Below are 56,460 nucleotides of genomic sequence, written 5' to 3' on the forward strand. Positions count from 1 at the left end.
TTTCGTAGCCGATCCAGATCATCAGGACGATTTCAAGGAACGCTGCGATAAACGCCGTGGCCCCGACCTTGAACAACTTGCGCAGACTGAATTCCAGCCCGAGGCAGAACATCAGGAAGATCACCCCCAGCTCGGCGAGGGTCTTGATGGTTTCTTCGTCGTGGATCAGGCCGAACGGCGGTGTGTGCGGGCCGATGATGAAACCGGCGACGATGTAACCGAGCACCACCGGCTGCTTGAAGCGGTGAAACAGCACGGTGACCACACCTGCGACCAACATGATCACTGCCAGGTCCTGAATAAAGCTGATGGCATGCATGGTGTGGGCTCCTTGTATGACGTGACCCGCCGTCAGACTTCAGAAAGGTCTGAGCGAGCTGGGTAAAAATCCGCTTTTCGTGTAGGAATTGCCCTTGGGCAGGGCCTTTTGCAGGTTAACACCGCGACTTCCGGCTGGAAGGCGGTGCAATATAAGGAAACAGATCGGTCGCGGCGTGACGGCAGCCAGTCGTCTGGCGTCCCGATAACGGTGCTTTTGAAAAAACCACCAGGCACCCGCAGAGGTGCGTCCAGCCATCCAGCCTTGATCCGTGAGAACGTTATGGAACCCGGAAACGCCCAACTGTCGATGACGGTATTGATGACCCCCGACATGGCCAACTTCTCTGGCAATGTCCACGGCGGTACCCTGCTCAAATACCTCGACGAAGTGGCCTACGCCTGTGCGAGCCGCTATGCCGGCCGCTACGTGGTAACGCTGTCAGTGGATCAGGTGATTTTCCGCGAGCCGATCCATGTCGGCGAACTGGTGACCTTCCTCGCGTCGGTCAACTACACCGGCAACACCTCGATGGAAGTCGGCATCAAAGTGGTGACCGAAAACATCCGCGAGCGCTCGGTGCGCCACACCAACAGCTGCTTCTTCACCATGGTTGCGGTGGATGACCAGCGCAAACCGGCCCCCGTGCCGCCGCTGCAACCGCAAAACAGCGAAGACAAGCGCCGCTACATGCAGGCGCAGCAGCGTCGGCAAATTCGCCAGGAGCTGGAAAAGCGTTATCAGGAGATCAAGGGCGACGCCTGATCAGCCCTTTGGAATGATGTCGCTTTACAGATCGCCTTCGCGAGCAAGCCCGCTCCCACATTGAATCGCAGTCCTCCCATGGGAATGCAGTCGAACGTGGGAGCGGGCTTGCTCGCGAATGGACGTAATGCGGTCTTACAGGCTGATCGCCGTCGCCTCGAACTTCACCCGCGGATGCGCGATCCGGTCCTGCGCCCGCACCAGTTGCAGCTCGTAACTGGCACACGCCTGGGTTTCCAGCAGCACCTCATGCACCGCCGCTGCGGTGAACTCAAACGCCGCCACCAGACTGTCGCCGAGCAGTACCCGCGCGAGGAACAGCCCAGACGTCAGATCGCCGACACCCACTGGCTGACGCGGAAACGCCAGCAGCGGACGGCGCAGGTGCCAGCTTTCGTCTGCGGTCACCAACAACATCTCGAAACCATCCGCCGGCTTGCCCGGATAGTCCAGATGCTTGACCAGCACCGCTGTCGGCCCACGCGCCAGCAGCGCCCGAGCCATCGCCAGGCAGTCGAACAGCGACTGCGGCTTGCGCCCGGAGAAGCTGTCCAGCTCCAGTTGGTTCGGGCACATGATGTCCGCCACGGCTGCTGCTTCTTCCAGCAGGAAATCGCTGACTTCGGCCGGCACACTGCAGCCCTTCTCCGGATGGCCCATCACCGGGTCGCACAGGTACAACGCCTTCGGATTGACCGACTTGATGCGCTCGACGCCACTGAGAATCGCCCGGCCCTGCGCCGCGCTGCCCAGATAACCGGAAAGCACGGCGTCGCAGTTGCCCAGCTCGCCAATGGCGGCAATGCCTTCGACCAGTTCGGGGATCTGGTGCGGCGCCAGCACTTCACCGGCCCACTGCCCGTACTGGGTGTGATTGGAAAACTGCACGGTGTTGAGCGGCCAGACATTCACCCCGACCCGCTGCATCGGAAACACGGCGGCGCTGTTGCCGGCGTGGCCGAAGACCACATGGGACTGAATGGCGAGCAGATGAGGCGTACGTTTCATTCGGGTTATTCCGTAAAACGATTGAAATTCAAGCCGCGCAGTATGCGACGAAACACAGCCTGTACGACAGACCGGCGACGCAGTTAAGCTGAGCTTATCTTTTGGAGTTTCCTGTTGATGCTGACCCTCGAAAACATCTTCGTGCTGATGCTGTTCGCCGCTGCCGGCGCATGGTTATGGCACAACCACGGCTTGCGCGAGCGGGCGCTGGAGCGGGTCAAGCAGCATTGCATCAACGTCGGCGTCGAACTGCTGGACGGTAACGTCGCGTTGAAAAAAATCGGTTTGATCAAGGATGCCAGCGGGCGGCGGCGCCTGGCCCGGGTCTATAACTTCGAGTTCACCGTGACCGGCGAAACCCGGCACAACGGCACCATTACCCAGTTTGGCGCGCACAGCGCACAGATCGAACTGGCGCCCTACCCGGCGCCGTTCGACGATACGCCGCCGGTGGTCGAAGTTACCCGCCCACGGGCCGAAGTGATCGAACTGAGCCAGTGGCGGCAGGAACACAACAAGTGGAAGCCTTGAGCTAACCCGCCTGCACCCGGCATTGCGTCAGGCCTGACTGCAAAGCATCGATACGTTGTGCATCGGCAAAGATCAGCTCTATACGTGAATCCCGTCGCCACTCACTCGGTTGCCAATCCAGTTCGGCGTTATCCACCGCATTGGCCGACACCCAGCCCTCGGCGCTGTGGATAACCAGTTTGGCCCGCCGCCAGTCCAGGCTCTGCAGCCATTGGCTCAGACGTTGCGTATCGAACGTCTGTCCAGGGTGCCAACGCCAGCCGATGCTCCAACCGCCCTCCTGTGCCTGACTCAGGCAGATCGGCACGGCCGGATCGCTCCAGAGCGCCGGAATCGGTCCCGCTCCCTGCGGCACGACGAGGTTATCCGCACCTGCCATTGCTTGCGCCGTGACACCCGGCAACTCGCGTAAAGGCAGTTGCGCCTGCTGCGTCCAGATCATTTTGACTGCCGGCAAACGCTCGACGATGGTCTGCCGTGCAGCCTCATCCAGACTTTCTGCCTTGTTCAGCAACAGCAGGCCGGCGCTGGCCAAAGCCTCCTGCTGAGCGGTCGGCAAGGCTTTCCCGGCGGCCAGCGCCTGGGCATCCAGCACTAACACGCAGGGCTGCAGCGCCAGCACACCCAACCACGGCGCCTCGCCTAACTGCTTGAGCAATTGCGCCGGATGGCCCAGTCCGGACGGCTCGATGAGCAGCCGATCCGGCCTGGCCTTGCGCAGCAAACGGCCGAGGCCGATCTGAAACGGCGCACCATTCACGCAACACAGACACCCTCCGGCGACCTCGCCCAGTGCGATACCATCGGCGTCGCGGGTCAGTAACGCAGCATCGAGGCCGATCTGACCGAACTCGTTGATCAGCACCGCCCATCGCTCGCCGTCCGGCCGTTGGGCCATGAGCTGGCGAATCAGGCTGGTCTTGCCAGCGCCCAAAGGGCCGGCGATGACATGGGTAGGAATGTTCTGCAACATGACTGGGCGTTTTCTGAGGGGATTGGGCATGCGTTGGATGGGATGGTCGTTGCTGTTGATGCTGCTGTCGAGCGAAGCATGGGCCCAGGCTTGCGTGGTGCACAGCCAGGGCGAGCGACTCGACGTCAAAGTCTGCCAGCAGAACAGCAATATTCCCGAGAAGCTGTTCAGCGACGGCTTCTGCCAACCGACCCTGGCCGGGCAGAAAGTCGAGGTGCAGTACGTCGATCAATGCCCGAGCGGCGCGTTCGGCGTGTGCAACAACGCGCAAGTCGCCAATATGCCCTATCGCCAGGATATCCACTATTACGGCGTCGCCTCCGACGCGGCGTATTTGCAGCCGTACTGCGAAGGCCAGAGCCAAGGCAAGTGGCTCAAACCTTGAGCCGTCAGCCGAGCCAGTCGAGGGTCAGCAGCAGACGTCGCTCACCCGGCGCCGGTTGCGGGGAGCGATGAATCAGGCCGAAGCCTTCGTTGCCGTGCCACTTCTCACCTTTCAATAACGCCACGTCACCGTTCTGCAGTTGCTGGATGTTCGCGATGTCCCGTGGTTCGGCGTTTGCCTGGCCCAATTGCTCGCGATCCATCACGCCTTCCTTGAGCCACTGACTGCCGATCCCGCCGTAGGTTGTAATCAAGCGCACCGGCACATGATCGACATGGAAGCGTGGGCACATGGCTTTGTCCAACACCCGCAGGCGCAAACCGATGCGGCGAGCGCCCAGCAGACAGGCGAAGGCACTCACCAGCCATTGCAGGTCCGCGATGAAGCCCTCGTAGCCTTGCAGATCACGGAACCCGGCGGCCAGTCCTTGCAGATCAGGGTCGGCGTCTTCATTCGGCAATTCGATGCACAGTGATTCCGCCAAAGGCTCGTTGAGCGACAGCAGCAACTCTGCGAAATCGGCGATGTGCAGCGGCAGTTGGCGCTGCCAGACCGCGAGATTGACGTCGTCTTCGAGGATTCGCGTCAGCGTTTTCGGCGTCACCCCCTGATGCTGATGGCGCGCCCGGTTTTGCTGCAGTTTGAGCGCAAGCATCAGGCGGCCTCTTCGTGCCAAGGGCCGAACGGGTCCGGCAGCCTGCGCCAACCATCTGCGCCAATGGCCATTTCTTCATCAGTCAGCAGGCAGGCGTCGAGCTCCGACTTGAGCTGTACGAAGTCGATGTTCTGGCCGATGAATACCAGCTCCTGACGACAATCTCCAACGCTCGGTGTCCAGTTCTCCATGATCGCTGCGGTACTTTCCTGATCCTGCGGCCATTGGTTTTTCGGCACGAAACGCCACCAGCGACCGGCGAAACCATGGCGCATCAAACCGCCGGCCTGCGACCAACTGCCTGCGTCGGAGGGTTTGCTGGCGAGCCAGAAGAAGCCTTTGGAGCGCAGCAGTTTGCCGTTCGGCCATGGACGATCGATGAAGTCGAAAAAGCGCTGCGGATGGAACGGACGGCGTGCGCGGTAGGCCGTCGAGGCGATACCGTATTCCGTGGTTTCCGGCACGTGCTCACCGCGCAATTCCTGCAACCAGCCTGGGGCCTGAGCGGCTTTCTCGAAATCGAAACGCCCGGTGTTGAGGATTTTCTCCAGCGGCACCTCGCCCATCACCATCGGGATGATCTCCGCTTGGGCGTTGAGACGCTTGAGGATGGCCATCAGCTCTTCGCGCTCCTGGCGGCTGATGAGGTCGATCTTGCTGATCAGCAGTACATCGGCGAACTCGATTTGTTCGATCAGCAGATCGGTGATCGAGCGTTCATCTTCATCGCCCAGGGTCTCGCCTCGGGAAGCCAGACTCTCGGCGGCCTGGTAGTCGAGGAGGAAATTCACGCCGTCGACTACCGTCACCATGGTGTCGAGGCGCGCGACATCGGCGAGGCTCTGGCCCTGCTCGTCACGAAAGGTGAACGTTTCGGCGACCGGCAGCGGTTCGGAAATACCGGTAGATTCGATGAGCAAGTAATCGAATCTTCCTTCGCGGGCGAGTTTGCTGACTTCTTCGAGCAGGTCCTCGCGTAACGTACAGCAGATACAACCGTTGCTCATCTCCACCAGTTTTTCTTCCGCACGGTTAAGGCTGACATCGCGCTGGACTTCGCTGCCATCAATGTTGATCTCGCTCATATCGTTAACGATGACCGCAACGCGCAAACCTTCTCGATTACGTAGTACGTAATTCAAAAGTGTACTTTTTCCGGCGCCGAGAAAGCCCGATAGAACGGTCACGGGAAGTGGAGATGACATTGGATAATCCTCATCAGGTTGTGGCCGATGTGCGTTTTGGCCTGTTTTGGCGTAGCTCACCGCGTACTTGAGCTTCAAAACAGCGCTTTGGCAGAAGCAGACGCTTGCAATCGGCGAGCTCAGGCTCAATTCAAATTTATGTTATAGTATAACAATATAAATAAGCCAGCCCCGCTCTTGCCCAAACCGATAAAGCGCTGGAAGCTGCACGCAAACTGCCCATCGGACACCGAGATGAAAATTGCCCTGAAATGCTCGCTGCTGAGTCTCGTATTGCTGTCGATGGCCAATGCCTGGGGGAAAATTCCCCCGCTCGCCAACTGCACACGCAGCGCCAATCTGCTGGCCTGCATCGATGCGCAGGGCAATACCTACAGCGTAAACACGGTGGGCAGCACGATTTACCTGCGTGGCTTTGAAAAGGACGGCAATCGCTACTGGGCACAGACCAACAGTCGTTTCGGCCAGCTGACGTTCTTCACCGGGCTCGCCTCTGACGGCGAAGCCTGGGTTGGCTACACCCGTCGTGTCGGCTGGACGACGGTCAATCGCTTTTCCAGCTCTGGCGGCAGCAGCGCCAAGTTCACCTGCAGTCGGATCACCGGCTGCTAAACCTGCGCTTCTTGCTGTTCCTGCTGCCAGGCGATGTAGCTATCTACTGGCGGATTCTTCTGGAAGTAACGCTGCAGCCCTTCGAATAAACCATCCGCCACGGCCTGCTGATGTCGAGGCGTGACCAGCCGCTGGCTGTCACGGGCGTTGGAAATGAAGCCGGTTTCCACCAGAATCGACGGCACATCCGGCGACTTCAACACGGCAAATCCTGCCTGTTCCACGCGCTTCTGATGCAGCGTGGTGATGCCCGCCAGACTGCCGAGAACGGTGCTGCCGAGTTGCAGACTGGCGGCGATGGTGGCGTTCATCGACATGTCGAGGATCACGCCGGCGAGCATCGGATCCTTGTCCCTCAGGTTGAGCAGACTGGTCGCACCCAGCAGGTCCGCGCCATTCTCTCGCTGTGCCATGAAGCGTGCAGTTGCTGACGTCGCACCACCTTCAGACAAGCAATATACAGATGCTCCCGACGCGGTAAGACGCGGCGCCGCATCGGCGTGCACCGAAATAAACATGTCGGCCTTGTGCTGACGTGCGATATCCACACGCTTGCGCAGCGGCACGAAGAAGTCGTCATTGCGCACCAGTTTTACGTCGAAGCCTTTCTCCCTTTTCAGGCGTTTGGCGAGCAACTGAGCGATGGCAAGAACCACATCTTTTTCTCGCTCACCCTTGGCGCCAACCGCACCTGGGTCTTTACCGCCGTGCCCGGGATCAACCACAACGATGATGTCGCGCTTGGGGTGAGCCTGATTCGAGGGTGTTTCACGTGGAACCATTGCCGGACTTGATGCCTGTTTGGCGTTTACCAGATCAAGCACCAAGCGGTGCCCTTGGCCATCTTGAGGCGCCAAAAGGAAGCTGCTCAATAGCACCGGATGGTTCAGATCGAGAACGATCCGTGTATCACCCTGACCAAAGCGCCCTGATCGAATCGAATGAATAGCTGTATCGACAAGCGTCAATTGACTGAAATCGCCACTCAAACTCGCCCCGGAAAGGTCGATGATCAAGCGTTCTGGAGCGCTCAGGGAGAAGGTTTTGTAGCGCACCGGACCGCTCAGATCGAACACCAATCTGAGCTTGTCATCCGAACGCCAGAGGCGTGCATTGCGAATTTGTGTAGCCGAAACGGTGAAGGGAAAAGCCAAAGCCGTGCTGGCCACAAGCAGGTTGAGCAGATGACGTCGGTGCATATGAAAGCCTGTTCATGAAAAAGGCATCGTGATTTGAATTGTTATAATGTAACATCTAATTCAATCAACACGATGGTTCCGAACATGAATTCGCTGACACTTCCGGATATTGCGACTCAAGCCGCTCGGCAGGCGTTACCGCTTGATTGGGTGGGAATGTGCGGCATTGCTCTGCCTGTTTTATTGCAAGGCCAACGTCTGAGCGCAAAAGCTGATGCAGGCGTGAGTCTCGATGATGGCGAGGCGCGCGGCATTCACATGTCGCGGCTATACCTCGCACTGGCGGCACTTGAGCGGCAGGACCTCTCACCCTCCTTATTACGGCAGGTTCTCGAAGATTTTCTGGTCAGCCACGATGGTTTATCCAATAACGCCTACCTGAAAATCCACTGCGAAGTGCTGCTGAAAAGGCCTGCGCTAGTCAGCCCTCTAGCGGGTTGGAAGAGCTACCCAGTGAGCATTTCAGCGAGTCTGAAAAACCAAGTGTTCCACGTGGAACTTAAAATCGAGGTGCCCTACTCCTCAACTTGCCCCTGCTCAGCAGCGCTGGCGCGACAGTTGATTCAGCAGCAATTCATCGATGACTTCGCCAACAAGCCACTGCAACATGCCGAAGTTTTGGCTTGGCTAGGATCAAACCAAGGCATTGTCGCCACCCCGCACAGCCAACGCAGCACCGCGCAATTGCATATGCACCTCGACGAGTTCATCGACGAGCTTCCCCTGAGTGTGATCATCAATGACGCCGAAGCGGCGCTCGGCACCGCCGTGCAAACCGCCGTGAAACGCGCCGACGAACAAGCCTTCGCTCTGGCCAATGGACAGAACCTGATGTTCTGCGAAGACGCCGCGCGACGACTCAATCTGGCTCTGCGTCGTTCCCCTGGGGTCAGTGGCTTCCACCTGCGGGTGATCCACGCCGAAAGCCTGCACGCTCACGACGCGGTAGCCGAAAGCCACTGGCATCGAGAACTCCAATGATCCGTTGCCACACCCTGAGTTGGGGCGCATCCGGCCAACCACTGACTTCGCCACTGACCCTATCGCTGGAACACGGCAGCCTCAGCGCCATCATCGGCGCCAACGGCTGCGGTAAAAGCAGCTTGCTGAAAGTCATCGCCGGATTGCAGAAGCCGCTATCGGGAAAAGTCGCACTGGGTGTTCCACGCCAGGGCGGCCTGGCGTTCCTGCCGCAACAGCAACACCTCGACCGGCAGTTCCCCATCAGTCTCGAAGAACTGGTGGCCGCGGGTTTCTGGGGCCGTCGATTGTCGACGCAACTGCGCACGCAACGACTCGGTAACGCACTGGAAAACTGGCACTTGAGTGGATTGGAAAAGCGTCCGCTTATGGCCCTTTCCGGTGGCGAGTTGCAGCGCGCCCTGCTCGCCCGCTTGAGTCTGACCGACGCCCAATTGCTGCTGCTCGACGAACCCCACGCAGCTCTCGATGAACTGGGCCAGCAGTTACTCTGGCAACACATCCACGCCTGGCACTCCGAAGGACGGACACTGCTGATGGTCTGCCATGACCTCGCCGCCGTCCGCCAACACATCCCGCAGACACTGCTGATCAAAAACCGCGAATGCCTGTTCGGGCCCAGTGCCGAACTGATCCAGCAAACACCCGATATGCAGGTGGCCTGATGCTCACCGTCGCCCACCTCTGGCAACCGTTCAGCGAGTTCGTGTTCATGCGCCGAGCGCTGCTCGGCGGACTGGTATTGGCCTGCAGCACAGCGCCACTTGGCGTGTTTCTGATCCTGCGGCGCATGAGCCTGATCGGTGACGCCGTTGCCCACGGCATCCTTCCCGGCGCGGCATTGGGCTTCTGGTTCGCCGGTCTGAGTCTGCCCGCGCTGACCTTCGGTGGTCTGGGCGCCGGCCTGGGCATGGCCGGTCTCGCCGCCTGGATTACCCGTCGCACCGGCCTGCGCGAAGACGCCAGCCTCGCCGCGATCTACCCGATCTCGCTCGCCAGTGGCGTGCTGATTCTTGGCATCGCCGGCAAACGCCTCGACTTGCTGCACCTGTTGTTCGGCTCGGCACTGGCGGTCGACGGCCCTACTCTTCACGGCATGTTATGGGTCTCGGCCTTTAGCCTGATTGCCATGGCACTCATCTACAAACCGCTGCTGCTCGATACCCTCGACCCATTATTCCTGCAAACCGTCAGCCGCCTCGGCCCCCTCGCCCACGGCGTGTTCCTGACATTGGTGGTGCTCAATCTGGTGATCGGTTTCCAGGCCATCGGCGCCTTGATGGTGGTCGGCCTGATGATGCTGCCCGCCGCCGCGTCACGGTTCTGGAGTCGTCGCCTGCCGAGCCTGATTGCCATCTCGGCGCTTATCGGCTGCCTCTCGGTGTGGTGCGGATTGTTGATCTCGTTCTACTACTCGCTGCCCAGCGGTCCGGCGATCGTGCTGGTCGCGGGTATCAGTTATCTGCTGTCCGTGGTATTCGGGCCGGTGCACGGCTTGTTGCGCCGCCCGCCTTTGCTCACATCCCAATGAGGTGTTTCCCGATGCGCGCTCTACTCGTGTTGTTCAGCTTGCTGCTATCGATGTCGTTGTCGGCGGCGGAAAAATTGCCGGTGGTTACCAGCTTCAGCATCCTCGCCGACATGGTTCACCAGGTGGGTGGCGAGCATATCCAGATCACCAACATGGTCGGCCCGGACGCCGACGCACACACCTATGAACCGACGCCTGATGATGCCAAAGCGCTGCTCAAAGCCAAACTGATTATCAAGAACGGATTGGGTTTCGAGCCTTGGCTTGATCGTCTGGTAACCAGCACCGACACCAGAGCCCCCATCATCAGTGCCAGTCATGGCGTGATTCCACGCTCGCTGGAGGAAGACGGCGAGACCATTCCCGACCCGCACGCCTGGCACAACCTGGCCAACACCGAGCTGTACATCGCCAACATCACCAAGGCGCTGATCGCCGCTGATCCGGCGAACATGGCCGACTACCAACGCAACAGCCAGACCTACCTGAAACAGATCTACACCCTGCTCGCTGAAGCCAAGGCCAAGCTCGGCTCGCTGCCACCGGGCAATCGCAAGATCGTCACCAGCCACGATGCCTTCGGTTATCTCGGGCAGGCCTACGGCATCGACTTCATGGCGCCGCAAGGTCTGTCCACCGAGCGTGAACCGTCAGCCGCCGAAGTCGCCGCACTGATTACCCAAATCCGTCAGGCCAAGGTCAAAGCGGTGTTCATGGAAAACATCAAGGACGCGCGCCTGCTCAAGCAGATCGCCGAGGAAAGCGGCGCGCACATCGGCGGCACGTTGTACTCCGATGCCCTCGCCGCTAGCGGCCCGGCCAGCACCTTTACCGGACTGTTCGAATACAACCTCAACACCCTTTACGACGCACTGAGCCAGCCATGATCCGTAAAAATCCTTCCGGCGATCTTCCGCAAATTGCCGAGTCGGCCTACGTCGACAAAACCGCGATCATCTGCGGCAAGGTGGTCATTGGCGAGAACGTCTTCGTCGGCCCCTACGCAGTGATCCGCGCCGATGAAGTAGACGCTTCAGGCGCGATGGAGCCGATCACCATCGGCGCCAATTCGAACATCCAGGACGGCGTGGTGATCCATTCCAAATCCGGCGCTGCCGTGACCATCGGCGAATTCACCTCGATCGCTCACCGCTCGATCGTGCACGGCCCGTGCGTAGTCGGCGACCGGGTGTTCATCGGTTTCAACAGTGTGCTGTTCAACTGCGTGGTCGGTGACGGCTGTGTGGTGCGGCACAACTCGGTGGTCGATGGCCGCGATTTGCCGGATGCGTTCTACGTGCCCTCCACCACCCGCATCGGCCCCAATACCGACCTCTCGCAGTTCCCGCCGGTGAGTGTCAGCGCCTCGGAGTTTTCCGAAGACGTGGCACGCACCAATGTCGATCTGGTACGCGGCTACAAAGCCTTGCAGAACGAGTTCTGAATCATGAGCAGCGTGCTGATTCGCAACGCCAGACTGGTCAATGAAGGACGCGAGTTCGACGGTGATCTGCTGGTCAGCCATGGCCGCATCGTCAAGATCGCGCGCAGCATCGACGGTGAAAATGCCTGTGTGGAAATCGACGCCAATGGCCAATGGCTGTTGCCGGGGATGATTGATGACCAGGTGCATTTTCGCGAACCAGGAGCGCCGGCCAAAGGCTGCATCCACATCGAGTCGCGCGCAGCGGTGGCGGGCGGTATCACCAGCTTCATGGACATGCCCAACACCCGACCGGCCACCCTCACCCTCGAAGCACTGGCGGATAAAAAACGCCGCGCGGCGATCAACTCGGTGGCCAACTATGGCTTCCACTTCGGTGTCAGTCAGGACAACCTCGACACCGTCGCCGCGCTCAATCCTTGCGAAGTGGCCGGGGTCAAAGTGTTCATGGGCGCGTCCACCGGCAACATGTTGGTGGACGATCCGAGGACTCTCGAGCGTTTATTCGCCGAAGTGCCGACAATACTGCTGGCGCATTGCGAACACACGCCGAGCATCGAGGCCAATGCAGCACGTCTGCGCGAACGCCTCGGCGAACACCTGCCAGCGAATATCCATGCACTGATTCGCGATGCCGAGGCTTGCTACCGCTCCTCTTCGCTGGCGGTGGAACTGGCCAGACGTCACGGCACCCGCCTGCACGTTTTGCATCTGACCACCGCTCGCGAACTCGAGTTGTTCGAGGACAAGCCGCTCGCCCAGAAACACATCAGCGCTGAAGTCTGCCTGCATCATCTGCTGTTTGATGACCGCGACTATCCAGCCCTCCGCAACCTGATCAAGTGCAATCCGGCGATCAAGACCCAAACCGACCGTGACGCCTTGCGCGCAGCGTTACTAAGCAATCGACTGGACGTGATCGGCAGCGATCACGCACCGCATACCTGGGCGGAAAAACAGCGCCCGTATACCGAGGCACCGTCCGGTTTACCGTTGGTGCAACACGCCCTGCCGGCACTGCTGGAGCTGGTGGCCGATGGCGTGCTGCCGATCACCACGTTGGTGGCGAAGACCAGCCATCGGGTGGCGGATCTGTTTGCGATTCCGGATCGGGGTTATTTACGCGAGGGGTATTGGGCGGATCTGGTGCTGGTTGAGCCCTTGGCTCTTGAGGTGTCGCGGCAACCGATTCTGTCGCAATGCGGGTGGACGCCGTTTGCTGACAAGACTTTTCGCTATCGGGTGAATACCACGTTGGTGTCGGGGCAGATCGCCTGGCGGGAGCAGCGTATCAACGAAGGATGTCAGGGGCTGGCGCTGCGATTCATGCGGTGACAACCAAGACGCCTTCGCGAGCAAGCCCGCTCCCACAAGGATTGTGCTGTCCCCTGTGGGAGCGGGCTTGCTCGCGAAGCTTTTAAGCTCTTGGCTTCACGGTGCCGCAATCCTGACCCAACCACACCGCGCGGGTTTCCAGGCTGCCCTTCTGGTTGATCCCGATCGCATTGAACGTGCCGTTGGCCACCGTGGTGAACTCACGATCACTGAGGAACGTCGCGACACCCGTGCCTTGCGCTTTAGGGCAGCTGAAGCGGAATTTCCACTGGTTACCGGTGCGTTCGGTGATCTGCTGTTTGCAGCCCGATTGCGGATCGGCCAGCGGAATATCGTTGGTCGCCACTTGCTGCGGCGTCAGGCAGGCACGAATGCCCTTGCCGCCGATGTTGATTCCGTTCTTTTCCAGCGTCGCACGCTGCTGCGGGGTCATCTGGCCTTGCAACTGGCCAAGGATCGATTGCACATCCATGGGCTGGTCATCGACCTTGACGTTGCTTGAGGTCATTTCCCATAGCCCCGGCTGCAGCATTTGCGCCTGCGCAACCACCGGCATTGCCAAACCCAGGCCCAGCGCCAAACCCAGCAGACGAACGTTCATCGAAAAACTCCTGATCAGTAGTGGCCGTTAGACGTCGGCCGATTGCTTCGGTTCATGCACCAATTAAATAGCGACATTCGCCTCGGAACATGGTCTGTTACGCATTGAGTCTTCAGGAGCAAGTCTGCCCCATGGATTATTTTGGACCGCACATTTTCGGTTATCTGATCGCCCTGATACATAGCCTCGGCTTGATCGCCGCGATCCATGCGGTGCTGACCGTACGCACCGCCCAAGGCTCGATCGCCTGGGCATTGTCGCTTATTTTCATTCCCTACCTGACGCTCATCCCTTATCTGGTTTTCGGTCGCAGCACCTTCGACGGCTATATCAAGGCGCGGCGTCAAGCCAACGAACAGATGCGTCAGGCGATCTCCGAGTTGAACTGGCGCCCGTGGGTCGAAGAAGCCCTCACCGCCCGCGCCTCGAAGGCCTACGCCTCGCTGCGCGCCATGCCCAAACTGGGGCGTATGCCGTGCCTGGCGAACAACCAGGTGCAACTGCTGGTGAATGGCCACGCGACCTTCGAGGCGATCTTCCACGCCATCGATCAAGCGCGCGAAGCCGTACTGGTGCAGTTTTTCATCATCCATGACGACCGCCTCGGGCAGCGCCTGCGCGATCTGTTGCTGAAGAAAGCGGCTGAGGGCGTGGCGATTCATCTGCTCTACGACCGGATCGGCAGCCACGCCTTGCCCCACAGTTATGTGCAGGCGTTGCGCGATGGCGGTGTCGAGGTCAAAGCCTTCGCCACACGCAGCGGCTGGCTCAATCGCTTCCAGGTGAATTTCCGCAACCACCGCAAAATCGTCGTGGTCGATGGCGTACTCGGCTTTGTGGGCGGGCACAACGTCGGCGATGAATACATGGGCGAGAAACCGCCCCTGGCGCCGTGGCGCGATACCCATGTTCAGGTGCGCGGGCCGGTGGTGGCCTGCATGCAGGAGTCGTTTGCCGAGGACTGGTTCTGGGCAGCACGGACGTTGCCACCGCTGATCCTGCCGGATGTCTACCCGGAAGATGGCGTGCTCTGCCAATTGCTGGCGAGCGGCCCGGCGGATGCCTACGAAACCTGTTCACTGTTCTTCGTCGAAGCCATCCACGCGGCGACGGAACAAGTGTGGATCACCAGCCCGTATTTCATTCCCGATGAGGCAGTATTCGCCGCGTTGCGCCTGGCGGTGCTGCGCGGCGTCGACGTGCGCCTGCTGCTGCCATCGCGTCCGGATCACCGCATCGTCTACGCTGCTTCCAGTCTCTACGCGTTCGAAGCGGTGCGCGCTGGCGTGCGGGTGTTCCGCTACGAGCCGGGGTTCCTGCATCAGAAAGTGGTGCTGATCGACAGCGAAATCAGCGCCATCGGCAGCGCCAATCTGGACAACCGTTCGTTCCGGCTGAATTTCGAAGTGATGCTGCTGACCGTCGACAGCGAATTCGCCGCCCACGTGGAACGCATGCTCAACGATGATTTCGAGCAGGCTTATGAAGTCGCCAAAGAAGAAAGCCGGGAGATCCACCGCCTGCAACAGCTCGGCATGCGGATCGCCCGGCTTATTTCACCGATTCTTTAACCGGCCGCTCGCTCGAACGAGCGAACGGTCGTCAGGCCTCAGGGGTGATAAATGTCGTCGCGGGTCCAGGGCAGTTCATGGCTGCCATCCGGATGCGCCTTCACCGCAAGAATCTGGTGCAGGTTGATCCAGCCACGCGCGAACGCGTAGGCACATCCAGCCAGATACAGCCGCCAGATACGCAGCGCCTGATCCGGCACCAGTTTCCCGGCCGCTTCGAGGTTGTCCTCAAGACGCTCGCTCCAGTGATCCAGCGTACGCGCGTAATGCAGGCGCAGGCTTTCGACGTCGACAATCTCCAGCCCGGCTTCGCTGATCTCGGCCGAGATCATCGCCAGGTGCGGCAGCTCGCCGTTGGGGAACACGTATTTCTCTATGAAGTCGCCAGCACCGCGTCCCACGGGACGGCCATCGGTGTGTTTGGCGGTGATGCCGTGGTTCATCACCAGACCGCCCTCCTTCACCGCGCCAAACAGGACCTTGCAGTACTCGGCGAGGTTGGCGTGGCCGACGTGTTCGAACATGCCGACGCTGACTACCTTGTCGAAACGCCCGTCCTGCGGCAGATCGCGGTAGTCGAGCAATTGCAGCTCAACCTGATCTTCCAGGCCCTCGGCCTTGACCCGCTCCCGGGCCAGTTCCAGCTGTTCCTTGCTCAAGGTGATGCCGAACACTTTGGCGCCGAATTCACGTGCCGCGTAACGCGCCAAACCACCCCAGCCGCAACCGACATCCAGCAGGTAATCACCGGGCTGCAAACGCAGTTTGCGACACAGATGTCGGAACTTGGCCTGCTGTGCCTGTTCCAGAGTTTCGCTGCCGGTTTCGAAATACGCGCAGGAATACGCCATGTCGCTGTCCAGCCACAGCTGATAGAACGCGTTGGACAGGTCATAGTGATAGGAAATGGCTTTGGCGTCGGTTTCCTTGTCGTGCACCGCACGCACTGGCTGCGCGCTTTCGTCTTCATCGAGCAAGGCGCTGCTCAATTCGTCGCAGACCCGGATGACCTCGCTGATCGAGCCCTCCAGTTCCAGCCTGCCTTCGACAAACGCCGCCCCCAGCGCGTCGAGACTCGGATGGGTGAACTGGGTGACCATCGTCGGGTCCTTGACCACAATGGTGACGCTGGGCGTCGGCCCCAGGTTGAACTCATGGCCATCCCAGAGTCGCAAGCGAAGCGGAAGCTGCAGATTCTGTAAGGCCGGTGGAAGTTGCGCGAGCATGGAAAATCCCCCTTGTTTCAGACGTCAGATCTGAGGGTAGACCATCCTTGAAAAATAGCAGGCTATCGATTTAATTAGCCGAGACTATCGTTCCAGGCGCTCCTACATGCCGTCATGCACCCACTACTGCTTTAGCCCAGGTAACGGCGTGAAGTGTGCGCCCTCTCCATAGATGACTGCCTATTCGGCGCACAGTTCGCTGAAACTCACTTCAGTGATCATCCTTGAGCTTGAGCAATGGCTCCTGAAACCGCAGCAGCCGTCCAGCATTGCCCAACACCAGCAGCGTGCTGAGGTTGTGCAGCAGCGCGGCGATCATCGCTCCGGCCGCGCCGAGCCAGCCGAATGCCGCAAACACCACGATCGCCAGGGTCCAGCCCAGACCGATGATCACGTTGACCTGCAAGGTTCGACGGCACTGACGACTCAGCCGCACACAGGTGCCCAGACGGCGCAGATCGCTGCCGATCAACACGATATCCGCCGAGGCCAGCGCGATGTCGGCACCGCCGGCGCCCATCGCCACACCCACCACCCCGGCCTTGAGCGCCAGCGAATCATTGATGCCGTCACCCACCACCATCGGCCGGAAACCGTTGTCGATTTCCTTGAGCACGCGGTTGAGCTTGTCCTCAGGCAGCGCCTGCGCTTCCACCTCTTGCAGACCGACCTCGCGGGCGAGGGTCTGCGCAACACTCTGACGGTCGCCGGTCAGCAGCAACTGGCGACCCAGACCCAGTTCACGCAATTCATTGAGGGCAAAGCGCGCTTCCGGTTTGACGCTATCGGCCAACAACAACCAGGCAACAAACTCACCATTCAGCGCCAACCCGGCGATCGGCCCATCGTGCTCGGGAACGGTCGTCGTGACGATGCCCAGTTGCGCGAACAGTTCGGGACGTCCCAGCGCCGCCTCGCCTTGCGCGGTCATGGCCACGACCCCGAGGCCCTGACGCTCGTGAATGTCCGTCAGCGGCAGGCTCTGCTCCTGACTCACCAGCCCCGCCAACGCCCGGCTGACAGGATGACTGCTGGCCGCACCGAGACTGGCGGCCAGCGCCATCACCGAGGCCTGATCCAGACGCGGGCTGCTGATCGATTGCAAACGCAAGGTGCCGTAAGTCAGCGTGCCGGTCTTGTCGACCACCAGTGATGTGAGGTCTGCCAACTCCTCAAGGAACGCCGAGCTGCGGATCAGAATACCGTGGCGCGCCGCCACCGCCACTCCGGCAATTGCTGTGGCCGGTGCCGACAGCACCAAAGCGCAAGGACATGCGGCTACCAGCACCGCGAGCATCGCTTGCGCGTCATGGGTGACAAACCAGGTCACCGCCGCCAACAGCAACACCAGCACCATGTAGCTGCCGGCATAACGTTCAAGCAGACGGGTGATCGGCGGCTTCGAACGCTCGGCGTTCTGCATCAGCGCGATGACTTTGCCCAGCGTCGATTGATCACCGGTGCGGGTCACCTCAATGCGCAGCAAGCCATCGAGGTTGATCGCGCCGCCAAACACCGTCATGCCCACTGCCGTTTCCACTGGCACCGACTCGCCGGTAATCGACGCCGTGTCGAGGCTGGCTTGGCCGAACAACACCCGACCATCCGCGGGCACACGATCCCCGGCGCGCACCTCGACCGTGTCACCGGGTTGAAGGGTGCCGTTGTCGACTTCAATGATCGAGCCGTCCGCTTGAATCTTGCGTGCGTGGCTGCGGGTCAATTGGCCGAGGGCGTGAATCGCTTCCTGCGAGCCGATCACGCTGCGCTCTTCCAGCACGTGGCCGAAGATCATGATGATCGGCAGCAACGCGGCGGTCAGCAGATCGCCAGTCGCCCACGCACCGAGCATCGCCAAAGCAATCAGTTGATCGGTGATGCCGTGCAGGCTCGGATAACGCAAGCTGTACCAAGCAGAGCGCATCACCGGCACCGCTACTAATAAGGAGGCGAAACCCAGCAGCAACTGACTGACACCCGTTTGCTCCGGCACCATCCAGCGCCAGATCAAACCGAGGCCGAGCAAGCCCAAGGCGAGCATTGCCAAAGTCAATTGGCGCGCAGCGCGGCGCTGTTCGGCCGAGGACAACAGGCTCGGTGCAGCGGTGGTCGCAGTCATTTACTGGCTCCCTGAATGATCAGGCGGGAATCGTCTTTCGGATCGACCGTGGTCACTGACCCGGCCTGGCCGAGGATCTTCGGCATGCGTTCGCGGTATAGCCGCAGGAGCATCTGCGGGTCGGTGCCCTGTTGTTGCGCCTTGGTCAGGCTCATTACCGTGGCAGTGTCGGCAGAGGCTTTTGCCAGCCGTTCGCCGGCCTGAGCATGGGCCACTTGCAGAGTACGGTCGGCTTGCTCATTCGCGGTCTGGGTGAGTTTTTCCGCCTCGGTGCGTGCATTGGCGACGGCTTTGTCGGCCTGCTGACTGGCGGTCAACACCGCATTAAAGGCACTGACCGCCGGATCCGGCAGACTCGACTGAACGTCGACCCGCGCCACCTCGATGCCGATGCCCTGCCCACTCGCCTTCAGTTCAGCCAGACGCTTGTTGATGCCTTGCACCAGATCACCGCGCAGGCGTTCGCGGCGTTCAGCGGCCTGATTGTCGGCGCCGATCAACTCCGGCCGTGCGACCAGAATCGTATCCAGATCCCGAGCAGCGGTCAGTGCCACCGCGCTGCGGGTGACCAGCCGATCCAGTGCCGGCAGCACATGCTCCCCCTGCAGCACGAAGTCATAGGGATCGCTGACCTTGTAAAACACCCGCACATCCAATTGCACAACGCCGGCGTCGCCGGTCAGCAAATAGCCGGAACCGGCCAGTGCATCGCTCAGTGGCGTGGCGAAGGTTGCTACACGATCAGCCTTGATCGCCTCACTGCTACGCAGCAGGTTTTCCACTCGGCGCTCGATGACCCGATCCGCTGCCGGCAGCAAAACCACCTGCTCGAACGGCTGCGGCCATGCCAGCAACAGCCCGGCATTCTGCACGCGTTGCAGTGCGCCAAAGTGCAAGACCACCGCGCGATTTTGCGGATCAATCTGCCGCACATTGGAAAACGCCCACGCCAACGCAGCCAATACCGTCACCGCATATAAGGCGAAAAACGCCAGGCGTCCGGCCTGAATCCACGGACGGCTCAACGAATGTGTTCCACGTGGAACTTCATCACTCATGGCTGCGATCCGGATTTGTTTTCGACATTCGGCGGGCCGTCTACCAGAACGCGGAATGGCGCGGCGTCGGTACGGAGGATCAGCTTGGTGTCCGGGGTCATGATAGTGCCGAGGGTATCGAGCGAGCGCAGCAGGTTGTACAGCTGCGGCGAGCCAGCGTAGGCACGGCCGTAGATTTGCGCGGCTTCGACCCGCGACTGTGCTTCGATTTCTGCGGCCTTCACCGTGGCATCGGCCTGGACCATTCGCGCATCGCGCTCGGCAGCAGAACGGATCTGCGCGGCTTCTCGCTTGCCGATGGCGGTGCGTTCGGTGGCAATTGTTTCACGCTCGGCGCGCATCCGATCGACTGTGGCGGTGAGCGTGACCGAAGGCAAGGTCAGGCGTTCGATGCCCACCTGCACCACGCGCACACCGTAAGTGGCGAGCAACTGTTGGTCGATTTGCTGACGCAGTTGCGCTTCGAAATCGGCAATACGCACTTTGCTGGCATCGGTGTTCACCAGATCCGCCAGGTCGAAACTGCTGGCGGTTGTCTCCAGCGCCGAGCCGACAAAGGTGCGAATCTGCCGCGCCGCTTCGTCCGGCTGGTTCTGCACCGCGCGCATGAAACGCTGCACATTGTCCGGGTCGCCCTGCACCTGCCACGCCACGTAGGCCTGAACGATGATGCGCAAACCGTCGCGGGTGCCGACATCCTGCAACCCACTGGAGGTGGTACGCAGGCGCAGATCCACCGGGATCGCCGCTTCGAACGGCGCCGGCCAACGCCAGCTCAAACCCGGCTCAAGCAGTACCCGCGACGGATTACCGAAACGAGTGATGACGGTGGCCTCGCCCGAGCGCACCTGGACCAGGCTTGCCGCCGCGATGGCAAACCCCACCAGCAACAACGCCCAGCCCATGCGCCGCCACGGGAATGGCCCCGCCTCTTCCGGCACACCGTGGTGATGATGCCCATGATGATGGTGATGCCCGGCGTGGCCATGATCGTGGCCGCTGTGGTCATGGGAATCGTGAGTGTGCGACTGGCTCAAGGGGCAACTCCTGGTTGAGCGGTGGTGCGCGCAGGCGTGGGATCAGCCGGCAGCGTAAACGTACGCAGATCGATGGTCGGCGCATTGCTGCTGCCGCCTAAACGGTGGTCGAGTACCAACAATTTGGCCTTGTTCAGACCCAGGCTGAGCTGACTCAGATATTGCTCGAGCACGAACGCCTGGCCAGCGCTGGCATAGGCTTTCTGCTCAGCCTTGAATTTCAGATCCGCCGCCTGCGCGGTGGCGTTGATTTCACGGGCGCTGGCACTCGCCTGATCGCGGGCGAGACTGGCCTGCAACTGCGCCTGGTTACTCGCCTCTGCCGCAGCACCGCGCTCACGGGAGATCAACGCCTGCGCGCCGATCTGCGCGGCTTGCACGCCGTGATAAGCATTGGCGGCGCCGGCAGGGGGATGAATTGCTTCGACCACGGTGGCGAGAATCTCCACACCGCTGTCGAGTTTCTGAAGATCGCCTTGCACCGCATGGCCGATTTCTTCGCCCAGCCCTACCCGGTCAGCACCGAGCAAACCGTCGAGGGTGCGCGAGGCAAAATCGTGAACCAGAATCCGGCTCGCGGTGCTGCGAATCAGCGTCGGCACATCAGCGTTGTTGTAAGTGGCGGCCAAGGCATCCTGATCACCCAGGCCGATGCGATAGACGAAGCGCACGTCCATGTTGACGATCTGAAAGCTCTGCTGATCGCCACGGCTGCTGGCGATCACCTGGGATTTGTCGTTGACGTGGCTGGCATCCCACAAGCGGTTGGCGACCATCGGTGCCGGGCCTTCGGCAGGCTCAGCCTGGGTTGGCGCGGGAGCATCGCCGACGCTGGTCGCCAACTCATGCACCACGCCATTCTCGACGTTCAATACACGGCCCAATGGCCACGGCAGACCGGCGTGCAATCCGGGGCCAAACACTTGCACCGGCTTGCCGAAGCGCTCGTAGATACCGCGCCCTTGCAGCGGGATTTCGTGGATACCGGTCAGTAACCAGCCGACCGCAGCGACCAGCGCCAGCACCGGCAGAAAGGCGCGGCGCATGTAACTGAACGCCCAGATCTGGCGCAGATCGATGCCGAAACGATTGTGCAATTCGTGCTGCAAGGCCAGAAGCGGCTGCGGCGGCCAGCGCAGCATGTCAGCGACAAAACTGCGTGCCAGCAGGGTCGGTTCGAGCTGTTCACGACGAGGACTGAATATCGACAGGACTGCGCGCAATAGCAACTCGATCGCGACGAATCCCGGCAAGATCCCGATCAACACCGCAAGCCGTACTGGCCACACCGAAGCCTCGCTGGCGAACAGCAGGCACAACGCGCCCAGCACCAGGCTGATGATCGCCACCCGCGCCAGTTGCGCGAGAGACCCGGCTTCCGGCCATTGCGCTGGACTCTCCTGAGCCAGTTGCCGCTCCAGCACCAGCAAGCCGAAACCCAACAGCAACATCAGCGCCGCGCCCACCGTGGCCGACAACCCGACCGCAGCGGCAGGCAATGCCAGATTCCACACCTGCCCGACGGCGAGCACCACCAGTACTGACCAGCCGCCCAGCCACAACGTGGCCGCGCCAATCTGACCGAGCAGGTGCAGGCCGCACTGACTCAACCGCTCCAGCAGCCGTTCGTACCAGCCATCCGGCGCTACTGGCTCCAGCTCCTCGGTCAGCGCCACCGATACCGGCGGGTCAATCACCCCTGCACGCCATTGCGTCACCCACCACGCCGACTGCAAGCCGGCGACCAACACCAGCAAAGCCGCGCCCAAATTCACCAACAAGGCCGGCCATATCGATTGCGCGGCAAACAGTTCGACAAACAGCGCCAGCACCCACCCTGCCCCGGCCAATCCGCCGAGACCGATGGCCAGACGACGCAAACGTCGCCCCTGTGTGGCCGCTTGTTGAAAGCGCGGCAACCCGGTCACTTGCGTGCCATCGACATCCAGATCGACTTGCATATCACCCCAAAGCCATTGATTCACCGGTCTTATCGTTACGATATAACGAAAAGCGTGAAATATTCGTACACAAATTCGCTTATCTAAAGATGCGCAACCTGTCGCTTGCCTGAAGCCTTGACCGAAATGTCCGGAAACGCACATATTACGTTCGTAATTTTATCGACCGACTACTTTTAGCGATCCGCATCCCAACGAGGAGCAACAGCATGAGCAACTACGACGTGGTCATTCTGGGCGGCGGCCCCGGTGGTTATAACGCGGCGATCCGCGCCGGCCAGCTGGGCCTGAAAGCAGCCTGCGTGGAAGGCCGCGCCACCCTCGGCGGCACCTGCCTGAACGTCGGTTGCATGCCGTCGAAGGCCTTGCTGCATGCTTCGGAGCTGTACGACGCGGCCATGGGTGCGGAATTCGCCAACCTCGGCATCGAGGTCAAACCCACGCTCAACCTCGCGCAAATGATGAAACAGAAAGACGAAAGCGTGAGCGGCCTGACCAAAGGCATCGAGTTTCTGTTTCGCAAAAACAAGGTCGACTGGATCAAGGGCTGGGGCCACATCGATGGCCCGGGCAAAGTCACGGTGACCGACGATCAAGGCAACAAAACCGAGCTGAGCGCCAAGGACATCATCATCGCCACCGGCTCCGAACCCACGCCCCTGCCCGGCGTCGAGATCGACAATCAACGCATCCTCGACTCCACCGGCGCGCTGTCGCTGGGTGAAGTGCCCAAGCATCTGGTGGTGATCGGCGCGGGGGTGATCGGCCTGGAACTGGGCTCGGTCTGGCGGCGTCTCGGCGCCCAGGTGACCGTGGTCGAATACCTCGACCGCATCTGCCCGGGTGTTGATGGCGAGGCCGGCAAAACCCTGCAGCGTGCGCTGAGCAAGCAAGGCATCAGCTTCAAATTGAGCTCGAAGGTCACCAGCGCCACCCCCTCGGTCAACGGTGTGCAGCTCAGCGTCGAACCCGCCGCCGGTGGCAGCGCCGAGTTACTGGAAGCCGACTACGTACTGGTCGCGATCGGCCGGCGCCCGTACACCAAAGGCCTGGGCCTGGAGAACGTCGGCCTGAGCACCGACAAACGCGGCATGCTCGCCAACCGCCAGCACCGTACCGAGGCAACCGGCGTATGGGTGATCGGTGACGTGACATCAGGCCCGATGCTTGCGCACAAGGCCGAAGACGAAGCGATGGCCTGCGTGGAACAGATCGTCGGCAAGGCCGGCGAGGTCAATTACGACTTGATTCCCAACGTCATCTACACCCGGCCCGAGCTGGCCAGCGTCGGCAAGACCGAGGAGCAGCTCAAGGCTGAAGGGCGCACCTATAAAGTCGGTAAATTCCCGTTCACCGCCAACAGCCGGGCCAAGATCAACCATGAGACCGAAGGCTTCGCCAAAGTCCTCGCCGACGAACGCACGGACGAGATCCTCGGCGTGCACCTGGTCGGCCCGAGCGTCAGTGAAATGATCGGTGAGTACTGCGTGGCCATGGAGTTCAGTGCGTCTGCCGAAGATATCGCGCTGACTTGCCATCCGCACCCGACCCGCTCCGAGGCTCTGCGTCAGGCGGCGATGAATGTCGAGGGGATGGCGACGCAGATGTAGGTGGTCACCCAAACCCTGTGGGAGCTGGCTTGCCAGCGATGGCGTCAGTCCTTTAACCGTTGCGGTCGCTGACACACCGCTATCGCTGGCAAGCCAGCTCCCACAGTTGACCGTGTTCCTGCTGGAGGATTGCGGTCGAATGTGGGAGCAACCCGCTCTACAGCGGAAGATGCCCCAACGGCAACGCCCCCGGCGTCTTCACCGTGTGAATTGCAAAGTTGCTGCGAATGTCGCTCACCCCCGGCAGTTTAAGCAGGCAGCCGCTGAGAAAGCGGTCGTATGCGCGCAGGTCCGGCACCACCACCTGCAACAGAAAGTCCGATTCGCCCGACACCAGAAACGCCGAGATCACCTCCGGCAGGGCGGTGACTGCCGCGTAAAAGGCTTCGGCCTGCTCATCGTTGTGGCGCTCGACCTTGACCCCGACAAACACCGTCAGCCCCAGTCCCACTTCATCGCGATCGAGGTTGGCCTGGTAGCCACGAATCACCCCGGCCTCCTCCAGCATCCGCACCCGGCGCAAGCAAGGTGACGCCGACAGGCCGATCTCGTCCGCCAGCTCGACATTGCTCAGCCGTCCGTTGCGCTGCAAGGCAGCGAGAATCTTGCGATCAAAAGCGTCGAGTTTCATGTTTTGGCAGATCCTGCTGGTCAAGGCACAAAAAGAAAGCAGGTTATGCCAATCGCACGGGTTTTTGAAGCTGACTTAGCAAGCACCTGCCCCGCCCTTGCGCCATAGACTTTGCTCACCGAATCGATAACGAAAGGGCTGCGACATGACGAGTTTCTGGCTGTTTTTTCTGGCATTGGCGGTGGTCTTCCTGTTGCCCGGCCCGGACATGATTCTGTTGCTGCAAACCGGTGCCCGCCAGGGTCGCGGTGCGGCGCTGGCAACCGCCGTTGGCCTGGCGATCGCCCGGGGCTGTCACGTGGCATTGGCGGCATTGGGTCTGGCGGCGCTGTTCAAGGCGGCGCCGTGGACGTTTGATCTGGTGCGCCTGGCTGGTGCGGCGTACTTGCTGTGGATCGGCATTCAATGCTTGCGCAGCAGCTTGCTGCCGAACCTGAATACGGCTGCCGTAACTGACACCCAAGGACAATGGCGCGAGGCGATTCGCCGTGGCCTGCTGACCAATCTGCTCAACCCCAAGGCCTTGCTGTTCTGCTCGGTGCTGTTGCCGCAATTCATCGTCAATGACGGCGCAGCGGTGCTGACCCAGTTTGCCACCCTCGGCGGGTTGCTGGTGGGCATCGGGCTGCTGTTCGACAGTGCCTATGCCCTGACCGGCGCGGCGCTGGGCCGTTGGCTGCAACACAGTCCAACCGCCCAACGCGTTCAGCAATGGCTGTTCGGCAGCCTATTGATCGGCTTCGCCGTGCGCCTGACGTTTATCCAGCAGGCCTAGGGTTTGCGGGACTTGCGTTGGCGCCGGCTGATCAGCGCCAATGCAACGCCGACCGCCAGTACGATCGCGCCGATCTGTACCGGCCATTTGTAAGGCCGCAGAGCCATGCGCGCGGCATCGGTCACCTGGGTGACGTAACGCTTGTCGGCGTTTTCGAAATCCGGATAGGGGCACTGATTACCGAAGTCCACCGCCCACGGCACGTACGGGCCTTCATTGACGTAGCGTCGATACAGCGCGCTCTGCTCTTCCAGGCTGCTGTTGAAACCCGCAGCGTTACACAACACCGCCGCAAACGCCTGACTGGTGTGCGGCAAATTATCGGCGGCCCGGCTGGCCAGCGCGGTGGCGACAAAACGGTAGTGATAACGCTCATCCGGCTGCGCTTCACTGGCCTTCTGGCGCTGGACTTCAGCCTCGGCCACCAGCGGCCCGACTTTCAGCTCGGTGTTTTCCAGGCTGTAGTTGCCGCCAAACGTGGCGTAGTCCGGCGCCATCTCGTAACCGAGAATGTCCATGCCCCATTCACGCGCGGTCCACGCCGCGTTGTACAAGGCGCTGGCGCGTTTGGTCGGCCACCACGCAGCGTCAGCCTTCATCCGTTGCTCGCCGTACAGACGGGCCTTGTGCTGCAGATCGGGATTGTCGAAATAGCCGACCGCTTCCTCGTAATGCCCTTCACGCAGCAAGCGCCGTCCCAGCAGATTGCGCAGGCTGGCGGCGACCGGCAGCGGCACGTAGTTGTCGCGCTGCTGCTGGGTCAATGCCGGCGGCGCCGGTACGTTGTCATCGACATAGCGCTTGAGCTCATCGACCGTCAGCACGCGCTCGGCCACCGTCGCCGCGTCGAACCAGTAGATGCTGTTGCTGCGATACAACTGCACGAACGCTTGCAGGTATTCGCCACGTTGCAGCGCGAGAATCGCACTTTCGCCCTCGACCCGGCATTTCGGCTGGACGGTTTCGAAGTCCCAGTCAGGGGTGCGCCGGTAGCCCCAATCTTCGCTCTGCGGGAACGCCTGCGCGGCTTTGGCATAGGCGGCAGCCGCGGCATTTTTATCACCGTCACGCACCGCCAGCTTGGCCCGCAACCACCACGCCAATCCGCCGTCACCGGCGTTTTCAAGGAAGGCTTTGGCGCTGGCGTAATCACCCTGTTGATAATTCATCGCCGCCAGTCGATCGGCGTTTTCCAGGCTGCCACGGGTGCTGTCCTGCAGCAGCTTGATCAGTTTCTTCTCGTTCGGCGGTTGTTCGTCGAATGACCAACCCATGCGGCTGATCAACGAAGCGGTAACCAGTTGCTGCACGGCTTTGCGCTCCAGCAACTTGGCCAGTTGCAGTTCGGGCAGTTCGGCCAGCTCATTCATCAGTTGTTTCAGCGAGGTGTAACCCACGGCCGAGCCGTGCAGGTTCTGCGCTTCGTACAGTTCGATGGCGCCGTTCCAGTCACCAGCGTTGCGCAGCACCCGCGCCTCCTCACCGAGACTGGCGACACCGAGTTCCAGCGGATCGCTGAAGCCATCAATGCTCAGTTGTCGGGCCTGACGGAAGGCCCCACGTGCGTCCTCCAGCACTTCGATGACATCGCCCGCCTCGGCACTCGTGGCAAACCAGGCACGGCCCAGGGAATACGCCGCCCAAGTGCTGCGCAGGGGGCGCTGATCGGCCGGCAGTGCCAGCACTTTGTTGAAGTATTCGATCGCCAGCGGATGATCGCCAGTGGCAAACGCCACCGCGCCGGCCACGTACAAACGGATTTCCGCCGGCAGACTGGCGCCCTGCGCCTCGACCTGACGCGCATCGCTCAGGCCACGCAGTTGCTTGACCAGCGCCTGTTGTTCGGCGCTCAGACCGACCTGCTCGGCTTTTTCGCGCAGCGCCGCAGGCTCGCTTGCGTCGCCGTATATGTCGTCGGGATTGTGCGTCGCAGCGGTGACGTTCTTCAGCCCGGCAATGGTCTTGCCGAGGCGGCTGATCTCGAAGTTGAAGTTGCCCTCCGGCAAATCGGCCAGGGTTTGCCCGCGATTGTCGAGCAGGCGCATCGGGAAGTCCGGGCCGCAGGCCAGCGCCGAACCCAGCGGCAGGCTGAGGCTCAGGCAGAGCAGATGGCGGGGCCAGTTACGGGTCAACATGCGAACCTCCTTGATCAATAAATGCACAGCGCGCCCAACCGATGGCGCGTTGTCCACCCGCCGGCAAACGACCGTCGCGCAGGCGGGTGAAGGTAAGCAGATCCGCGCTCTGTTGCAACGAGTAACCGGCGAGCGCATCGGCGCCTTCGCAAGCGCTGGCCTTGACGATGATCCGTGCGGGCCAGGCACTGTCGAGGTTTCCGACATTGCGCAGGGCGATGTCCTGCAGGCCATCGTGGTCGCTGAACGCCAGACCGAGTTGGCTGCTCAACGCATCGCCGCGGGCCACGGAGCGCAACGTGGTCAGGCTCCAGGCCCGACGATCATTGGCCAGCGGCAGGCGAAACCAGATCAGCCCGGCCAGATGTTCCGGCGGGTCCTCGCGCAGCGCTTTTGCAAGTCGGCTCAGTTGCAACGGATCGGCGAGCAGTTCCCGGCGTTGCCCTTCACGTTCGATCGGTACTTCGCTTTCCACCACCGGGGCACCGTCGGCATCCGGCAGCAGCGCCACGCCATAGGCCGGCAACGCCAGATAGAACGGTTTGCTGCTGATTTTGCCCCAGGCGCTGGCCCAGCGCCGAGCCTGCTCGGGGTCGAACAAGCCGCGTCGCGGATCGCTGACGGCGTGCACCTGCAGCACGCTGCTGTCGACTGTGGCCAACAACGCCGGCAGCTGTGAACTGCCGAGCCACGCCGGCAGCGCGGTGATGCTCAGCGGCAACGATGCGGGCAACACGGAATGCAGATGTGTCAGGAACTCGGTGTATTCCGGCAGACGCGCATTACCCGCGTCATGATCGATCTCGACGCCACTCAGGGTCAGCCCCTGCGCCTGCCAGTCGGCGACAACCTGAAGAATCTGCGCCGTGACCTGCGACTGATCCAGACTTTTGAGCTGACCGTCGAGACGAATCACCGCGATCAGAGGCCGGCCATCGTGCTTGAGCAACGGCGCATCGATCCGCGCCCGATGCCAGCCGTCACTGGGGAATGCCTGCAAGGCCAGCACGCGCAAGGTCGAAAAGTCGCTACGGCTGTCTTTCAGCGCGAGCTCATGGGCGGACGTCCATTGCCGTTGCCAGACGTAGAGTTGCTGATCGAGTGGCGCTGCGTCCTGTCGTTCACAAGCACAGAGCAACAACACCGCCAGCATGGCCGACAACCCGACGATAACGCGCATACCTTGCAGATCCCTGAGACATCAGGCTGCAAGGTTACACAAAAGCACTCAAGGCTTGCGGGCAATGATCACCTGACTCTTCGCCACCACCGCGTCCAGCGCCTGCTTGATCTGTGCACCACGGGGCGAATCGAGCACCGCTTGCCAGGTATTGGCCCAATGCTCGAGCAACGGGTGATCGGGGTTACTGAATTCGACCTTGGCTTCCCAGAACAACAGCATCCACATCGACCAGTAAAAGCCGTACTGACTGTGGCTGATGATCTCCAGCCCGGCGTCACTGACCATCGCCTTGAACTGCTCTTCACTGATGATGCGAATGTGGTTGGGTTTCTGGAAATAATCCGGCGAGGCAATGTCTTTCTGCAAATCTTCCGAGCTGGGATGCGGCACGCTCAGCAGGTACAGCGCTCCCGGCTTGCCGACCCGTACCAGTTCGGCGAGAAATTGCGCCGGATCGTCGACATGCTCGATGACTTCGGTGGAGACCACGCGGGTGGCGGTGGCATCGGCAATCGGCAGCGGGTTGCAGTCGGTCACGTGGCATTCGACGCTGCGTGCCGGGGTATCGCTCAGACGCTGGCGGGTGGCCTCGACTTTGGCCGCGTCGATGTCGGCAATGATGATCTTCGCCCCGCGCATGCCGCAGAAATGCACATTACCGCCGTCGCCACAGCCGACATCGAGCAACGTGTCATCGGCGCTCACCCGAAAGCCTGTGAACAGCTCGTCGGTCTCTTGATTGAACCAGCCACTGAGCTTTGCGTCGTACAGGCCGAGCATGTACGGATCAACCTTGTCGGCGGCAGATGGCACAGCAACCGGTGCGGGAGACGTTGCCGTGAGTTTCTTCAAAAGGCTCAGCATGAGGTAGCTCCAGAGGATGGGACGGCGGTTCGCGACGTACCGAGGCGGCGCACCAGCGCGGCGCCGCGATTGCGCATCGGCATTTCGATGAATCGGTAATTCAATTCGCTGAGCAGCGCAATCAGCCCGCCGGCGATCAGCACCGTGAGAATCGGGTGCCCGGCCGGACTGGGCAGGCCCGCGCCCTGCAAGCGGAAGATCAATTCACGGATCAGCAGATAGGCCGGAATATGGATCAGGTAGATGCCGTAGGAACGGCTGCCGATCCACGCCATCAGCCGTTGCAACCTTCCGCGCGGCAGCAGGTAATCGCGGTTGTACGAGGCAATCCACACCAGCAGCGCGCTGAGCATGGCGATCGAGCCGATGCGGTAAGAGGCGAACGTGAAGCGGTCGGTGGCCATGTAACTCAGCAGCAACGCCAGCACAATCAGTACCGACACGCCGGCCCACGGCCGCCGCAGGAACCTCGGTTCCCAACGGGAATACCCCGGCTGCGCGCTCCACATCGCCAGTAATACGCCGAGGGCCAGGGCATCGGTGCGCACCACCATCAGCAAGGGGGTGCGCAACGTGAACAGTTGTACTGCGACCAGCGCCAGCAATACCCAGACCAGATGTCGGCGACACACGACAATCAGCAGCGGGAACAGCAAGTAGAACTGCTCCTCCAGTGCCAGGCTCCAGTAGACGAAACTGCTGCCGTATTCGTACTGAAAGAAACTGTCGGCAAAACGGAAATTGGCGTACTGCAACACCCCGGCCAGCGTTGCCTGCAGGTTGGCGTGCAGCGTGCCGAACGCACCTGAGCGATTGAGCAAGACACAGGCCAGCAACATCAGCGCCAGCCACAGCCAGGCCGAGGGCAATAAACGAAAGGCCCGGCGCAGCCAGAAATTGCGTGTCTGCTCCCAGCACTGCCGACGGCTCGTGCAGCCTTGCAGAGCGGGGATCAGGCTGCGGGCGATGACAAATCCGGAGATCGCAAAAAACAGGTCAACGCCCCACCAGGACTGCGCCCAATGGTGGACTGTTTGCAGCAGCGGCACGGTGTCGGTGAACAGGCTGCCCTGCAGGTGATGAAACAGCACACCGAGCACCGCGATCGCGCGCAGTACCTCGATGTCCATGATCCGTTTGCTGTTCATGCCCCGCGCATCTCGGGGTCTGAGGCGAACCGGCGTTCGAACAACTCCCCCAGAAACACCTGCAGCCGTTGCTCGGCCACTGCCTGACTGCAGAAATCCTGCAGGCTGCTCACCGCCTGAGCGGCCATCTGTGCATAACGTTGCGGATCGTCTTTGGCGACCACATAGCTGACGCGATAGGCCGTGCACAACGACGTCCAGTTAGTCACATAACGCAGGGTGCGGAAGGCCTTGCGCGGGTCATGCGGCCAGGCCGTGAGCTCGTCGGTGGAGTCGATCAGAAAGGCGTTGTCGGCACTCAGGTAATCGATCATTGCCGTCGTACGCGGCGCCACCGCCGGTTTGCCGCAGGACATGAATTCCATCAACGGCAGGCACTGGCCCTCGCCATAGGACGTGTTGACCACATAGCGGGTCGCCTGCACCAGACGCTCATAATCGGCGTCCGCGAGGTAGCCGTAGATCAGCACGATCCGGCAGCGGTAGGACTGATTCTTGTACAGGTGGTGGAGGATGTCGCTCAGCGCTTCTTCGGCATCGTGGTGCGTCAGTTTCAGCACGAGCGTTGCGTCCTCGACCTCGCGGAACGTCACGCAGAATGCACTGAGCATGTCCTCCCAGTTCTTGCGCCCATCGCCGGGATTGAACACTGAGGTGTAGACCACGCCGTCGAGCAGCAACTCCTGCTCCCTGACCGGCGCATGAAAATCGAGTCCCTTGCCCGTGCGCAAAGGCCGGGGGGCGAATGCGTTCAAGTCGAGTTTGCGACTGTCGGCCACCAATCCCTTGATCTTCAACCGTACCGGTCCATTCGGTGGCTGGCCCTGCAACGGCGCACCGCGGGCGGCAAAGCGATCCCATACCGGCGCAGGCACCGCGACGATCGGGTAATCGCTGTCCATTGCCTCGCGCACCGCGTTAACGGTGTAGCTGGAATGGGTGATCGCCGCTCCGCAAGCCTGCAGCACCGTGCGCCAGTCGTTGCGCGGCTCACCGGCAAACGGCTCATTGGGGATGGTGCTGAACTCCCACGCAAACACCGGCAAAGTCGGACACATCAGGTGTACCGGCGTGCGATGGGGCGGCGAGAACGACAGGAAGACGCACGGCTCGCCACTGGCGCGGCATTCCTCGTAAAGCGCGTCGACTTCGGTCAGCGGATCGGCCACTTCCACCACGCGTCCGAGACGCTCGAGTACCGGGCGATATTCCTTGAGCACGAAGTAATAGCTGTACTCCGAGCGCCCCAGATTCTGTGCAATGGTGTGCTGGTTGGTTTCCGAATGAATGATGATCAGCATGAGGCGTTTTCCGTCACTGACGCAGCATTGGCGGGATGCGGTGCAAGCCCGAAAAATTCCGCCATGCGCGTTTGCACGGGGGCAAAAGCGCAGTAGTCATGCATGCGCTCGACCGCTGCCGCCGACATCTGCCGGTACCGCTCCGGCTGGTCTTTGGCCATGCGGTAGCTGTCCTCGTAGGCTTGTTTCAGCGAAGCCCAATCCGGGCGGTGGCGCAGGGTGCGGTAAATCAGCCGCGAGTCCTGCGGCCAGATGGCGGGTTCTTCGCTGGACTTGATCACGAAGGCGACGCTGTCGTCGATGTAGTCTTCCATGGCCGTGTGGTCCGGGGCGATTACCGGTTTGCCACTGGACATGAACTCCATCAACGGCAGACACAGGCCCTCACAGCGCGAGGCGTTGACGTAGTAACTGGCAGCGGCGTAAAGCCGGGTGTACTGGGCGTCATCCAGATAACCGTGCAACACCACCACCCTGCAGGCAAAGGGTGAGAGCTGCGCCAACAGGGTCATTAATTCGCTGTAGTAAGACGCCAGGTCGTTCTGGGTGATTTTCAATACCAGCGTCGCATCGGCCGTTTCCCGAAACGCCCAGCAAAACGCGGTGATCAGTTGATGCCAGTTCTTGCGGCCATCTTTGGGGTTGAACACGGTGACGTAGACCACACCGTCGACCGTGGTGTCGACCACCGACGTGGTGTCCGGCAGATCCAGCGGCGGCGGTTCGACCACTGCCACCGCCTGTGGACCGGCGATACTCGGCAGCTGTCGCTCCAGCCAGGCATGCGCCCTGCGTGAGAAAAGATCACGCAGTCCCTCCCAATACCAGTGATGCAGAAACTTCACCCGCGGCTGTTGCTGTTCGCGGCCTGCATCCAGGCGCCACTGGCGCAGGTAGTGCCGGGCGATGACCAGGCGCCGTTTGAAGGTCAGCGGAGGAGGTCGCTGTGCCTCGATCGCGGCCAGTTGCTCGGCGGTCAGTGGTTTGGGCAGCAGGTCATCGGCTGAGAGCGCCAGCGTACGGCTGTCGAAAATGCAGCCCTTGATCGCCAGCGGCGTGCCTGGATTGACCGGCGCCGGAACTTGCTGCTGACGAATCGCCGCAAAGTTCTCCCACAACGGTGTCGGCAACACCAGTACCGGAAAGTCCTCGCCCAGCGCCCGGCGAATCGCCCGGGCAGTATGGCTGGACAGAGTAATCACCCGCCCTTGTCGGGCCAGCATCTGCGTCCAGTCGTGGCGCGGATCGTTGTCCCAGATCTCGTCCGGGATCGAATCGAACTCCCAGGCCACCACACACAGGGTCGGACACTCGAGATCGGTCGGCGTATTTTGCGGCGGGGTGAAAGAGAGAAACAGGCTGTCTTCGCCCGCCTCGCGCAATTGGCGAAAGAGCGGATCAACCTCGGTGATGGCGGACACCACATGCACCCGCCCAAGGCTTTCCAGCACTGGGCGATAAGCCTTGAGCACGAAGTAGTAACTGTATTCGGGACGCCCGAGACTCTGGCTGATGGAACGGTCGTTGACGTCCGAGTAAAGAATGAAGTTCATGGCATCCCACGATGAAGCCGCCATCCCGGCTGCTTCAATCCATGACGGCGAAGCGCTGAATCGTGGTCGGCATGCCGACACTCGTCCTGCATCTTCCAGCCCGTCTTTGTTCTTGTTTTTAGTGGTCGGTCTGACTGGGGCTGAACAACCCCTGTTGAACGCGACGAGGGGCATTCTAAACACATCCGTCGCGGATTCGTGAACCGCCCGGCGAGAATAAATCCGTCTACTCTGACGAGAACTGACCAGTCACGGTTTGCACTGTTGAAATTGCCAAGCATTTGGCACAGATTGGTAACAAACAACTACAACAACGACTTCGCCTGTCATCCTGTCGGCCTTTTTCATGCGGCCTGACAGACTTCCCCTCAAAGCCTGTGGGAAGGTGGCGAATGTTAAAGACCAAGGGGTCGCTGTTTGAAAAAGCGTCTGTTCGTCACGGGCCTCAGTGGGTTCGTGGGACAACATATCCAGTCGCGTCTGGCCCAGCCTGACTCGACGTGGGAACTGCTGCCTGCCACCGCACCCTACGATCTCACGTCAGCGGCGAGCCTCGTCGACCTGTGGCCACAATTGCCCGACGCGGTGATTCACCTCGCTGGTCAGACCTTCGTTCCCGAAGCCTTCCGTGACCCGGCCCGTACGCTCGAGATCAATTTGCTGGGTACCCTCAATCTGTTGCAGGCCCTCAAGGCCCGCGGATTTCGGGGGACCTTCCTGTATGTCAGCTCCGGCGACGTCTATGGGCAAGTCGACGAGAGCGCCCTGCCCATCACCGAACTGCAACCGCCCTGCCCGCGCAACCCCTATGCGGTGAGCAAGCTCTCGGCCGAGTTTCTCAGCCTGCAATGGGGCCTGAGTGAGGGCTGGCCGGTGCTGGTGGCGCGGCCGTTCAACCATATCGGCGCCGGACAGAAAGACAGCTTCGTCATCGCCAGCGCCGCACGCCAGATCAACCGCATCAAGCAAGGCTTGCAGGCAGCACGACTGGAAGTCGGCGACATTGACGTCACGCGCGACTTCCTCGATGTCGGCGATGTGATCGCGGCTTATTTCGCCCTTCTGGAAAAAGGCACACCCGGGCAGGTCTACAACATCTGCTCGGGCCGCGAACAAAGCATCCGCAGTCTGATCGAGCAGTTGGGCGATCTGGCGCAGGTCGAAGTGCAACTGGTGCAGGATCCGGCACGCATGCGGCGCGCCGATCAGCGTCGCGTTTGCGGCAGTCACGCAAAGCTGGTCCAGACCACGGGCTGGGCACCGGCAATCACCACACAACAATCCCTGCGGGCGATCCTGTCCGACTGGGAGCAGCGAGTAAAACAACAATGAAAAGTGCACTGATCACGGGGATCACCGGCCAGGACGGCGCATATCTGGCCAGGTTGCTGCTCGACAAGGGTTACAAGGTTCACGGCCTGGTAGCACGCCGTAGCAGCGATTCGCGCTGGCGCTTGCGCGAGATGGGCGTCGAAGGTGACATCGTCTACCTGGACGGTGACATGGCCGATGCCTGCTCGGTACAACGTGCAGTCATTCAGTCGGCGCCTGACGAGGTCTACAACCTCGCTGCACAAAGCTTCGTTGCCGCTTCCTGGAATCAGCCGGTGACCACCGGCATCGTCGATGGCCTGGGCGTCACCCACTTGCTCGAAGCGATCCGCCAGTTCAGCCCGCACACGCGTTTCTATCAGGCCTCCACCAGCGAAATGTTCGGTCTGATCCAGGCCGAGCAACAGGACGAGAACACCCCGTTCTACCCGCGCAGCCCCTACGGCGTGGCCAAACTCTACGGTCACTGGATCACCGTCAACTACCGTGAAAGCTTCGACCTGCACGCCAGCAGCGGCATCCTGTTCAACCATGAATCGCCGCTGCGCGGCATCGAATTCGTTACCCGCAAGGTCACCGACGCCGCCGCCCGCATCAAACAGGGCAAGCAGCAGGAACTGGCCCTGGGCAACATCGACGCCAAGCGCGACTGGGGCTTTGCCGGCGACTACGTCGAAGCCATGTGGCTGATGCTGCAACAGGACAAGCCTGACGATTTCGTGGTCGCCACCGGTGTCACCACCACCGTGCGCGAGATGTGCCGCATCGCCTTCGATCACGTTGGCCTCAACTACCGCGACTACGTGAAGATCGACCCGGCGTTCTTCCGCCCGGCCGAAGTCGAAGTGCTGCTCGGCAACCCGGCCAAGGCGCAGCGTGTGCTGGGCTGGAAACCGAAAACCGACCTCGACACCCTGATCCGCATGATGATGGATGCGGATATGAAACGCGTCGCCAAGGAGTAGGTCATGCTCATTCCCGTGATTCTGTCCGGCGGTGCCGGTACGCGTCTGTGGCCGGTGTCCCGCGAGGGCCATCCCAAACCGTTCATGACCCTGCCCGACGGGCAGTCGCTGCTCGGCAAGACATACCAGCGGGCGGCAGCATTGCTCGACGGCTGGGGCGACATCGTCACGGTGACCAACCGCGAGTACTACTTCCAGAGCAAGGATCACTATTGCGCCGCCCACGTGTCGCGCCATCGCGGGCACTTCCTGCTGGAGCCGACCGGGCGCAACACCGCCCCGGCAATTGCCGCCGCCGCCCTGTCGCTGCAGGCGCTGCACGGCGACAACGCAATCATGGTGGTGATGCCCGCCGACCATTTGATCGTCAACCAGGACGCACTCAAGAGTGCCGTCGAACACGCGGTCAACCTGGCGAAGGACGGTTATCTGGTGACCTTCGGTGTGCTGCCGACCGCCCCGGAAACCGGCTTCGGCTACATCGAAACCGGCGCACCGCTGGACGCCAAAGGCGCAGCGAAAGTGCAGCGTTTCGTGGAAAAGCCCGACCTGCAAACCGCCACCCATTACCTGGAAAGCGGCAACTTCCTGTGGAACTCGGGCATGTTCTGCTTCACCACCGCGACCCTGATCAACGAACTGCAATTGCACGCGCCAGAGTTGCTGGAACAGACCCGCGCCTGCATGCAGGCCAGCGCCCCGGTGGAAACCGTCGGCTGTCTGCAACAGGAACTGTCGCCGACACTGTTTGCTGAAATCACCGACATCTCCATCGATTACGCCTTGATGGAGCGTTCGGAGAAAGTCGTGGTGGTGCCCGCCGGTTTCGACTGGAGCGACATCGGTTCGTGGGGGGCCGTGGCAGCGCTGGTACCGGCCGATGCCGACAACAATCGCGCCAGCGGCGAAGCGGTGTTCATCGACAGTCACAACAACTTCGTGCAGAGCGAAGGCCGGCTGGTGGCTGCCGTGGGTGTGGATAACCTGATCATCGTCGACACCGCCGACGCCGTGCTGGTGGCCCACGCCGATCGCGCCCAGGATGTGCGGCGCGTCGCCAAGCAGCTCAAGGAAAAATCCCACGAAGCCTACCGCCTGCATCGCACGGTCAGCCGTCCGTGGGGCACCTACACCGTGCTCGAAGAAGGCCCGCGCTTCAAGATCAAGCGCATCGTGGTCAAGCCCGGCGGCAAGCTGTCGCTGCAAATGCATCATCACCGCAACGAACACTGGGTGGTGGTCGAAGGCATGGCCAAGGTCACCAACAACGGCAGCGGCACGCATCTGGTGGCCAAGAACGAATCGACGTTCATTGCCGCCGGCCATCGCCATCGCCTGGAAAACCCCGGCGTGATCGACCTGGTGATCATCGAAGTGCAAAGCGGCGAATACCTGGGTGAAGACGATATCGTGCGCTTCGAAGACCAATACGGCAGGACGGTTTGATGCTGCTTTCCCTGTACCGTTCGCTTTACAGCTATCGAGGATTCATCCTCGGCAGCGTACAGCGAGAGTTTCAAGCGCGTTATCGCAATTCGCTGCTCGGCGCCTTGTGGCCCGTGTTCAATCCACTGTCGATGATCATCGTCTACACCGTGATCTTTTCTCACATCATGCGCGCCCGCCTGCCGGGCGTGGATGACAGCATGGCCTACAGTGTCTATCTCTGCGCCGGGCTGCTCGCCTGGGGAATGTTTTCGGAAATCACCCTGCGCAGCCAGACCATGTTTCTGGATAACGCCAACCTGCTGAAGAAAATCAGCTTCCCCCGCATCTGCCTGCCGGTGATCGTGCTGTGCAATGCGGCGATCAATTTCGCCATCATCATCGGCCTGTTCCTTGGATTTCTATTGATCAGCGGGCGTTGGCCCGGTATGGCGCTCCTGGCGCTGATTCCCCTGATTGCGCTGCAGATGCTGTTCTGCGCTGGTCTGGGCATGATCCTCGGCGTGTTGAATGTATTCTTTCGCGATGTCGGCCAGCTCTTCGCCATCTGCCTGCAGTTCTGGTTCTGGCTGACACCGATCGTGTATCCGATCACCATCCTCCCGGAGTGGGTCCAGCGGCTGCTGCAACTCAACCCGATGACCAGCCTGATCGGCAGCTATCAGAACCTGTTCCTGTATGGGCAATGGCCGGTCTGGAACTCGCTTTTACCGGTGTTCATCGTCGCGGTGGTGATGTGTCTGATCGCCCTGCGGTTGTTCCGCCAGCGCGTCGGTGAAATGGTGGATGAACTCTGATGGGACTTATACGCGTAACGGGCCTGGGCAAGGCTTATAAACAGTATCCGACACGCTGGAGCCGTCTGGCGGAATGGCTGATCCCGTTTTCCCCGGTGCGCCACCGCGAGCATTGGGTGCTGCAGGATGTCGCTTTCGAGATTGCCCCCGGCGAGGCCGTGGGTATCGTCGGCGCCAACGGTGCGGGCAAAAGCACTTTGCTGAAGATGATCACCGGTACCACTCAACCCACCTGCGGCAAAATCGAGATTGAAGGGCGCGTAGCGGCATTGCTGGAGCTGGGCATGGGTTTTCACCCGGACTTTACCGGGCGCCAGAACGCGATCATGGCCGGGCAGTTGCTGGGCCTGCAGGTTGGCGAAATCGAAGCGCTGATGCCTGACATCGAACACTTCGCAGAAATCGGCGAAGCCATCGACCACCCCGTGCGCACCTACTCCAGCGGCATGCAGATGCGCCTGGCCTTCAGCGTCGCCACCGCGCGGCGTCCGGACATTCTGATCGTCGACGAGGCCCTGTCGGTGGGCGACGCCTACTTTCAGCACAAGAGCTTCGAACGCATTCGCAGCTTCCGCAAGGCCGGCACGACCCTGCTGATCGTCTCCCACGACCGCTCGGCCATCCAGTCGATCTGCGATTCGGCGATCCTGCTCAAGGACGGCCACATGGCCATGTACGACAAGCCGGAAGTGGTGCTCGACTATTACAACGCCCTGATGGCCGAACGCGAAGGGCAGATCGTGCGTCAGGAAATGCTCGCCGGCGGCGAAGTACAAACCATGTCCGGCACCGGCGAGGCCGGCATTCTGAGTGTGCGCCTGCTGGACGAACACGATCGCGCAATCGACGCTGCCGAGGTCGGCCAGCCAGTGGTACTGGAAGTTCAGGTGGAGGTTCGGCGCGACATTGAACGACTGGTGCTCGGCTTCATCCTCAAGGATCGTCTGGGCCAGATGATGTATGGCATCAACACCCATCGCCTGAACAAGGCCCTGACCGATCTGCGCGCCGGCGAACGCTTCACTTACCGCTTCGCCTTCGTCATGGGGCTGGGCAAGGGCAACTATTCGGTATCGTTGAGCCTGTCGCGCCTGGACTCGCATCTGGACCGCAACTTCGAATGGCGCGATTACGGTCTGGTGTTTCACGTGATCAACAACCGCCAGGAAGATTTCGTCGGCTGTTCCTGGCTCAATGCCAAGACGACGATCACCCCTCACACCGAGGCAGCGCTGACCGAGCGTGCGCCATGACCCGCCTGTTGGTCGAGTGCACCCACGTCTTCAAACACCCGAAGATCAACTCCGGTATTCAACGCGTGGTGCGCAACGTCATCAAGCAATTGCCGGAGCGGGTGGGTGATGTCGAGTGCCTGCCGGTCATTTCGCTGAGGGGCCGGCTCTATCGGGTCACGCGCCTGGCCCCGCTGGACGCGCCGCTGTTCAACGCCATTGCGACATTCGGCGAACGACTGGAACGCCTTGCGCACCGTTTCTGGCAATGGCATCAGCGCCTCGACAGCCGCCTGCAGGCAAAAACCCCACGACGCCTGTTGTACGTCGGCTATCGGCTGAGCGCTTTCGCGGCATTTGGCGTACCCCTGCGGCTGATCGAGCGGATCAACCGCCAGCAACTGCCAAAACGCTGTGCCCCCTTGCAGCATCAGCCCGGAGACCAACTGGTGCTGCTGGACTCGTCCTGGCACTCGGACTTTTTCTCCCACGCCGAACAGCTCAAGCGCGAGGGTGTCGGTATTGTCGCGGTCATCTACGACTTGATACCGCTGACCCACCCGCAGTTCTACGACACGCGGCTGGTGCAGGTCTTCAGTGAATGGTTCGACTGGATCACCCGCACGGCCGACGGCTACCTGGCCATTTCCGCCACGGTACGCGATCAGGTGCGCGCCGAACTGCAGCAACGGATCGGCACGGTACAGGCCGAAAAACGCTGGTTCGATTATTTTCACCTCGGTTCCGAACTGGATCTGCACAGCGCCGGGGAAACCGTCGAACCGCGCCTGCAACAGCTGTTCAATACACCGGAGCCGATGTTCCTGATGGTCAGTACCATTGAGCCGCGCAAGAACCACGCATACCTGCTCGATGCCTTCGAACGGGCCTGGACCGCCGGCTCCCCGGCGCGTCTGTGCATCGCCGGGCGCATCGGCTGGAAGTGCGACGCCCTGCTCGCCCGGGTGCGCAGTCATCCCGAACTGAATCGCCGCCTGTTCATGTTCAACGACTTGAGCGACACCAGCCTCGAACATGCCTACGCCCACGCCAGTGCGCTGGTATTCCCTTCGTTTGTCGAAGGCTTTGGCCTGCCGCTGGTGGAAGCCATGCAGCGTGGCTTGCCGGCGATGGGCAGCGACATTGCGGTGTTCCGCGAAATCGGCGGCGAATTCATGGCCTATTTCGATTTGCAGGATCCGCAAAGCCTCGCTGACTTGATCATGCGGTTCCTGCAGAGTGGCCAATTCCCCGCTGCTCGCGATGTGGCGGACTGGCGCTGGATCGACTGGCACGAGGCGAGTGCACAACTGGCCGAGCGCACCGTACGCAATGCAGTGCAAGCGCCATTGGCGCCAGCGAGGCCGCATGCGCATTGCCCTTAATGCCCGGATCCTGCAGGCACCGCGCACCGGCATCGGCCATTACGTCGCCGAGTTGGTGAATGCGTTGCGCAGCGATACCGATATCGAAATTGAGTTGTTCCACGGCTGGGGCTGGAGTTCGGCCTTGCCGGAGGCGGCGATGCCCGGTTATTCGCGCCTGACGCCACTGCTGCGGCAGATCCCCGGGGCTTATCAGGCGCGGCGCTGGCTGGAACAAAAGCGTTTCGATCAGGCGCGCGCGCATGGCATCGATCTGTATCACGAACCGAGTCTGTGGCCACTGGCCTTCGACGGCCCGACCGTGATCACCCTGCACGACCTGACGCACCTGCATTACCCCGAAACTCAGCCGCCGGCACGTTTGCAAGAGATCGAGCGCCGACTGGCTGCCGGCGTGCGGCAGGCACAAGTGATCCTCACCGATTCACAAGCGATCGCCGACGAAGCTCAAAGCTATTTCGGCCTGCCCGCTGAACGTTTCGTGGTCGCTCCCTTGGGCGTGGCCGAGCGCTTTCATCCGCGTGACGCACACACCATCGACCCGGTACTCAAGGCCCATGCCGTTACGGCCCGGGAGTATTTCCTCTGTGTCGGGACGCTGGAGCCACGCAAGAATCTGCGGCTGGCCCTGCGCGCCCATGCCTTGCTGCCGGAGGCCGTGCGCCAACGCTTTCCGCTGCTGATCGTCGGCATGGCTGGCTGGCAGCGCGAACAGTTCAGCGCCGAACTGCGTCAGGCATTGGCAAGCGGGCATGTGTGCCTGCTCGGCTACTTGCCCGATGAACACCTGGCCCAGCTGTTGGCCGGTGCCCGGGCGCTGATTTTTCCTTCGTTATACGAAGGCTTTGGCCTGCCGGTGTTGGAGGCGATGGCCAGCGGCACGCCGGTGGTACTCACCCGCGCTTCGGCCATGCCGGAAGTCGCGGGCGACGCGGGCAACTATATTGAACCTGACAATGCAGACGGGTTGCGCGACGCGCTGATCCGTCTGCTCGACGATCAGGTGCATTGGCAAGCATGCCGAGAAGCCGGATTGCAGCGGGCGCGGCTTTTTTCCTGGCAGCGCTGCGCACAGGCCACGGCCGGTGCCTACCGCCAGGCCATGGGAGGTTGAATGCGAGTTCTTCATTTTTTCAAAACCTACTTGCCTGACTCGGTCGGCGGTATCGAGCAGGTGATATTTCAGCTGTGCGAAAGCGGTGCGCATCACGGTATCGACGGCCAGGTGCTGACACTCAGCGCCGACCCGACCCCGCCGGTGGTGCAACTGGGTCAACACGAAGTGCATCGCGCCAGACTCGACATTCAGTTCGCCTCCACCGGGTTTTCCTGGAGCGTGTTCAAACAGTTTCGCGAGCTGGCCGCCGAAGCCGATGTGGTCAACTATCACTTTCCGTGGCCGTTCATGGACCTGGTGCACTTTGCCAGCGGCATGAACAAACCGAGCGTGGTGACCTACCACTCGGACATTATTCGTCAGAAGCATCTGCTCAAACTCTACCGACCGCTGATGAACCGCTTCCTCGCCAGCGCCGACCGGATTGTCGCGGCCTCGCCGAACTACCTGCACACCAGCGACGTGCTGCAGCAGTTTCAGAACAAGACCCGAGTGATTCCATACGGTTTGAACAAGGCCGGTTATCCACAGGCCGACAGCGAACGGATGAATCGCTGGCGCCAGCAGCTTGGGGATAAGTTTTTCCTGTTCGTCGGGGTCATGCGTTATTACAAAGGTCTGCACATCCTGCTCGACGCCTTGAAGGACGTGGACTATCCGGTGGTGATCGTCGGTGCCGGGCCGCTGGAACTGGAGTTGCACGCCCAGGCTGCTGCGCTGGGGCTGCGTAACATCCACTTTCTCGGGCGCCTGGGCGATGAAGACAAGGTCGCCCTGCTGCAACTGAGCTACGCCATCGTGTTCCCGTCGCACCTGCGTTCCGAAGCGTTCGGCATTTCGCTGCTCGAAGGCGCGATGTACGGCAAACCAATGATCTCCAGCGAAATCGGTACCGGCACCAGCTACATCAACATCCACAACGAAACCGGGCTGGTGGTGCCACCGAGCAACCCCCAGGCGTTTCGCGAGGCAATGCGCAGCCTCTGGGAAAACCCCGAACGCGCAGCAGCCATGGGCATAAAGGCCGAGGCGCGTTACCGGCAGTTGTTTACCGCCGACGAGATGGGCCGCAAGTGGACCGAGCTGTATCAGGAGCTGCTGGAGGAGAAAGACCTGTCTTACGCCTGACCCTTTGCTGAAACACCTCCACTGTGGGAGCGGGCTTGCTCGCGAAAGCGGTCTTTCAGTAAACAATGATGTCGACTGACCTGACGCCTTCGCGAGCAAGCCCGCTCCCACAGGGGGGGGGGTAGTGATTTCAGATGAGCCGTCAGAGATCCAGCACCAGCAATTGCTCACTCTGCGCCGGCACCGCGCAACAAATCAGCACCTGCCCCGCTTCCGGCAGGTCTGCCGGGGGCTGTGGATAATTCACCGCGCCACTGACAAGACGTGTCTTGCAGGTGCCGCACGAACCTCCACGGCAACTGAACTCGGGGCGCAGGCCACGGCTCTCTGCGAGCTCCAGCAGACTGCCGCCGTCCGGCTGCCAGCGCGCCTCTTTGGCAGAACGCTCGAACATCACCGGCACTGACGTGATGGCGGCCGGTGGTTGCTCGATGATCGCCGCATCCGGGTCCGGCTGGCGCTTGAGCGTCGACGGGCCGAAGGTCTCGGCATGGATCCGCGCGTCGCGAATGTCCAGCTCGCGCAGACTGTCGTAGACACTTTGGGTAAAAGCGCCGGGCCCACAGACAGCAAAATCGATCTGGTCGTAATCCTCGACCTCCAGCAGATCACGCAGCAGTGCCCGATCAATGCGCCCATGGCGGTCGAAATCTTCGCCTTCATGCACGTCGGCCTCCGGCTGACTGAGCAGGCGAATCACCCGTACCGCATCGCCAGCACTTTCCAGCACGCGATCGATTTCCTCGCGAAACGGCTGATCGGCCAGGCTACGCGAACTCTGCAGCAACCACGTCGGCCGAATCCGCCGGGTGCGCAGACCTTGGTACACCACCTCACGCAGCATCGACAGCAACGGCGTGATACCAACCCCCGCCGCCAGCAGCACCAGCGGTCGGTGTTCCAGCGGCGCCACCGTGAAGTGCCCCTGTGGCGCCCGTGCCTCAAGAACATCGCCGACCCGGATCTGCTGGTGCAAATGGCCTGAAACCAGGCCCTCGCGTTTCACACTGATGCGCAGGAAATCATCCGATGGCGCACTCGACAGGCTGTAGGTGCGAATATGCGTTTCACCATCCAGAGTGAAGCGCAACGGCAGATGCTGGCCAGCCTGAAACACCGGCATCCCTGCGCCATCGTCCGGTTGCAGATAAATCGAGCGGATGTGCTGGCTCTCCCTTTCGATGCGGGTCACCCGCAGCGGCCGCCAGCGGTCACCCAGCGCTTTGGCCTGCAAGCGTGCATCGGCCTGGGCCCAGTTGCCTGTCAGCAGGCTGGTGGGTGACATGCCGTCGAAGCGCCAGCGCAGGGCCAGTGCCGCCGGGCGCCGCACCAGTCTCTCGACCTCGAATGTCCATAAGCGCTCGGCGCCTTGGAACGCTTCGATCTGCGGCCCGTCGAGGATGATTTCGGTCCGCCCGCTCAGTTGCAGCACATCGCCTGTGGAAAAGTCGATGAACAGCAGGCCAGCCTTGGGATTGAGCAGCAGATTGCCGAGCGTGTTGAAGTGCAGGTTGCCGGCAAAATCCGGGATGGTCAGGCGATTACCTTCAACCCGGACAAACCCGGTCTGCCCGCCACGATGGGAAACATCCACCGCACGTTGTCCGTCCGCATCGACGTAACTGGCGACAAAGAAGGTATCGGCGCCTTCGATCATGGCTCTGGCTGCGTCATCAAGACCGTCGTCGTGCTGCGCTGGCCGCGTCTGCGGATCGCTCAGCGGCACGCGCTGGAACTGGCGCAGTTGAATGTATTGCGGACAGTTGCCGAAAGCCTGATCCACGCTCACCTCGAAACCCTGCACGGTCAGATTGTCGACATGACCGTTGAGGCGATTGCGGCGGCGAGTATGCAATTCAATGCCGAGCAACCCGATCGGCTCGCCATTGCGCAATTGCGCCGGATCATCGGCAGCGGGTTGGCTGGCGAAATGCAGATGCTCGGGATCAGGCGAATGCGCAAACCCCGGCGCGCCTTCGAGCACACTGGCCCAAGGACGCCCGTCGGTATCGACCGCGCCGTACAGCATGAACGGTAACTGCTCATAAAAGGCGCGGTGCTGATCCGGCATCCAGTCACGAATCACTTTTCGGCCGAAGGCCTCCATGCGCTCGGCAACGCCGACATGGGCCTGCAGTTGTTGCTCGCCAGCGTGCCACGGTGAACGTTCCATCACGTATCTCCCCGCGCCGCCGGCGCATTGTGGATAACTCGATCAGATCGGGCCGACCTCTCAGGCAGTCTTTTGCAGACCGGCGACCGTGCGCGGCATGCCGACAAAACCGGGCAAGGCTTCGATACGCGCCAGCCAGGCACGCACGTTGGCGTAGCCGTCCAGCGACACGTTGCCTTCCGGCGCATGGGCGATGTAGCTGTAGGCGGACACGTCGGCGATGGTCGGCTCGCTGCCGGCCAGATACGGGGTCTTGCCCAGTTCCACCTCCATCACTTTGAGCAGGTTATGCGCACGGGTAATCGCTTCTTCAGCATTCAACTGTGCGCCAAACACCGTCACCAATCGTGCAGCAGCAGGTCCGAAAGCAATCGGCCCTGCAGCGGCCGACAACCAGCGCTGCACCTGCGCCGCGCCGACCGGATCGGTGGGCAGCCAGCGGCCATTGCCGTACTTGAGCGCCAGATACACCAGAATCGCGTTGGAGTCGGCCAGCACCACACCGCCGTCGTCAATCGCCGGCACTTGGCCAAAACTGTTGATTGCCAGATACGGCGCCTGCTTGTGCTCGCCCTTGGCCAGATCGACCAGGATCAATTCGGTCGGCAATTGCAGCAGGGACAACATCAGTTCTACCCGATGGGCGTGGCCGGAACGCGGGAAGTTGTAGAGTTTGATCGCTTGCATGGTCGACTCCGCTGGAGAGGGCGCCGTTCGGGATGGCAGCGCCGATGGAGGCCATCTTCCACCCATCTTCAAATCAACAGAATCACCAGCAATCGCAATCAATTATTTCACTGGATGAAATAACGCCGCGTTCTGCAGCGCCGGATGTTCTCGCAGCACCTTCACCGCGTGGTCGACAAAACTGCGCACCCGCGCCGGTGCCTTGCGCCCGCCCTGATACACCACATGAATCGGCAGCGGAGGCAGTTCGAAATCGGCGAGGACAATTTCCAGTTCACCGGAAGCCACCTTGCCGGCGACCTGATAGGACAACACCCGGGTCAGCCCCAAGCCCAGGCAAGCCGCAGTAATCGCCGCCTGGTTGGCGGTGACCACCAGCCTCGGTTCTGGCCGCACGCTAAGCGCTTCGCCCTGATCCACAAACGGCCAACTGCGCAACTGGCCGATGGCCGAGGTCGCCACCACCGGCGCGCCGGCCAGCGCCTGTGGATGCTCGGGGCGGCCGTACCGGGCCAGGTAGGCCGGCGACGCACAGATCACCCGCCGCACTTCGCCAACCCGGATCGCGTGCTGATTGCTGTCCGGCAACTCACCAATGCGTACCGCGACATCGATGCCCTCCTCGACCATGCTCACCACCCGATCGACCAACAGCGCATTGATCGAAACGTCCGGGTATTGCGTCAGATAACTGGTCATCAGCGGCGTGACAAACAACTCACCGAACAAAACCGGCGCAGTCACCGTCAATTGCCCACGGGGCTGGGCGTGACTGCCGGCCGCCGAATCCTCGGCTTCCTGCACCTCGGCGAGAATTCTCCGACAATCTTCCAGATAACGCTGACCGGCCTCGCTGAGGTGCACAGTGCGTGTCGTGCGAATCAGCAACTGTGTACCAATGCGCTGCTCTAGCGCCGCCACGGCGCGGGTGACACTGGCCGCGGACAAGCCAAGACGCCGCGCCGCCGCCGAGAAGCCCTGCTCCTGGGCCACGGTGGCGAAGATCTGCATTTCCTGGAAGCGGTCCATGGAGGTCCTCGATTCAGATACAAAAATCGCAGCCGAGGCTGCGATTTTTGCGGGTCAATGTCAGCTGTGGATAACTTATTCCACCGTCACCGACTTCGCCAGGTTGCGCGGCTGGTCGACGTCGGTGCCCTTGAGCACGGCGACGTAGTAAGACAGCAACTGCAGAGGGATGGTGTAGAGGATCGGCGAAAGAATGTCGTGGATGTGCGGCATCTGCACCACATGGGTGCCTTCGCCGTTGGTCATCCCGGCTTTCTCGTCAGCGAATACGATCAGTTCACCACCACGGGCACGGACTTCCTGCAGGTTGGACTTGAGCTTCTCCAGCAGTTCGTTGTTTGGCGCCACGGTAACCACCGGCATGTCGTTATCCACAAGCGCCAGAGGGCCGTGCTTCAGTTCCCCAGCCGGATAGGCTTCGGCGTGGATGTAGGAGATTTCCTTGAGTTTCAAGGCGCCCTCCATTGCGACCGGGAACTGCGCGCCACGGCCGAGGAACAGGGTGTGATTCTTCTCGGCGAACAGTTCGGCGATTTTTTCCACGGTGCTGTCCATCGCCAGCGCTTCGCCCAGACGGGTCGGCAGGCGACGCAACTCTTCCACCAGCGTGGCTTCAACGCCTTTGCCGAGCGTGCCGCGTACCTGACCCAGAGACAGGGTCAGCAACAGCAGGCCGACCAGTTGCGTGGTGAACGCCTTGGTCGAGGCTACGCCGATTTCGCGACCGGCCTGGGTCAGCAGCGTCAGGTCGGATTCACGCACCAGCGAGCTGATGCCGACGTTGCAGATCGCCAGGCTGGCGAGGAAGCCCAGCTCTTTGGCGTTGCGCAGCGCGGCCAGGGTGTCGGCGGTTTCACCGGACTGGGAGATGGTGACGAACAGGGTGTCCGGCTGCACCACCACCTTGCGGTAACGGAATTCGCTGGCGACTTCGACCTGGCACGGGATACCGGCCAGTTCTTCGAGCCAGTAACGCGCGACCATACCGGCGTGGTAGCTGGTACCGCAGGCGACGATCTGCACGTTGCGCACTTTGGCGAACAGTTCGGCAGCCTGTGGACCGAAGGCCTGCACCAGCACCTGATTCGGACTCAGACGGCCTTCGAGGGTGCGTTGGACAACGGATGGTTGCTCATGGATTTCCTTGAGCATGTAGTGGCGGAACTCGCCCTTGTCGGCAGCTTCGGCACCATCACTGTACTGCACGGTCTGACGCTCGACGGTTTTGCCATCTACGTCCCAGATCTGCACGCTATCGCGGCGAATTTCGGCGATATCGCCCTCTTCCAGGTACATGAAGCGGTCAGTGACCTGGCGCAGGGCCAATTGGTCGGACGCGAGGAAATTCTCGCCCAGGCCCAGACCGATCACCAACGGGCTGCCACTGCGTGCGGCAACCAGACGATCCGGCTGTTGTGCGTTGATCACGGCCAGACCGTAGGCGCCGTGCAGTTCTTTGACGGTGGCTTTCAGCGCGACGGTCAGGTCAGGCTGATCCTTGAGTTTATGGCTCAGCAGGTGCGCGATGACTTCGGTGTCGGTGTCCGAAGTGAACACGTAACCCAGCGCTTTCAGTTGCTCACGCAGGGCTTCGTGATTCTCGATGATGCCGTTGTGCACCACCGCGATATCACCGGAGAAATGCGGGTGCGCGTTACGCTCGCACGGTGCACCGTGGGTCGCCCAACGGGTGTGGGCGATACCGAGACGGCCGACCAGCGGCTGTGCGGCCAGCGCCGCTTCCAGCTCGCTGACCTTGCCCGGACGGCGCATGCGCTCGAGCTTTTCATCGTTGGTGAAAACTGCCACACCGGCGCTGTCATAGCCGCGGTATTCAAGGCGCTTGAGGCCTTCGAGCAGGATGGCGGTGATATTACGTTCAGCAACTGCGCCGACAATTCCACACATGCTTATTTCTCCTGACTGACAGCCGCGCAAATCACGCTGATACCGCGGGCCTGTATCTGATCGCGGGCCTCTTGTGGCAGGCGATCATCGGTAATGAGGGTATGGACGCTGCTCCACGGCAGCTCCAGGTTGGGAATCTTGCGGCCGATCTTGTCGGCCTCGACCATCACGATGACTTCACGCGCCACGTCGGCCATCACCCGGCTCAGGCCAAGCAACTCGTTGAACGTCGTGGTACCGCGCACCAGATCGATGCCATCGGCGCCGATAAACAACTGGTCGAAGTCGTAAGAGCGTAGTACCTGCTCGGCCACCTGGCCCTGGAAGGACTCCGAATGCGGATCCCAGGTGCCGCCGGTCATCAGCAGCACCGGCTCGTGTTCGAGTTCGCTCAAGGCGTTGGCCACGTGCAGGGAGTTGGTCATCACCACCAGACCCGGCTGCTGGCCAAGCTCGGGAATCATCGCCGCAGTGGTGCTGCCACTGTCGATGATGATGCGGGCGTGCTCGCGGATACGTTTGACGGCGGCGCGGGCAATCGCCTGTTTGTACTTTGAAACGCTTTGGCCCGGTTCAGCGACCAATTCCTGCGGCATGGTGATCGCCCCGCCGTAACGGCGCAGCAACAGACCATGGCTTTCCAGTGCGGCCAGATCCTTGCGAATCGTAACTTCAGAAGTTTCGAAGCGCTTGGCCAGTTCATCCACACTGACTTCGCCCTGCTCATTGAGCAAGGCGAGGATATTGTGTCGGCGCTGGGGTGTGTTGCGTTTCGACATGGCGGCTTAAGTTTCGATTCGAAAGATAACGGAAGCAATCAAAACCTATCGGCCATAAATCGTCAAGCGACAGATCGAAAATTTTAGAAACGACCCAGACGAATGTGGGAGCGGGCTTGCTCGCGAATGCGGAGGGTCAGTCACTGAAATGTGAAACTGAAACACCGCATTCGCGAGCAAGCCCGCTCCCACAGTGCAGCTGTGGATAAATCAGCTTTTCTTGATCTTCTCCGGCCGCTTCCAGCCATCAATATTTTTCTGCCGCGCCCGACCCACGGCCAACTGCGCGTTATCCACATTCTGCGTGATAGTCGAGCCAGCCGCCGTGGTTGCACCGGACGAGATATCCACAGGTGCCACCAACGAGTTATTGGAGCCGATGAACACGTCCTCGCCCAACACGGTTTTCCACTTGTTGGCGCCATCGTAGTTGCAGGTAATGGTGCCCGCGCCAATGTTGGTGCGGGCGCCGATTTCCGCGTCGCCCAGATAGGTCAGATGCCCGGCCTTGGCGCCCTCACCCATGCGCGCGTTTTTCAGTTCGACAAAGTTACCCACATGCGCGCGTGCTTCGAGCACCGTGCCCGGACGCAGACGGGCGAACGGACCGGCATCGCTGCCTTCACCCAGCACCGCACCTTCGATGTGGCTGTTGGCTTTGATCACCACGCCTTTGCGCAGGGTGCTGTCCTTGATCACGCAGTTCGGACCAATCACCACGTCGTCTTCGATGACAACATTGCCTTCGAGAATCACGTTGATGTCGATCAGCACATCGCGACCGACGGTGACTTCGCCGCGTACATCGAAACGCGCCGGGTCACGCAGGGTCACGCCTTGCGCCATCAGCCGGCGGCCGGCGCGCAGCTGGTAATGCCGCTCCAGTTCCGCCAGTTGCTTACGATCATTGGCGCCCTGCACTTCCATCGGGTCGTGCGGTTGTTCAGTGGCCACCACCAAACCATCGCTGACCGCCATTTCGATCACGTCGGTCAAGTAGTACTCGCCCTGGGCATTGTTGTTCGACAGGCGGCTCATCCAGTCGGCCAGACGATTGGCCGGGACGGCGAGGATGCCGGTGTTGCCTTCGGTGATTGCGCGCTGGGCTTCGCTGGCATCTTTGTGCTCAACGATGGCTGCGACCTTGCCGTCAGCATCACGCACGATGCGGCCGTAACCGGTCGGATCTTCCAGCTCGACGGTCAACAGGCCCATCTGCCCCGGTACGACATGTTTAAGCAGGCGCTGCAGGGTTTCGACCTCGATCAATGGCACGTCACCGTAGAGGATCAACACGGTGTCGGCGCTGATGAACGGCACAGCCTGAGCCGTTGCATGACCAGTGCCCAATTGCTGGTCCTGCAGCACGAAATTCAGGTCTTCAGCCGCCAGACGCTCACGCACCACATCGGCACCATGGCCAATGACCACATGAATGCGCTGTGGATCGAGCTGCCGTGCGCTGTGGATAACATGCCCAAGCATGGAATTGCCGGCTACCGGGTGCAGCACTTTCGGCAACGCCGAACGCATACGGGTGCCTTGACCGGCCGCGAGGATAACGATTTCGAGAGACATGACTGGCTACCAATCCTGGGTGGTCAGCAACTGCGACCGGGTTGTAAAAATCGGAAAAGAAAAAAGGGTAGCCGAGGCTACCCTTTTTTATCAATCGCACAACAAGCGGCTGACGGATTAACCGCCAAACTTCTTGCGGATCTGCTGGACGGTGCGCAGCTGAGCTGCAGCCTCGGCCAGACGTGCGGACGCAGCTCCGTAGTCGAAATCTGCGCTCTTCTCGTGCAGAGCAGCTTCGGCAGCCTTGAGAGCTGCCTGGGCTTGAGCTTCATCCAGGTCGGCGGCACGTTGCACGGTATCGGCAAGCACCTTGACCATGTTCGGCTGAACCTCGAGGAAACCACCGGAGATGTAGAACACCTCGGCTTCCCCGCCTTGCTTGATCAGGCGGATCGGACCTGGCTTCAGATTAGTGATCAGCGGCGCGTGACCCAGAGCGATACCAAGATCACCCAGTGCACCGTGCGCAATCACCATCTCGACCAGGCCGGAAAAGATTTCCCCTTCCGCGCTGACGATATCGCAATGGACTGTCATAGCCATCTGATTGCCTCAACCTAAATTAGCGCCCGTTGCCGGGCGCCGGGATTACAGTTTCTTGGCTTTCTCGATCGCTTCTTCGATGCCGCCAACCATGTAGAACGCTTGTTCTGGCAGGTGGTCGTAGTCACCGTTGAGGATGCCTTTGAAGCCAGCAATGGTGTCTTTCAGGGAAACGTATTTACCCGAAGCACCGGTGAAGACTTCAGCCACGAAGAACGGCTGCGACAAGAAGCGCTGGATCTTACGAGCACGGTTAACCAACTGTTTGTCGGCTTCCGACAGCTCGTCCATACCCAGGATCGCGATGATGTCTTTCAGCTCTTTGTAACGTTGCAGAACGTACTGAACGCCGCGAGCGGTGTCGTAGTGGTCCTGACCGATTACGTTCGGATCCAGCTGGCGCGAAGTCGAATCCAGTGGATCTACCGCTGGGTAGATACCCAGGGAAGCGATGTCACGGGACAGAACGACGGTAGCGTCCAAGTGGGCGAAGGTGGTCGCTGGCGACGGGTCGGTCAAGTCATCCGCAGGTACGTATACCGCCTGGATCGAGGTGATCGAACCTTCTTTGGTCGAAGTGATACGTTCTTGCAGAACGCCCATCTCTTCAGCCAGGGTCGGCTGGTAACCTACTGCCGAAGGCATACGGCCCAGCAGTGCGGATACTTCAGTACCGGCCAGGGTGTAACGGTAGATGTTGTCGACGAACAGCAGAACGTCGTTACCTTCGTCACGGAACTTCTCGGCCATGGTCAGGCCGGTCAGGGCTACGCGCAGACGGTTTCCCGGCGGCTCGTTCATCTGACCGTAAACCAGTGCCACTTTGTCCAGAACGTTGGAGTCCTTCATCTCGTGGTAGAAGTCGTTACCCTCACGAGTACGCTCACCCACACCGGCGAACACGGAATAACCGCTGTGCTCGATGGCGATGTTACGGATCAGTTCCATCATGTTTACGGTTTTGCCTACACCGGCACCACCGAACAGACCGACTTTACCGCCTTTGGCGAACGGGCAAACCAGGTCGATAACCTTGATGCCGGTTTCCAGCAGGTCGTTGCCGCCTGCTTGCTCAGCGAACGAAGGTGCTGCGCGGTGAATGCCCCAGCGCTCTTCGGTGTCGATTGGACCGGCTTCGTCGATCGGGTTACCCAGAACGTCCATGATCCGGCCCAGAGTCGCTTTACCGACCGGTACGGAGATGGCTGCGCCGGAATCGGTAACTTCCAGACCGCGCTTCAAGCCCTCGGTGGAACCCATCGCAATGGTACGAACCACGCCGTCGCCCAGCTGTTGCTGAACTTCCAGAGTGGTTTCGGCCGCGCTGACTACTTTCAGCGCGTTGTAGATGCTCGGTACGCTGTCGCGTGGAAATTCCACGTCGATAACGGCGCCGATGATTTGAACGATACGTCCGCTACTCATAGCTGGATCCTCTGAATATTTGAACCGTTAAACCGCGGCAGCGCCGCCGACGATTTCCGAGATCTCTTGGGTGATCGCAGCCTGACGCGCCTTGTTGTAGATCAGCTGCAAATCGCTGATCAAATCACCGGCGTTGTCGGTAGCGTTCTTCATCGCGATCATCCGCGCAGCTTGTTCAGCTGCGTTGTTCTCGACCACCGCCTGGTACACCTGCGACTCCACGTAGCGCACCATCAAGCCGTCAAGCAGCTCTTTGGCGTCTGGTTCGTAGAGGTAGTCCCAGTGGTGCTTGAGTTCTTGATCCGGGGTTGCCACCAGTGGAATCAACTGCTCCACGGTAGGCTGTTGTGTCATGGTGTTGATGAACTTGTTGGATACCACGGACAGGCGATCGATACGGCCCTCCAGGTAGGCATCCAGCATCACCTTGACGCTGCCGATCAAATCATTGATCGACGGCTCTTCACCCAGGTGGCTGATAGCTGCAACGACGTTACCGCCGAAGTTGCGGAAAAAGGCCGCACCCTTGCTACCGACTACACACAGATCAATCTCGACGCCGTTTTCGCGGTTTACCGCCATGTCCTTGACCAGGGCCTTGAACAGGTTGGTGTTCAAGCCGCCGCACAAACCACGGTCACTGCTCACGACGACATAACCGACGCGCTTTACTTCACGGTCGATCATGAACGGGTGGCGGTATTCCGGGTTGGCGTTGGCCAGATGCCCAATTACCTGGCGGATACGCTCCGCATAAGGACGGCTGGCTGCCATGCGCATTTGTGCCTTGCGCATTTTGCTCACCGCCACTTTTTCCATGGCGCTGGTAATTTTTTGCGTGCTTTTGATGCTCGCAATCTTACTGCGAATCTCTTTTGCGCCTGCCATGTAACACCTATCAGGTTAGCAAGCGGGAGCCTTGCGGCTCCCGCTGCGGCTTACCAGGTTTGGGTGGCCTTGAACTTCTCGATACCGGCTTTCATGCCAGCGTCGATTTCGTCATTGAAGTCACCTTTAACGTTGATCTTGGCCATCAAATCGGCGTGATCGCGGTTGAAGAAAGCAATCAGCGCTTGTTCGAAGCTGCCGATCTTGGCGATTTCAATGTCAGTCAGGAACCCACGCTCAGCGGCATACAGCGACAGCGCCATGTCAGCGATCGACATTGGTGCGTATTGCTTCTGCTTCATCAGCTCGGTAACGCGCTGACCATGCTCAAGTTGCTTACGGGTCGCTTCGTCCAGGTCAGAAGCGAACTGGGCGAATGCCGCCAGTTCACGGTACTGAGCCAGAGCGGTACGGATACCACCGGACAGCTTCTTGATGATCTTGGTCTGAGCGGCACCACCCACACGGGATACCGAAACACCGGCGTTCACTGCAGGGCGGATGCCCGAGTTGAACATGGCCGATTCCAGAAAGATCTGACCGTCGGTGATGGAAATCACGTTGGTCGGAACGAACGCGGAAACGTCGCCAGCCTGGGTTTCGATGATTGGCAGTGCGGTCAGGGAACCGGTTTTGCCGGTCACTGCGCCGTTGGTGAACTTCTCTACGTATTCTTCCGAAACGCGGGATGCGCGCTCCAGCAGACGGGAGTGGAGATAGAACACGTCGCCTGGGTAAGCTTCACGGCCTGGTGGACGGCGCAGCAGCAGGGAAATCTGGCGGTAAGCCACTGCTTGCTTGGACAGATCGTCATAAACGATCAGCGCGTCTTCACCGCGGTCGCGGAAGAATTCACCCATGGTGCAACCGGAGTACGGTGCCAGGAATTGCAGCGCAGGAGATTCCGAAGCACTGGCAGCCACGATGATCGTGTTGGCCAGGGCGCCGTTTTCTTCCAGCTTGCGAACCACGTTGGCGATGGTCGATTGCTTCTGACCGATCGCTACGTAGACGCAGAAAATGCCGCTGTCTTTCTGGTTGATGATCGCGTCGATCGCCAGAGCGGTTTTACCGATCTGACGGTCACCGATGATCAGCTCACGCTGGCCACGGCCGACAGGGATCATGGCATCGACAGCCTTGTAGCCAGTCTGTACAGGCTGGTCTACCGACTTACGCCAGATCACGCCAGGTGCAACTTTCTCGACCGCGTCGGTCAAGGTGTTGCCCAGTGGACCTTTGCCGTCAACAGGGTTACCCAGTGCGTCGACTACGCGACCCAGCAGTTCCTTACCCACCGGAACTTCGAGGATGCGGCCGGTGCACTTGGCGCTCATGCCTTCAGCCAGACTGGTGTATGCGCCCAGTACAACGGCACCTACGGAGTCTTGCTCCAGGTTGAGGGCCATACCGTAGACGCCGCCCGGAAACTCGATCATCTCGCCGTACATGACGTCGGCCAGACCGTGAATCCGCACGATGCCGTCAGATACGCTGACGACAGTGCCTTCGTTACGGGCTTGGGAGGTCACATCGAGCTTGTCGATGCGGCCCTTGATAATTTCACTTATTTCGGAAGGATTGAGTTGCTGCATTGCTCTGCTGCCCCTTCAAACTCAAGATTTCAATGCTTCGGCAAGTTTCGCGATTTTGCCGCGAATCGAGCCATCGATAACCAGGTCGCCGGCGCGGATAACGACACCCCCTATAAGGGCAGCATCCTCCGCAACTTGCAGGCGCACTTCCCGGTTGAGTCGTGCACTGAGAACCTTGGCGAGTTTGTCTTGCTGTTCTTGGTTCAATGCGAAAGCACTGGTCACTTCAACGTCTACCGACTTCTCTTGTTCGGCCTTGTACAGGTCGAACAGAGCGGCGATCTCCGGCAGAAGCGGGAGACGGTCGTTTTCGGCAACGACATTGATGAAGTTCTGTGCCTTGGCATCAAACTTGTCGCCGCACACGTCAATGAACGTGGCGGCCTTTTCTGCGCTCGTCAGTCGCGGGGCCTTGAGCACGCGCTGCATGGTGTCATCTTGTGACACCGCTGCAGCCAGGCCGAGCATGGCTGACCAATTGGCCAGTTGCTGGTGGGCCTGAGCGTGCTCGAAGGCCGCCTTAGCGTAAGGTCGGGCCAACGTGGTCAGTTCTGCCATGATCGCCCTCGCTTAGATTTCAGCAGCCAGTTGGTTAACCAGCTCTGCGTGCGCGTTTTGATCGATTGTGGCACCCAGGATCTTCTCGGCGCCGCCGACAGCCAGCAAGCCCACTTGGGCGCGCAGCTTGTCTTTGACACTGTTCAGTTCCTGTTCGATCTCGGCTTGAGCCTGAACCT

The 56,460-nt window shown here is 60.8% G+C and carries 52 protein-coding genes (2 of these 52 running past the window's edge); 21 read left to right on the forward strand and 31 right to left on the reverse strand.

Translation table 11 applies throughout. From position 1 onward, the window contains the following. Positions 1 to 319 carry the start of a cation:proton antiporter gene (locus E4T63_RS28120; protein WP_007960872.1) on the reverse strand. It extends 1,445 nt beyond the left edge of the window, so the window shows 319 of its 1,764 coding nt (coding positions 1-319); it begins with the start codon at positions 317 to 319; the stop codon falls past the left edge of the window. 282 nt (positions 320 to 601) lie between these two features. Between E4T63_RS28120 and E4T63_RS28125 the strand changes: the two genes are divergently transcribed. Then, positions 602 to 1,084: an acyl-CoA thioesterase gene (locus tag E4T63_RS28125; protein WP_041073853.1), complete on the forward strand. Its 483-nt coding sequence runs from the start codon at positions 602 to 604 to the stop codon at positions 1,082 to 1,084. 135 nt (positions 1,085 to 1,219) lie between these two features. Here E4T63_RS28125 and pdxY read toward each other — a convergent pair whose 3' ends face one another. Then, positions 1,220 to 2,092 (reverse strand): pyridoxal kinase PdxY, encoded by an 873-nt coding sequence (pdxY, locus tag E4T63_RS28130; protein ID WP_135296871.1) that lies wholly within the window; start codon positions 2,090 to 2,092, stop codon positions 1,220 to 1,222. A 117-nt stretch (positions 2,093 to 2,209) separates the two neighbouring features. Here pdxY and E4T63_RS28135 point away from each other — a divergent pair, with 117 nt between their 5' ends. Continuing rightward, positions 2,210 to 2,623 (forward strand): DUF3301 domain-containing protein, encoded by a 414-nt coding sequence (locus E4T63_RS28135; RefSeq protein ID WP_025112628.1) that lies wholly within the window; start codon positions 2,210 to 2,212, stop codon positions 2,621 to 2,623. Position 2,624: 1 nt separating this feature from the next. On the opposite strand, the gene E4T63_RS28140 is transcribed toward E4T63_RS28135, so the two are convergent. Beyond that, positions 2,625 to 3,596: a CobW family GTP-binding protein gene (locus E4T63_RS28140; protein WP_135296872.1), complete on the reverse strand. Its 972-nt coding sequence runs from the start codon at positions 3,594 to 3,596 to the stop codon at positions 2,625 to 2,627. 28 nt (positions 3,597 to 3,624) lie between these two features. Between E4T63_RS28140 and E4T63_RS28145 the strand changes: the two genes are divergently transcribed. Beyond that, positions 3,625 to 3,981 carry an NADH:ubiquinone oxidoreductase gene (locus E4T63_RS28145; protein WP_135296873.1) on the forward strand — a complete coding sequence of 119 codons (357 nt, stop codon included), beginning with the start codon at positions 3,625 to 3,627 and terminating at the stop codon, positions 3,979 to 3,981. 4 nt (positions 3,982 to 3,985) lie between these two features. On the opposite strand, the gene E4T63_RS28150 is transcribed toward E4T63_RS28145, so the two are convergent. Continuing rightward, a complete protein-coding gene (locus tag E4T63_RS28150) occupies positions 3,986 to 4,636 on the reverse strand; it encodes a DUF1826 domain-containing protein (protein WP_135296874.1) in 651 nt (216 codons plus the stop codon). Next, a complete protein-coding gene (gene zigA, locus E4T63_RS28155; protein WP_027610333.1) occupies positions 4,636 to 5,841 on the reverse strand; it encodes a zinc metallochaperone GTPase ZigA in 1,206 nt (401 codons plus the stop codon). Before zigA ends, E4T63_RS28150 begins: the two co-directional genes overlap by 1 nt. A gap of 234 nt (positions 5,842 to 6,075) precedes the next feature. On the opposite strand from zigA, the gene E4T63_RS28160 reads away from it, so the two are divergent. Continuing rightward, positions 6,076 to 6,453, forward strand: a complete 378-nt coding sequence (locus E4T63_RS28160) for a glutamine synthetase (RefSeq protein ID WP_096795434.1) — start codon at positions 6,076 to 6,078, stop codon at positions 6,451 to 6,453. On the opposite strand, the gene E4T63_RS28165 is transcribed toward E4T63_RS28160, so the two are convergent. Then, positions 6,450 to 7,652, reverse strand: a complete 1,203-nt coding sequence (locus E4T63_RS28165; protein ID WP_135296875.1) for an N-acetylmuramoyl-L-alanine amidase — start codon at positions 7,650 to 7,652, stop codon at positions 6,450 to 6,452. The two genes, E4T63_RS28160 and E4T63_RS28165, sit on opposite strands and share 4 nt — an antisense overlap. Positions 7,653 to 7,736: 84 nt before the next feature. On the opposite strand from E4T63_RS28165, the gene folE2 reads away from it, so the two are divergent. The 6 genes from folE2 to E4T63_RS28195 are packed head-to-tail and all read left to right on the forward strand — an operon-like array spanning position 7,737 to position 12,943. Beyond that, positions 7,737 to 8,633 carry a GTP cyclohydrolase FolE2 gene (gene folE2, locus E4T63_RS28170; RefSeq protein ID WP_135296876.1) on the forward strand — a complete coding sequence of 299 codons (897 nt, stop codon included), beginning with the start codon at positions 7,737 to 7,739 and terminating at the stop codon, positions 8,631 to 8,633. Further along, positions 8,630 to 9,298 carry a metal ABC transporter ATP-binding protein gene (locus tag E4T63_RS28175; protein ID WP_135296877.1) on the forward strand — a complete coding sequence of 223 codons (669 nt, stop codon included), beginning with the start codon at positions 8,630 to 8,632 and terminating at the stop codon, positions 9,296 to 9,298. The genes folE2 and E4T63_RS28175 overlap by 4 nt, the downstream gene beginning before the upstream one ends. After that, positions 9,298 to 10,164 carry a metal ABC transporter permease gene (locus E4T63_RS28180; protein ID WP_135296878.1) on the forward strand — a complete coding sequence of 289 codons (867 nt, stop codon included), beginning with the start codon at positions 9,298 to 9,300 and terminating at the stop codon, positions 10,162 to 10,164. Before E4T63_RS28175 ends, E4T63_RS28180 begins: the two co-directional genes overlap by 1 nt. An 11-nt stretch (positions 10,165 to 10,175) precedes the next feature. After that, entirely contained in the window at positions 10,176 to 11,051 is an 876-nt protein-coding gene (locus E4T63_RS28185; RefSeq protein WP_135296879.1) for a metal ABC transporter substrate-binding protein, read from the forward strand. Further along, the gene (locus E4T63_RS28190) at positions 11,048 to 11,608 is read left to right on the forward strand and encodes a DapH/DapD/GlmU-related protein (protein ID WP_025112617.1); all 561 of its coding nucleotides are present in this window, start codon (positions 11,048 to 11,050) and stop codon (positions 11,606 to 11,608) included. The genes E4T63_RS28185 and E4T63_RS28190 overlap by 4 nt, the downstream gene beginning before the upstream one ends. A gap of 3 nt (positions 11,609 to 11,611) precedes the next feature. Further along, on the forward strand, positions 11,612 to 12,943 hold the full coding sequence (locus E4T63_RS28195; protein ID WP_135296880.1) for a dihydroorotase: 1,332 nt from the start codon (positions 11,612 to 11,614) through the stop codon (positions 12,941 to 12,943). A gap of 82 nt (positions 12,944 to 13,025) precedes the next feature. Here E4T63_RS28195 and E4T63_RS28200 read toward each other — a convergent pair whose 3' ends face one another. Then, positions 13,026 to 13,544 (reverse strand): DUF3617 domain-containing protein, encoded by a 519-nt coding sequence (locus E4T63_RS28200; RefSeq protein ID WP_134785045.1) that lies wholly within the window; start codon positions 13,542 to 13,544, stop codon positions 13,026 to 13,028. A gap of 131 nt (positions 13,545 to 13,675) precedes the next feature. Between E4T63_RS28200 and cls the strand changes: the two genes are divergently transcribed. Then, positions 13,676 to 15,115, forward strand: coding sequence for a cardiolipin synthase (gene cls, locus E4T63_RS28205; RefSeq protein ID WP_135296881.1), 1,440 nt, complete (start codon positions 13,676 to 13,678; stop codon positions 15,113 to 15,115). A gap of 38 nt (positions 15,116 to 15,153) precedes the next feature. On the opposite strand, the gene cfaB is transcribed toward cls, so the two are convergent. The 5 genes from cfaB to hflK (E4T63_RS28230) all read right to left on the reverse strand — a co-directional run bounded on the left by cfaB (position 15,154) and on the right by hflK (E4T63_RS28230) (position 22,516). After that, a complete protein-coding gene (gene cfaB / locus E4T63_RS28210) occupies positions 15,154 to 16,341 on the reverse strand; it encodes a C17 cyclopropane fatty acid synthase CfaB (RefSeq protein ID WP_027610322.1) in 1,188 nt (395 codons plus the stop codon). Between the two features lie 211 nt (positions 16,342 to 16,552). Then, a complete protein-coding gene (locus E4T63_RS28215) occupies positions 16,553 to 18,460 on the reverse strand; it encodes a heavy metal translocating P-type ATPase (RefSeq protein WP_135296882.1) in 1,908 nt (635 codons plus the stop codon). Then, positions 18,457 to 19,518: a protease modulator HflK gene (gene hflK / locus E4T63_RS28220; protein WP_135296883.1), complete on the reverse strand. Its 1,062-nt coding sequence runs from the start codon at positions 19,516 to 19,518 to the stop codon at positions 18,457 to 18,459. Before hflK (E4T63_RS28220) ends, E4T63_RS28215 begins: the two co-directional genes overlap by 4 nt. After that, positions 19,515 to 20,555, reverse strand: coding sequence for a protease modulator HflC (gene hflC / locus E4T63_RS28225; RefSeq protein ID WP_135296884.1), 1,041 nt, complete (start codon positions 20,553 to 20,555; stop codon positions 19,515 to 19,517). Before hflC ends, hflK (E4T63_RS28220) begins: the two co-directional genes overlap by 4 nt. After that, a complete protein-coding gene (gene hflK / locus E4T63_RS28230; protein WP_135296963.1) occupies positions 20,552 to 22,516 on the reverse strand; it encodes a protease modulator HflK in 1,965 nt (654 codons plus the stop codon). The genes hflC and hflK (E4T63_RS28230) overlap by 4 nt, the downstream gene beginning before the upstream one ends. Positions 22,517 to 22,725: 209 nt before the next feature. On the opposite strand from hflK (E4T63_RS28230), the gene lpdA reads away from it, so the two are divergent. Then, a complete protein-coding gene (gene lpdA, locus E4T63_RS28235; protein ID WP_135296885.1) occupies positions 22,726 to 24,126 on the forward strand; it encodes a dihydrolipoyl dehydrogenase in 1,401 nt (466 codons plus the stop codon). A 157-nt stretch (positions 24,127 to 24,283) separates the two neighbouring features. Here the strand turns inward: lpdA and E4T63_RS28240 are convergent, their stop codons facing one another. After that, the gene (locus E4T63_RS28240) at positions 24,284 to 24,757 is read right to left on the reverse strand and encodes an Lrp/AsnC family transcriptional regulator (protein ID WP_007960832.1); all 474 of its coding nucleotides are present in this window, start codon (positions 24,755 to 24,757) and stop codon (positions 24,284 to 24,286) included. Between the two features lie 145 nt (positions 24,758 to 24,902). Between E4T63_RS28240 and E4T63_RS28245 the strand changes: the two genes are divergently transcribed. Further along, positions 24,903 to 25,532, forward strand: coding sequence for a LysE family translocator (locus E4T63_RS28245; RefSeq protein ID WP_041073815.1), 630 nt, complete (start codon positions 24,903 to 24,905; stop codon positions 25,530 to 25,532). Here E4T63_RS28245 and E4T63_RS28250 read toward each other — a convergent pair. Genes E4T63_RS28250 through E4T63_RS28275 form a run of 6 tightly spaced genes read right to left on the reverse strand, consistent with a single transcriptional unit; the run spans position 25,529 to position 33,716 of the window. After that, entirely contained in the window at positions 25,529 to 27,667 is a 2,139-nt protein-coding gene (locus E4T63_RS28250) for a hypothetical protein (RefSeq protein ID WP_135296886.1), read from the reverse strand. The two genes, E4T63_RS28245 and E4T63_RS28250, sit on opposite strands and share 4 nt — an antisense overlap. Beyond that, positions 27,654 to 28,847, reverse strand: a complete 1,194-nt coding sequence (locus E4T63_RS28255; RefSeq protein WP_135296887.1) for a DUF3142 domain-containing protein — start codon at positions 28,845 to 28,847, stop codon at positions 27,654 to 27,656. Before E4T63_RS28255 ends, E4T63_RS28250 begins: the two co-directional genes overlap by 14 nt. A gap of 48 nt (positions 28,848 to 28,895) precedes the next feature. Then, entirely contained in the window at positions 28,896 to 29,714 is an 819-nt protein-coding gene (locus tag E4T63_RS28260) for a class I SAM-dependent methyltransferase (RefSeq protein ID WP_027610312.1), read from the reverse strand. Continuing rightward, the gene (locus E4T63_RS28265; RefSeq protein WP_135296888.1) at positions 29,708 to 30,862 is read right to left on the reverse strand and encodes an acyltransferase family protein; all 1,155 of its coding nucleotides are present in this window, start codon (positions 30,860 to 30,862) and stop codon (positions 29,708 to 29,710) included. The genes E4T63_RS28260 and E4T63_RS28265 overlap by 7 nt, the downstream gene beginning before the upstream one ends. Then, positions 30,859 to 32,163 carry a glycosyltransferase gene (locus tag E4T63_RS28270; RefSeq protein WP_135296889.1) on the reverse strand — a complete coding sequence of 435 codons (1,305 nt, stop codon included), beginning with the start codon at positions 32,161 to 32,163 and terminating at the stop codon, positions 30,859 to 30,861. Before E4T63_RS28270 ends, E4T63_RS28265 begins: the two co-directional genes overlap by 4 nt. Further along, entirely contained in the window at positions 32,157 to 33,716 is a 1,560-nt protein-coding gene (locus E4T63_RS28275) for a glycosyltransferase (RefSeq protein WP_225136855.1), read from the reverse strand. Before E4T63_RS28275 ends, E4T63_RS28270 begins: the two co-directional genes overlap by 7 nt. A 417-nt stretch (positions 33,717 to 34,133) precedes the next feature. Between E4T63_RS28275 and E4T63_RS28280 the strand changes: the two genes are divergently transcribed. Genes E4T63_RS28280 through E4T63_RS28315 form a run of 8 tightly spaced genes read left to right on the forward strand, consistent with a single transcriptional unit; the run spans position 34,134 to position 43,118 of the window. Beyond that, positions 34,134 to 35,048 carry a GDP-mannose 4,6-dehydratase gene (locus E4T63_RS28280; protein WP_027610308.1) on the forward strand — a complete coding sequence of 305 codons (915 nt, stop codon included), beginning with the start codon at positions 34,134 to 34,136 and terminating at the stop codon, positions 35,046 to 35,048. Continuing rightward, entirely contained in the window at positions 35,045 to 36,013 is a 969-nt protein-coding gene (gmd, locus tag E4T63_RS28285; RefSeq protein WP_027610307.1) for a GDP-mannose 4,6-dehydratase, read from the forward strand. Before E4T63_RS28280 ends, gmd begins: the two co-directional genes overlap by 4 nt. Positions 36,014 to 36,016: 3 nt before the next feature. Next, on the forward strand, positions 36,017 to 37,459 hold the full coding sequence (locus tag E4T63_RS28290; RefSeq protein ID WP_135296891.1) for a mannose-1-phosphate guanylyltransferase/mannose-6-phosphate isomerase: 1,443 nt from the start codon (positions 36,017 to 36,019) through the stop codon (positions 37,457 to 37,459). Then, positions 37,459 to 38,256, forward strand: a complete 798-nt coding sequence (locus tag E4T63_RS28295) for an ABC transporter permease (protein WP_027610305.1) — start codon at positions 37,459 to 37,461, stop codon at positions 38,254 to 38,256. The genes E4T63_RS28290 and E4T63_RS28295 overlap by 1 nt, the downstream gene beginning before the upstream one ends. After that, positions 38,256 to 39,509: an ABC transporter ATP-binding protein gene (locus tag E4T63_RS28300; RefSeq protein ID WP_098966403.1), complete on the forward strand. Its 1,254-nt coding sequence runs from the start codon at positions 38,256 to 38,258 to the stop codon at positions 39,507 to 39,509. Before E4T63_RS28295 ends, E4T63_RS28300 begins: the two co-directional genes overlap by 1 nt. Beyond that, a complete protein-coding gene (locus tag E4T63_RS28305) occupies positions 39,506 to 40,873 on the forward strand; it encodes a glycosyltransferase family 4 protein (protein WP_098966405.1) in 1,368 nt (455 codons plus the stop codon). Before E4T63_RS28300 ends, E4T63_RS28305 begins: the two co-directional genes overlap by 4 nt. Beyond that, the gene (locus tag E4T63_RS28310; protein ID WP_134785059.1) at positions 40,857 to 41,987 is read left to right on the forward strand and encodes a glycosyltransferase family 4 protein; all 1,131 of its coding nucleotides are present in this window, start codon (positions 40,857 to 40,859) and stop codon (positions 41,985 to 41,987) included. The genes E4T63_RS28305 and E4T63_RS28310 overlap by 17 nt, the downstream gene beginning before the upstream one ends. Continuing rightward, positions 41,988 to 43,118 (forward strand): glycosyltransferase family 4 protein, encoded by a 1,131-nt coding sequence (locus E4T63_RS28315; RefSeq protein ID WP_027610301.1) that lies wholly within the window; start codon positions 41,988 to 41,990, stop codon positions 43,116 to 43,118. Positions 43,119 to 43,260: 142 nt separating this feature from the next. Here the strand turns inward: E4T63_RS28315 and E4T63_RS28325 are convergent, their stop codons facing one another. From E4T63_RS28325 to E4T63_RS28380, 12 genes are all read right to left on the reverse strand, one after another. Beyond that, on the reverse strand, positions 43,261 to 45,291 hold the full coding sequence (locus E4T63_RS28325; RefSeq protein WP_135296892.1) for a pyridoxamine 5'-phosphate oxidase family protein: 2,031 nt from the start codon (positions 45,289 to 45,291) through the stop codon (positions 43,261 to 43,263). Positions 45,292 to 45,351: 60 nt separating this feature from the next. Beyond that, the gene (locus E4T63_RS28330) at positions 45,352 to 45,978 is read right to left on the reverse strand and encodes a glutathione S-transferase family protein (protein WP_135296893.1); all 627 of its coding nucleotides are present in this window, start codon (positions 45,976 to 45,978) and stop codon (positions 45,352 to 45,354) included. Between the two features lie 102 nt (positions 45,979 to 46,080). Next, positions 46,081 to 47,007: a LysR family transcriptional regulator gene (locus tag E4T63_RS28335; protein ID WP_135296894.1), complete on the reverse strand. Its 927-nt coding sequence runs from the start codon at positions 47,005 to 47,007 to the stop codon at positions 46,081 to 46,083. A gap of 75 nt (positions 47,008 to 47,082) precedes the next feature. Then, entirely contained in the window at positions 47,083 to 48,915 is a 1,833-nt protein-coding gene (gene glmS / locus E4T63_RS28340; protein WP_098966411.1) for a glutamine--fructose-6-phosphate transaminase (isomerizing), read from the reverse strand. A 2-nt stretch (positions 48,916 to 48,917) separates the two neighbouring features. Further along, positions 48,918 to 49,694 carry a DeoR/GlpR family DNA-binding transcription regulator gene (locus E4T63_RS28345; RefSeq protein ID WP_098966413.1) on the reverse strand — a complete coding sequence of 259 codons (777 nt, stop codon included), beginning with the start codon at positions 49,692 to 49,694 and terminating at the stop codon, positions 48,918 to 48,920. 210 nt (positions 49,695 to 49,904) lie between these two features. Next, positions 49,905 to 51,272 carry a bifunctional UDP-N-acetylglucosamine diphosphorylase/glucosamine-1-phosphate N-acetyltransferase GlmU gene (glmU, locus tag E4T63_RS28350; protein WP_135296895.1) on the reverse strand — a complete coding sequence of 456 codons (1,368 nt, stop codon included), beginning with the start codon at positions 51,270 to 51,272 and terminating at the stop codon, positions 49,905 to 49,907. Between the two features lie 117 nt (positions 51,273 to 51,389). Beyond that, the gene (locus E4T63_RS28355; protein ID WP_007954164.1) at positions 51,390 to 51,815 is read right to left on the reverse strand and encodes a F0F1 ATP synthase subunit epsilon; all 426 of its coding nucleotides are present in this window, start codon (positions 51,813 to 51,815) and stop codon (positions 51,390 to 51,392) included. A gap of 45 nt (positions 51,816 to 51,860) precedes the next feature. Beyond that, on the reverse strand, positions 51,861 to 53,240 hold the full coding sequence (atpD, locus tag E4T63_RS28360) for a F0F1 ATP synthase subunit beta (RefSeq protein ID WP_027610292.1): 1,380 nt from the start codon (positions 53,238 to 53,240) through the stop codon (positions 51,861 to 51,863). A 27-nt stretch (positions 53,241 to 53,267) separates the two neighbouring features. After that, a complete protein-coding gene (gene atpG / locus E4T63_RS28365; RefSeq protein WP_010565870.1) occupies positions 53,268 to 54,128 on the reverse strand; it encodes a F0F1 ATP synthase subunit gamma in 861 nt (286 codons plus the stop codon). Positions 54,129 to 54,178: 50 nt separating this feature from the next. Then, entirely contained in the window at positions 54,179 to 55,723 is a 1,545-nt protein-coding gene (gene atpA / locus E4T63_RS28370) for a F0F1 ATP synthase subunit alpha (protein ID WP_047596971.1), read from the reverse strand. Between the two features lie 21 nt (positions 55,724 to 55,744). Further along, a complete protein-coding gene (locus tag E4T63_RS28375) occupies positions 55,745 to 56,281 on the reverse strand; it encodes a F0F1 ATP synthase subunit delta (protein ID WP_007911956.1) in 537 nt (178 codons plus the stop codon). Positions 56,282 to 56,293: 12 nt separating this feature from the next. Continuing rightward, positions 56,294 to 56,460, reverse strand: partial view of a F0F1 ATP synthase subunit B gene (locus tag E4T63_RS28380; protein WP_011336718.1) — the 3' end only. Its footprint extends 304 nt past the window's final position; the window shows 167 of its 471 coding nt (coding positions 305-471); the start codon falls outside the window, past its right edge; it ends in the stop codon at positions 56,294 to 56,296.

The sequence above is a fragment of the Pseudomonas fluorescens genome (assembly GCF_004683905.1).
GTDB lineage: Bacteria > Pseudomonadota > Gammaproteobacteria > Pseudomonadales > Pseudomonadaceae > Aquipseudomonas > Aquipseudomonas putida_A.

What these genes read in the sequence shown, in the direction of transcription:
- E4T63_RS28125 (WP_041073853.1), top strand. Translation starts at nt 602, where the DNA reads ATGGAACCCGGAAACGCCCAACTGTCGATGACGGTATTGATGACCCCC.
- pdxY (WP_135296871.1), bottom strand. Translation starts at nt 2,092, where the DNA reads ATGAAACGTACGCCTCATCTGCTCGCCATTCAGTCCCATGTGGTCTTC.
- E4T63_RS28135 (WP_025112628.1), top strand. Translation starts at nt 2,210, where the DNA reads ATGCTGACCCTCGAAAACATCTTCGTGCTGATGCTGTTCGCCGCTGCC.
- E4T63_RS28140 (WP_135296872.1), bottom strand. Translation starts at nt 3,596, where the DNA reads ATGTTGCAGAACATTCCTACCCATGTCATCGCCGGCCCTTTGGGCGCT.
- E4T63_RS28145 (WP_135296873.1), top strand. Translation starts at nt 3,625, where the DNA reads ATGCGTTGGATGGGATGGTCGTTGCTGTTGATGCTGCTGTCGAGCGAA.
- E4T63_RS28150 (WP_135296874.1), bottom strand. Translation starts at nt 4,636, where the DNA reads ATGCTTGCGCTCAAACTGCAGCAAAACCGGGCGCGCCATCAGCATCAG.
- zigA (WP_027610333.1), bottom strand. Translation starts at nt 5,841, where the DNA reads ATGTCATCTCCACTTCCCGTGACCGTTCTATCGGGCTTTCTCGGCGCC.
- E4T63_RS28160 (WP_096795434.1), top strand. Translation starts at nt 6,076, where the DNA reads ATGAAAATTGCCCTGAAATGCTCGCTGCTGAGTCTCGTATTGCTGTCG.
- E4T63_RS28165 (WP_135296875.1), bottom strand. Translation starts at nt 7,652, where the DNA reads ATGCACCGACGTCATCTGCTCAACCTGCTTGTGGCCAGCACGGCTTTG.
- folE2 (WP_135296876.1), top strand. Translation starts at nt 7,737, where the DNA reads ATGAATTCGCTGACACTTCCGGATATTGCGACTCAAGCCGCTCGGCAG.
- E4T63_RS28175 (WP_135296877.1), top strand. Translation starts at nt 8,630, where the DNA reads ATGATCCGTTGCCACACCCTGAGTTGGGGCGCATCCGGCCAACCACTG.
- E4T63_RS28180 (WP_135296878.1), top strand. Translation starts at nt 9,298, where the DNA reads ATGCTCACCGTCGCCCACCTCTGGCAACCGTTCAGCGAGTTCGTGTTC.
- E4T63_RS28185 (WP_135296879.1), top strand. Translation starts at nt 10,176, where the DNA reads ATGCGCGCTCTACTCGTGTTGTTCAGCTTGCTGCTATCGATGTCGTTG.
- E4T63_RS28190 (WP_025112617.1), top strand. Translation starts at nt 11,048, where the DNA reads ATGATCCGTAAAAATCCTTCCGGCGATCTTCCGCAAATTGCCGAGTCG.
- E4T63_RS28195 (WP_135296880.1), top strand. Translation starts at nt 11,612, where the DNA reads ATGAGCAGCGTGCTGATTCGCAACGCCAGACTGGTCAATGAAGGACGC.
- E4T63_RS28200 (WP_134785045.1), bottom strand. Translation starts at nt 13,544, where the DNA reads ATGAACGTTCGTCTGCTGGGTTTGGCGCTGGGCCTGGGTTTGGCAATG.
- cls (WP_135296881.1), top strand. Translation starts at nt 13,676, where the DNA reads ATGGATTATTTTGGACCGCACATTTTCGGTTATCTGATCGCCCTGATA.
- cfaB (WP_027610322.1), bottom strand. Translation starts at nt 16,341, where the DNA reads ATGCTCGCGCAACTTCCACCGGCCTTACAGAATCTGCAGCTTCCGCTT.
- E4T63_RS28215 (WP_135296882.1), bottom strand. Translation starts at nt 18,460, where the DNA reads ATGACTGCGACCACCGCTGCACCGAGCCTGTTGTCCTCGGCCGAACAG.
- hflK (WP_135296883.1), bottom strand. Translation starts at nt 19,518, where the DNA reads ATGAGTGATGAAGTTCCACGTGGAACACATTCGTTGAGCCGTCCGTGG.
- hflK (WP_135296963.1), bottom strand. Translation starts at nt 22,516, where the DNA reads ATGCAAGTCGATCTGGATGTCGATGGCACGCAAGTGACCGGGTTGCCG.
- lpdA (WP_135296885.1), top strand. Translation starts at nt 22,726, where the DNA reads ATGAGCAACTACGACGTGGTCATTCTGGGCGGCGGCCCCGGTGGTTAT.
- E4T63_RS28240 (WP_007960832.1), bottom strand. Translation starts at nt 24,757, where the DNA reads ATGAAACTCGACGCTTTTGATCGCAAGATTCTCGCTGCCTTGCAGCGC.
- E4T63_RS28245 (WP_041073815.1), top strand. Translation starts at nt 24,903, where the DNA reads ATGACGAGTTTCTGGCTGTTTTTTCTGGCATTGGCGGTGGTCTTCCTG.
- E4T63_RS28250 (WP_135296886.1), bottom strand. Translation starts at nt 27,667, where the DNA reads ATGTTGACCCGTAACTGGCCCCGCCATCTGCTCTGCCTGAGCCTCAGC.
- E4T63_RS28255 (WP_135296887.1), bottom strand. Translation starts at nt 28,847, where the DNA reads ATGCGCGTTATCGTCGGGTTGTCGGCCATGCTGGCGGTGTTGTTGCTC.
- E4T63_RS28260 (WP_027610312.1), bottom strand. Translation starts at nt 29,714, where the DNA reads ATGCTGAGCCTTTTGAAGAAACTCACGGCAACGTCTCCCGCACCGGTT.
- E4T63_RS28265 (WP_135296888.1), bottom strand. Translation starts at nt 30,862, where the DNA reads ATGAACAGCAAACGGATCATGGACATCGAGGTACTGCGCGCGATCGCG.
- E4T63_RS28270 (WP_135296889.1), bottom strand. Translation starts at nt 32,163, where the DNA reads ATGCTGATCATCATTCATTCGGAAACCAACCAGCACACCATTGCACAG.
- E4T63_RS28275 (WP_225136855.1), bottom strand. Translation starts at nt 33,716, where the DNA reads ATGAACTTCATTCTTTACTCGGACGTCAACGACCGTTCCATCAGCCAG.
- gmd (WP_027610307.1), top strand. Translation starts at nt 35,045, where the DNA reads ATGAAAAGTGCACTGATCACGGGGATCACCGGCCAGGACGGCGCATAT.
- E4T63_RS28290 (WP_135296891.1), top strand. Translation starts at nt 36,017, where the DNA reads ATGCTCATTCCCGTGATTCTGTCCGGCGGTGCCGGTACGCGTCTGTGG.
- E4T63_RS28295 (WP_027610305.1), top strand. Translation starts at nt 37,459, where the DNA reads ATGCTGCTTTCCCTGTACCGTTCGCTTTACAGCTATCGAGGATTCATC.
- E4T63_RS28300 (WP_098966403.1), top strand. Translation starts at nt 38,256, where the DNA reads ATGGGACTTATACGCGTAACGGGCCTGGGCAAGGCTTATAAACAGTAT.
- E4T63_RS28305 (WP_098966405.1), top strand. Translation starts at nt 39,506, where the DNA reads ATGACCCGCCTGTTGGTCGAGTGCACCCACGTCTTCAAACACCCGAAG.
- E4T63_RS28310 (WP_134785059.1), top strand. Translation starts at nt 40,857, where the DNA reads ATGCGCATTGCCCTTAATGCCCGGATCCTGCAGGCACCGCGCACCGGC.
- E4T63_RS28315 (WP_027610301.1), top strand. Translation starts at nt 41,988, where the DNA reads ATGCGAGTTCTTCATTTTTTCAAAACCTACTTGCCTGACTCGGTCGGC.
- E4T63_RS28325 (WP_135296892.1), bottom strand. Translation starts at nt 45,291, where the DNA reads ATGGAACGTTCACCGTGGCACGCTGGCGAGCAACAACTGCAGGCCCAT.
- E4T63_RS28330 (WP_135296893.1), bottom strand. Translation starts at nt 45,978, where the DNA reads ATGCAAGCGATCAAACTCTACAACTTCCCGCGTTCCGGCCACGCCCAT.
- E4T63_RS28335 (WP_135296894.1), bottom strand. Translation starts at nt 47,007, where the DNA reads ATGGACCGCTTCCAGGAAATGCAGATCTTCGCCACCGTGGCCCAGGAG.
- glmS (WP_098966411.1), bottom strand. Translation starts at nt 48,915, where the DNA reads ATGTGTGGAATTGTCGGCGCAGTTGCTGAACGTAATATCACCGCCATC.
- E4T63_RS28345 (WP_098966413.1), bottom strand. Translation starts at nt 49,694, where the DNA reads ATGTCGAAACGCAACACACCCCAGCGCCGACACAATATCCTCGCCTTG.
- glmU (WP_135296895.1), bottom strand. Translation starts at nt 51,272, where the DNA reads ATGTCTCTCGAAATCGTTATCCTCGCGGCCGGTCAAGGCACCCGTATG.
- E4T63_RS28355 (WP_007954164.1), bottom strand. Translation starts at nt 51,815, where the DNA reads ATGGCTATGACAGTCCATTGCGATATCGTCAGCGCGGAAGGGGAAATC.
- atpD (WP_027610292.1), bottom strand. Translation starts at nt 53,240, where the DNA reads ATGAGTAGCGGACGTATCGTTCAAATCATCGGCGCCGTTATCGACGTG.
- atpG (WP_010565870.1), bottom strand. Translation starts at nt 54,128, where the DNA reads ATGGCAGGCGCAAAAGAGATTCGCAGTAAGATTGCGAGCATCAAAAGC.
- atpA (WP_047596971.1), bottom strand. Translation starts at nt 55,723, where the DNA reads ATGCAGCAACTCAATCCTTCCGAAATAAGTGAAATTATCAAGGGCCGC.
- E4T63_RS28375 (WP_007911956.1), bottom strand. Translation starts at nt 56,281, where the DNA reads ATGGCAGAACTGACCACGTTGGCCCGACCTTACGCTAAGGCGGCCTTC.